At 70.9% G+C, this 56,554-nt stretch carries 53 protein-coding genes, 1 tRNA gene and 1 riboswitch (1 of these 55 only partly in view); of the genes, 14 read left to right on the top strand and 40 right to left on the bottom strand.

The window, feature by feature from the left end; translation table 11 throughout:
* The 3 genes in view from ACGFJ2_RS25475 to ACGFJ2_RS25465 are tightly spaced (each overlapping or abutting the next) and all read left to right on the top strand, a layout consistent with a single transcriptional unit that may run on beyond the window.
* Positions 1–480 carry the final stretch of an AAA family ATPase gene (locus ACGFJ2_RS25475; protein WP_393472151.1) on the top strand. It extends 564 nt beyond the left edge of the window, so 480 of the gene's 1,044 nt are visible here — the last part of the coding sequence; its start codon lies off the left edge, out of view; it ends in the stop codon at positions 478–480.
* Positions 477–1,739: a DUF58 domain-containing protein gene (locus ACGFJ2_RS25470; RefSeq protein ID WP_357945380.1), complete on the top strand. Its 1,263-nt coding sequence runs from the start codon at positions 477–479 to the stop codon at positions 1,737–1,739. The genes ACGFJ2_RS25475 and ACGFJ2_RS25470 overlap by 4 nt, the downstream gene beginning before the upstream one ends.
* Positions 1,736–4,165 carry a transglutaminaseTgpA domain-containing protein gene (locus ACGFJ2_RS25465; protein WP_393472147.1) on the top strand — a complete coding sequence of 810 codons (2,430 nt, stop codon included), beginning with the start codon at positions 1,736–1,738 and terminating at the stop codon, positions 4,163–4,165. The genes ACGFJ2_RS25470 and ACGFJ2_RS25465 overlap by 4 nt, the downstream gene beginning before the upstream one ends.
* A gap of 72 nt (positions 4,166–4,237) precedes the next feature.
* Here the strand turns inward: ACGFJ2_RS25465 and ACGFJ2_RS25460 are convergent, their stop codons facing one another.
* From ACGFJ2_RS25460 to ACGFJ2_RS25450, 3 genes are all read right to left on the bottom strand, one after another.
* Entirely contained in the window at positions 4,238–4,633 is a 396-nt protein-coding gene (locus ACGFJ2_RS25460; RefSeq protein WP_358181095.1) for a DUF3040 domain-containing protein, read from the bottom strand.
* A 203-nt stretch (positions 4,634–4,836) separates the two neighbouring features.
* Positions 4,837–6,078: a DNA polymerase IV gene (dinB, locus tag ACGFJ2_RS25455; protein ID WP_357945375.1), complete on the bottom strand. Its 1,242-nt coding sequence runs from the start codon at positions 6,076–6,078 to the stop codon at positions 4,837–4,839.
* A 42-nt stretch (positions 6,079–6,120) separates the two neighbouring features.
* Positions 6,121–6,840, bottom strand: coding sequence for a methyltransferase domain-containing protein (locus ACGFJ2_RS25450; RefSeq protein ID WP_358181098.1), 720 nt, complete (start codon positions 6,838–6,840; stop codon positions 6,121–6,123).
* A 282-nt stretch (positions 6,841–7,122) separates the two neighbouring features.
* Here ACGFJ2_RS25450 and ACGFJ2_RS25445 point away from each other — a divergent pair, with 282 nt between their 5' ends.
* Positions 7,123–7,803 carry a hypothetical protein gene (locus ACGFJ2_RS25445; RefSeq protein ID WP_357945369.1) on the top strand — a complete coding sequence of 227 codons (681 nt, stop codon included), beginning with the start codon at positions 7,123–7,125 and terminating at the stop codon, positions 7,801–7,803.
* A 327-nt stretch (positions 7,804–8,130) separates the two neighbouring features.
* Here the strand turns inward: ACGFJ2_RS25445 and nusB are convergent, their stop codons facing one another.
* From nusB to ACGFJ2_RS25430, 3 genes are read right to left on the bottom strand one after another with little or no spacing between them, the layout of a single operon-like run.
* Positions 8,131–8,541: a transcription antitermination factor NusB gene (nusB, locus tag ACGFJ2_RS25440; protein ID WP_225291799.1), complete on the bottom strand. Its 411-nt coding sequence runs from the start codon at positions 8,539–8,541 to the stop codon at positions 8,131–8,133.
* 1 nt (position 8,542) lies between these two features.
* The gene (gene efp / locus ACGFJ2_RS25435; RefSeq protein ID WP_358181102.1) at positions 8,543–9,103 is read right to left on the bottom strand and encodes an elongation factor P; all 561 of its coding nucleotides are present in this window, start codon (positions 9,101–9,103) and stop codon (positions 8,543–8,545) included.
* Between the two features lie 24 nt (positions 9,104–9,127).
* Positions 9,128–10,177 (bottom strand): Xaa-Pro peptidase family protein, encoded by a 1,050-nt coding sequence (locus ACGFJ2_RS25430; RefSeq protein WP_357945367.1) that lies wholly within the window; start codon positions 10,175–10,177, stop codon positions 9,128–9,130.
* Positions 10,178–10,321: 144 nt separating this feature from the next.
* Between ACGFJ2_RS25430 and ACGFJ2_RS25425 the strand changes: the two genes are divergently transcribed.
* Positions 10,322–12,157: a glycoside hydrolase family 9 protein gene (locus ACGFJ2_RS25425; RefSeq protein WP_357945365.1), complete on the top strand. Its 1,836-nt coding sequence runs from the start codon at positions 10,322–10,324 to the stop codon at positions 12,155–12,157.
* A 209-nt stretch (positions 12,158–12,366) separates the two neighbouring features.
* On the opposite strand, the gene ACGFJ2_RS25420 is transcribed toward ACGFJ2_RS25425, so the two are convergent.
* From ACGFJ2_RS25420 to ACGFJ2_RS25405, 4 genes are all read right to left on the bottom strand, one after another.
* Entirely contained in the window at positions 12,367–14,004 is a 1,638-nt protein-coding gene (locus ACGFJ2_RS25420) for a protein kinase (protein ID WP_393472139.1), read from the bottom strand.
* A 147-nt stretch (positions 14,005–14,151) separates the two neighbouring features.
* A complete protein-coding gene (locus ACGFJ2_RS25415) occupies positions 14,152–14,457 on the bottom strand; it encodes a hypothetical protein (protein WP_225291804.1) in 306 nt (101 codons plus the stop codon).
* 413 nt (positions 14,458–14,870) lie between these two features.
* A tRNA-Met gene (locus ACGFJ2_RS25410) sits at positions 14,871–14,947 on the bottom strand.
* A gap of 53 nt (positions 14,948–15,000) precedes the next feature.
* Positions 15,001–16,041: an LLM class F420-dependent oxidoreductase gene (locus ACGFJ2_RS25405; protein ID WP_358181114.1), complete on the bottom strand. Its 1,041-nt coding sequence runs from the start codon at positions 16,039–16,041 to the stop codon at positions 15,001–15,003.
* Between the two features lie 92 nt (positions 16,042–16,133).
* Here ACGFJ2_RS25405 and ACGFJ2_RS25400 point away from each other — a divergent pair, with 92 nt between their 5' ends.
* Positions 16,134–17,021 carry an endonuclease/exonuclease/phosphatase family protein gene (locus ACGFJ2_RS25400; protein WP_357945356.1) on the top strand — a complete coding sequence of 296 codons (888 nt, stop codon included), beginning with the start codon at positions 16,134–16,136 and terminating at the stop codon, positions 17,019–17,021.
* 144 nt (positions 17,022–17,165) lie between these two features.
* Here the strand turns inward: ACGFJ2_RS25400 and ACGFJ2_RS25395 are convergent, their stop codons facing one another.
* From ACGFJ2_RS25395 to ACGFJ2_RS25345, 11 genes are all read right to left on the bottom strand, one after another.
* Positions 17,166–17,729 carry an NTP transferase domain-containing protein gene (locus ACGFJ2_RS25395; protein WP_393472134.1) on the bottom strand — a complete coding sequence of 188 codons (564 nt, stop codon included), beginning with the start codon at positions 17,727–17,729 and terminating at the stop codon, positions 17,166–17,168.
* Positions 17,726–18,817, bottom strand: coding sequence for an XdhC/CoxI family protein (locus tag ACGFJ2_RS25390; RefSeq protein ID WP_357945351.1), 1,092 nt, complete (start codon positions 18,815–18,817; stop codon positions 17,726–17,728). The genes ACGFJ2_RS25395 and ACGFJ2_RS25390 overlap by 4 nt, the downstream gene beginning before the upstream one ends.
* Positions 18,810–19,880, bottom strand: coding sequence for a VWA domain-containing protein (locus tag ACGFJ2_RS25385; RefSeq protein WP_393472131.1), 1,071 nt, complete (start codon positions 19,878–19,880; stop codon positions 18,810–18,812). The genes ACGFJ2_RS25390 and ACGFJ2_RS25385 overlap by 8 nt, the downstream gene beginning before the upstream one ends.
* Positions 19,873–20,736: a MoxR family ATPase gene (locus ACGFJ2_RS25380; protein ID WP_357945345.1), complete on the bottom strand. Its 864-nt coding sequence runs from the start codon at positions 20,734–20,736 to the stop codon at positions 19,873–19,875. Before ACGFJ2_RS25380 ends, ACGFJ2_RS25385 begins: the two co-directional genes overlap by 8 nt.
* A 68-nt stretch (positions 20,737–20,804) precedes the next feature.
* Positions 20,805–21,275: a PH domain-containing protein gene (locus ACGFJ2_RS25375; protein ID WP_357945343.1), complete on the bottom strand. Its 471-nt coding sequence runs from the start codon at positions 21,273–21,275 to the stop codon at positions 20,805–20,807.
* Between the two features lie 20 nt (positions 21,276–21,295).
* On the bottom strand, positions 21,296–21,766 hold the full coding sequence (gene ribH, locus ACGFJ2_RS25370) for a 6,7-dimethyl-8-ribityllumazine synthase (protein ID WP_357945340.1): 471 nt from the start codon (positions 21,764–21,766) through the stop codon (positions 21,296–21,298).
* On the bottom strand, positions 21,763–22,989 hold the full coding sequence (locus ACGFJ2_RS25365) for a bifunctional 3,4-dihydroxy-2-butanone-4-phosphate synthase/GTP cyclohydrolase II (protein ID WP_357945337.1): 1,227 nt from the start codon (positions 22,987–22,989) through the stop codon (positions 21,763–21,765). Before ACGFJ2_RS25365 ends, ribH begins: the two co-directional genes overlap by 4 nt.
* Positions 22,986–23,645, bottom strand: coding sequence for a nicotinamide riboside transporter PnuC (locus tag ACGFJ2_RS25360; protein WP_393472126.1), 660 nt, complete (start codon positions 23,643–23,645; stop codon positions 22,986–22,988). The genes ACGFJ2_RS25365 and ACGFJ2_RS25360 overlap by 4 nt, the downstream gene beginning before the upstream one ends.
* Positions 23,642–24,232 carry a riboflavin synthase gene (locus ACGFJ2_RS25355; RefSeq protein WP_357945333.1) on the bottom strand — a complete coding sequence of 197 codons (591 nt, stop codon included), beginning with the start codon at positions 24,230–24,232 and terminating at the stop codon, positions 23,642–23,644. Before ACGFJ2_RS25355 ends, ACGFJ2_RS25360 begins: the two co-directional genes overlap by 4 nt.
* The gene (ribD, locus tag ACGFJ2_RS25350) at positions 24,232–25,401 is read right to left on the bottom strand and encodes a bifunctional diaminohydroxyphosphoribosylaminopyrimidine deaminase/5-amino-6-(5-phosphoribosylamino)uracil reductase RibD (protein ID WP_393472123.1); all 1,170 of its coding nucleotides are present in this window, start codon (positions 25,399–25,401) and stop codon (positions 24,232–24,234) included. The genes ACGFJ2_RS25355 and ribD overlap by 1 nt, the downstream gene beginning before the upstream one ends.
* A gap of 102 nt (positions 25,402–25,503) precedes the next feature.
* Positions 25,504–25,634: riboswitch (FMN riboswitch) on the bottom strand.
* 200 nt (positions 25,635–25,834) lie between these two features.
* Positions 25,835–26,644, bottom strand: coding sequence for an oxygenase MpaB family protein (locus ACGFJ2_RS25345; protein WP_357945328.1), 810 nt, complete (start codon positions 26,642–26,644; stop codon positions 25,835–25,837).
* 269 nt (positions 26,645–26,913) lie between these two features.
* On the opposite strand from ACGFJ2_RS25345, the gene ACGFJ2_RS25340 reads away from it, so the two are divergent.
* From ACGFJ2_RS25340 to ACGFJ2_RS25320, 5 genes are read left to right on the top strand one after another with little or no spacing between them, the layout of a single operon-like run.
* The gene (locus tag ACGFJ2_RS25340) at positions 26,914–27,915 is read left to right on the top strand and encodes an ABC transporter permease (protein WP_357945326.1); all 1,002 of its coding nucleotides are present in this window, start codon (positions 26,914–26,916) and stop codon (positions 27,913–27,915) included.
* A gap of 9 nt (positions 27,916–27,924) precedes the next feature.
* Complete coding sequence (locus ACGFJ2_RS25335) at positions 27,925–29,709, top strand: ABC transporter substrate-binding protein (RefSeq protein ID WP_357945324.1); 1,785 nt, start codon at positions 27,925–27,927, stop codon at positions 29,707–29,709.
* Between the two features lie 53 nt (positions 29,710–29,762).
* A complete protein-coding gene (locus tag ACGFJ2_RS25330) occupies positions 29,763–30,743 on the top strand; it encodes an ABC transporter permease (protein ID WP_357945321.1) in 981 nt (326 codons plus the stop codon).
* Positions 30,743–31,756 carry an ABC transporter ATP-binding protein gene (locus tag ACGFJ2_RS25325; RefSeq protein ID WP_357945318.1) on the top strand — a complete coding sequence of 338 codons (1,014 nt, stop codon included), beginning with the start codon at positions 30,743–30,745 and terminating at the stop codon, positions 31,754–31,756. Before ACGFJ2_RS25330 ends, ACGFJ2_RS25325 begins: the two co-directional genes overlap by 1 nt.
* On the top strand, positions 31,753–32,784 hold the full coding sequence (locus tag ACGFJ2_RS25320; RefSeq protein ID WP_357945315.1) for a dipeptide ABC transporter ATP-binding protein: 1,032 nt from the start codon (positions 31,753–31,755) through the stop codon (positions 32,782–32,784). Before ACGFJ2_RS25325 ends, ACGFJ2_RS25320 begins: the two co-directional genes overlap by 4 nt.
* A 60-nt stretch (positions 32,785–32,844) precedes the next feature.
* Here the strand turns inward: ACGFJ2_RS25320 and rpe are convergent, their stop codons facing one another.
* The 3 genes from rpe to ACGFJ2_RS25305 are packed head-to-tail and all read right to left on the bottom strand — an operon-like array spanning position 32,845 to position 34,928.
* Positions 32,845–33,525, bottom strand: a complete 681-nt coding sequence (rpe, locus tag ACGFJ2_RS25315; RefSeq protein WP_357945312.1) for a ribulose-phosphate 3-epimerase — start codon at positions 33,523–33,525, stop codon at positions 32,845–32,847.
* A 48-nt stretch (positions 33,526–33,573) separates the two neighbouring features.
* The gene (locus ACGFJ2_RS25310) at positions 33,574–34,542 is read right to left on the bottom strand and encodes an aminoglycoside phosphotransferase family protein (protein ID WP_357945310.1); all 969 of its coding nucleotides are present in this window, start codon (positions 34,540–34,542) and stop codon (positions 33,574–33,576) included.
* Between the two features lie 50 nt (positions 34,543–34,592).
* The gene (locus tag ACGFJ2_RS25305) at positions 34,593–34,928 is read right to left on the bottom strand and encodes a helix-turn-helix domain-containing protein (protein WP_357945307.1); all 336 of its coding nucleotides are present in this window, start codon (positions 34,926–34,928) and stop codon (positions 34,593–34,595) included.
* A gap of 85 nt (positions 34,929–35,013) precedes the next feature.
* Between ACGFJ2_RS25305 and ACGFJ2_RS25300 the strand changes: the two genes are divergently transcribed.
* Positions 35,014–36,462, top strand: coding sequence for an MFS transporter (locus tag ACGFJ2_RS25300; protein WP_357945304.1), 1,449 nt, complete (start codon positions 35,014–35,016; stop codon positions 36,460–36,462).
* A 66-nt stretch (positions 36,463–36,528) separates the two neighbouring features.
* On the opposite strand, the gene ACGFJ2_RS25295 is transcribed toward ACGFJ2_RS25300, so the two are convergent.
* Both ACGFJ2_RS25295 and ACGFJ2_RS25290 read right to left on the bottom strand, forming a co-directional pair.
* Complete coding sequence (locus tag ACGFJ2_RS25295; protein ID WP_393472115.1) at positions 36,529–37,989, bottom strand: MFS transporter; 1,461 nt, start codon at positions 37,987–37,989, stop codon at positions 36,529–36,531.
* Between the two features lie 128 nt (positions 37,990–38,117).
* A complete protein-coding gene (locus tag ACGFJ2_RS25290) occupies positions 38,118–39,059 on the bottom strand; it encodes an aldo/keto reductase (protein ID WP_393472112.1) in 942 nt (313 codons plus the stop codon).
* A gap of 124 nt (positions 39,060–39,183) precedes the next feature.
* On the opposite strand from ACGFJ2_RS25290, the gene ACGFJ2_RS25285 reads away from it, so the two are divergent.
* Positions 39,184–39,804: a TetR/AcrR family transcriptional regulator gene (locus ACGFJ2_RS25285; protein ID WP_393472109.1), complete on the top strand. Its 621-nt coding sequence runs from the start codon at positions 39,184–39,186 to the stop codon at positions 39,802–39,804.
* Complete coding sequence (locus ACGFJ2_RS25280; protein WP_393472106.1) at positions 39,773–40,537, top strand: serine hydrolase domain-containing protein; 765 nt, start codon at positions 39,773–39,775, stop codon at positions 40,535–40,537. Before ACGFJ2_RS25285 ends, ACGFJ2_RS25280 begins: the two co-directional genes overlap by 32 nt.
* Before the next feature lie 41 nt (positions 40,538–40,578).
* Here the strand turns inward: ACGFJ2_RS25280 and ACGFJ2_RS25275 are convergent, their stop codons facing one another.
* The 14 genes from ACGFJ2_RS25275 to mihF form a co-directional block, all read right to left on the bottom strand.
* Positions 40,579–41,988, bottom strand: coding sequence for an RsmB/NOP family class I SAM-dependent RNA methyltransferase (locus ACGFJ2_RS25275; protein WP_393472104.1), 1,410 nt, complete (start codon positions 41,986–41,988; stop codon positions 40,579–40,581).
* Entirely contained in the window at positions 41,946–42,257 is a 312-nt protein-coding gene (locus tag ACGFJ2_RS25270) for a hypothetical protein (protein WP_393472101.1), read from the bottom strand. Before ACGFJ2_RS25270 ends, ACGFJ2_RS25275 begins: the two co-directional genes overlap by 43 nt.
* 60 nt (positions 42,258–42,317) lie before the next feature.
* The gene (gene fmt / locus ACGFJ2_RS25265; RefSeq protein ID WP_393472098.1) at positions 42,318–43,247 is read right to left on the bottom strand and encodes a methionyl-tRNA formyltransferase; all 930 of its coding nucleotides are present in this window, start codon (positions 43,245–43,247) and stop codon (positions 42,318–42,320) included.
* 2 nt (positions 43,248–43,249) lie between these two features.
* Entirely contained in the window at positions 43,250–43,798 is a 549-nt protein-coding gene (gene def / locus ACGFJ2_RS25260; RefSeq protein WP_357945280.1) for a peptide deformylase, read from the bottom strand.
* A gap of 25 nt (positions 43,799–43,823) precedes the next feature.
* A complete protein-coding gene (locus ACGFJ2_RS25255; RefSeq protein ID WP_393472091.1) occupies positions 43,824–45,158 on the bottom strand; it encodes a hypothetical protein in 1,335 nt (444 codons plus the stop codon).
* A gap of 38 nt (positions 45,159–45,196) precedes the next feature.
* Positions 45,197–46,699, bottom strand: a complete 1,503-nt coding sequence (locus ACGFJ2_RS25250) for a hypothetical protein (RefSeq protein ID WP_357945274.1) — start codon at positions 46,697–46,699, stop codon at positions 45,197–45,199.
* 49 nt (positions 46,700–46,748) lie between these two features.
* Complete coding sequence (locus ACGFJ2_RS25245; protein ID WP_393472087.1) at positions 46,749–48,935, bottom strand: primosomal protein N'; 2,187 nt, start codon at positions 48,933–48,935, stop codon at positions 46,749–46,751.
* A gap of 118 nt (positions 48,936–49,053) precedes the next feature.
* Entirely contained in the window at positions 49,054–51,588 is a 2,535-nt protein-coding gene (locus ACGFJ2_RS25240; RefSeq protein WP_393472084.1) for an ATP-binding protein, read from the bottom strand.
* A gap of 144 nt (positions 51,589–51,732) precedes the next feature.
* Positions 51,733–52,920: a methionine adenosyltransferase gene (gene metK, locus ACGFJ2_RS25235; protein ID WP_219532887.1), complete on the bottom strand. Its 1,188-nt coding sequence runs from the start codon at positions 52,918–52,920 to the stop codon at positions 51,733–51,735.
* 119 nt (positions 52,921–53,039) lie between these two features.
* Positions 53,040–53,408: a hypothetical protein gene (locus ACGFJ2_RS25230; RefSeq protein ID WP_393472081.1), complete on the bottom strand. Its 369-nt coding sequence runs from the start codon at positions 53,406–53,408 to the stop codon at positions 53,040–53,042.
* Positions 53,409–53,435: 27 nt separating this feature from the next.
* Positions 53,436–54,704: a bifunctional phosphopantothenoylcysteine decarboxylase/phosphopantothenate--cysteine ligase CoaBC gene (gene coaBC / locus ACGFJ2_RS25225; protein WP_393472078.1), complete on the bottom strand. Its 1,269-nt coding sequence runs from the start codon at positions 54,702–54,704 to the stop codon at positions 53,436–53,438.
* Between the two features lie 8 nt (positions 54,705–54,712).
* The gene (gene rpoZ, locus ACGFJ2_RS25220; RefSeq protein ID WP_214637710.1) at positions 54,713–54,982 is read right to left on the bottom strand and encodes a DNA-directed RNA polymerase subunit omega; all 270 of its coding nucleotides are present in this window, start codon (positions 54,980–54,982) and stop codon (positions 54,713–54,715) included.
* Between the two features lie 5 nt (positions 54,983–54,987).
* The gene (gmk, locus tag ACGFJ2_RS25215) at positions 54,988–55,560 is read right to left on the bottom strand and encodes a guanylate kinase (protein ID WP_357946341.1); all 573 of its coding nucleotides are present in this window, start codon (positions 55,558–55,560) and stop codon (positions 54,988–54,990) included.
* Positions 55,561–55,699: 139 nt separating this feature from the next.
* Positions 55,700–56,023 (bottom strand): integration host factor, actinobacterial type, encoded by a 324-nt coding sequence (mihF, locus tag ACGFJ2_RS25210; RefSeq protein WP_214637712.1) that lies wholly within the window; start codon positions 56,021–56,023, stop codon positions 55,700–55,702.
* Positions 56,024–56,554: the final 531 nt, after the last annotated feature.

Below are 56,554 nucleotides of genomic sequence, written 5' to 3'. Positions count from 1 at the left end.
CCCCTCCCAGAGGCGCAGCGCGACCGTTTCACCGCCCGGGTCGCGATGGGCTACCCGGAGCCCTCGGCCGAGCTGGAGATGCTCGACGTGCACGGCGGCACCCCGCCGCTGGACAAGCTGCAGCCGGTCGCCACGACCGCCGAGGTGCGCGCGCTGATCGAGGCGGTCCGCGGCGTGTACGTCTCGCAGCCGGTCAAGAAGTACGCCATCGACCTCGCCGTCGCCACCCGCCACTCCCCCGACCTGCGGCTGGGCGCCTCGCCGCGCTCGACGCTGCAGCTGGTCAGGGCGGCCAGGGCCAACGCGGCGCTGTCCGGGCGCGACTACGTCATCCCCGACGACCTGCAGGAACTGGCCGTGCCGGTGCTCGCGCACCGGCTGCTGCCCAGCGTCGAGGCCCAGGGACAGCGCCGCCTGCCCGAGCAGGTGGTGACCGAGCTGGTCAGGCGCGTGCCCGTGCCGGAGACGCGAGCGTCGTGAGAGACGGGCTGCGGGCGCTGACTTCCCGGGGACGCTCGTTCCTGGCCTCCGGGGTGGCCGCCATGTTGATGGCCTTCCTCCTGGGTGAGAACGACCTGTTCAGGATCGGGGTCCTGGTGACGGCGCTGCCGCTGCTCGCCGCGATGGTGGTGGCGCGCACCCGCTACCGGCTGAGCTGCGCGCGGCGCCTCGACCCGGCCAGGGCGGAGGTGGGCGGCGAGGCGACCGTGACGCTGCGCCTGGAGAACGTCACCCGGCTGCCCACCGGGCTGCTGCTCATCGAGGACACCGTGCCGTACGCGCTGGGCGTGCGGCCCCGGTTCGTTCTGGACCGGGTGGAGTCGCGCGGGATCCGGGAGATCGACTACCGGGTCCGCTCCGACCTGCGCGGCCGCTACACGATCGGCCCGCTGTCCGTGCGCATCACCGACCCGTTCGGGCTGGTGGAGCTCACCCGGGGGTTCACCATCAGCGACACGCTGGTGGTGACGCCGCAGGTGGTGGCGCTGCCCCACGTACGGCTGTCGGGTGAGTGGACCGGGGGCGGCGACAGCCGCACCAGGAGTGTGGCGGCGGCCGGCGACGACGACGTGGCGCCGCGCGAGTACCGGCAGGGCGACGACCTGCGGCGGGTGCACTGGCGCTCCACCGCCCGCCACGGCGAGCTGATGGTGCGGCGCGAGGAGCAGCAGTGGCAGAGCCGCGGCGCGCTGCTGCTCGACACGCGCCGCTACGCCCACCGCGGCGAGGGCCCGCGCTCCTCCTTCGAGGTGGCGGTCTCGGCCGCGGCCTCGATCGGCGTGCATCTCGCCCATGAGGGCCTCGGCCTGCGGCTGGTGACCGACCAGGGCGCCGAGCACCTGACCGACACCGGATTGAGCTGGTCGCTGCTCGACACCCTCGCGGTGGTACGGAACAGCCCCGCCCGCTCGCTGGAGCTGGGCGTGTCCGCGCTGCGTCAGGGCGGCGGCGACGGGCTGATCGTGGCCGTGCTCGGCTCGCTGGACCCGGAGGAGGCCAGGGAGCTGGCCAGGCTCAGGCACAGCGGCATCACCGGCGTGGCCGTACTCCTCGACGTGGGCACGTGGGACGGCGGCGAGCCGGGCTCCACGGAGAACTACCAGGCGGTGCAGGCGGTCCTCGCCGGTTACGGGTGGCGCATCGTGCGGCTGCCCGCCGGCGTCCCGATCGCCTCGGTATGGCAGGACGCCGCCAACCGCGGCAGGTACGCGCTCAACTCGGCGGGAGGTGCGGCATGAGGTTGTCGATCGCCTCCGCGGTGGCCACGTTCTGCGCGGCCGTCCTGCTCTATCCGCTCTTCCAGGGCGGCTCCTGGTTCTGGGGGTCGCTGGGCGCGGTGCTCGCGGTGATGTGCGGTGGCCTGGTGAGCGGGCGGCTGTCGCTGCCCGCGTGGGCGGCGGCCCTGGTGAACGTGGCCGCGCTGTGGATCTATCTGACCATGGCCTTCGCCTCGGACAAGGCGTGGGCCTGGGTGGTGCCGACCAAGGGGTCGGTGGTGGAGCTGGCCAAGCTGCTGGGCACCGGCTGGGCCGACATCCAGCGCTTCGCCGCGCCGGTGCCCGCCACCGAGGGCATCGCGCTGCTGACGACCGGCGGCGTGGGGCTCATCGCGCTCGTGGTGGACCTGTTCGCCGCGCGGTTGCGGCGGGCGGCGCTGGCGGGGCTGCCGATGCTGGCGCTGGCCACGGTGCCGGCCACGATCCTGGCGGATCCGATCAGCTGGCCCGCGTTCATCATCGCCGCCCTCGGCTTCACCGGTCTGCTGATCGCCGACGGCCGTGAACGCGTCGGCCACTGGGGACGCGCGGTGCTGGTCAGGCGGACCCGCGTCGCCACCTCACCGGTGCCGGGCGCCGAGCGCGAGACGGCCGACACCCGGGGGCTGCGCCTGTCGGGCAAGCGCATCGGGTTCGCCGCTATCGCGCTGGCGGTCCTGGTGCCCGCGGCGCTGCCGGCGATGGAGCCGGTGTCGTTCTTCACCTTCGGGGTGGGCGGCAACGGGTCGGGCAAGGGCAACTCGATCAGCATCCCGAACCCCATCGCCGGCCTGAAGGGCCAGCTGGAGCTGCCGGAGCGGCGCGTCGTCCTGTCCTACACCAACACCGATGACAAGCCCCGCTACCTGCGGATCTACTCGCTCGACACCTTCGACGGCGAGCAGTTCGGCATGACGGAGCCCAAGGGCTCGCCGGACAACAGGACGGAGAACGGCCCGCTGCCCACTCCGCCCGGCCTGTCACCGGCGACCAAGGTCTCGAACGTGACGACCAAGATCCAGCTCAGTGACGAGATCGAGCGGCTGTCGTTCCTGCCCCTGCCGTACCCACCGCGGCAGATCAACATCGACGGCGACTGGCGCGCGGACACCACCACCCTGATGGTCTTCTCCACCAGGGACGAGGCCGCCGGACTCGGCTACGAGGTCTTCACCACCGAGCCCGCGGTGACCAGCGACCTGCTCGAGGCGCTGCCGCAGGCCAGGGCCTCGGCGAGCGACCCGCGTTACCTCAAGCTGCCCGACAACCTGCCCCCGGAGATCAGGGACCTGGCGGCCAAGGTGACGGCGGACGCCCGGACCAGCTACGAGGCCGCGGTGAAGATCCAGGAGTTCTTCACCAAGACCGGTGACTTCACCTACAGCCTCAAGACGCAGGGCTCCGGCAACTCCGCGCTGAAGGACTTCCTGCTGCGCAGCAGGGCCGGTTACTGCGAGCAGTTCGCCGCGTCGATGGCGGTGCTGGCCAGGCTGAGGGGCATCCCCGCCAGGGTGGCGATCGGCTACACGGGCGGCACGAAGGACGGCGACAGGTGGACGGTCGGCACGAACGACTCCCACTCGTGGCCGGAGCTGTACTTCGACGGCGTGGGCTGGCTGCCGTTCGAGCCCACTCCGACGGGCTCGCTCGGCCAGGGCAGCGCCCGGGTGCCCGCCTACACGCAGCCGCTCCCCCGTTCCACGAGCGACGGCTCGACGCCGACGCCCGGGGCGACCAGCACGACCGACGACTCGCCGCTCGGCCCGCAGAACCGGGACAACCCCCGCGCGCTCGACCGCGAGGCCACCATCGCCGACAGCGGGCTGCCGGTGGACGACTCGATGCCGCTGATCGGCAAGATCGGCATCGGCGTGGGGGTGCTCCTGCTCATCCTGCTGATCCCGGCGGGGATCCGGCTGATCACCAGGAGCAGGCGGGTCCGCGCGCTGGGCTGGAAGGTGTCCGAGCCGTCGGACGATATGACGGCCAGGGTCGTGGCGGGCAGCCACCCGGCCGTGGCGGCCGCCTGGGCGGAGCTGGACGACGTGCTGTTCGACTACGGAATGGCCCGCGAGCCCAGCGAGACGCCCCGGGCGCTGGCGCGGCGGCTGACCGAGCGCTATGAGTTCGGGGCCGAGCCGGCCGCGTCCATCGCGACGATCGCCTCGGCGGTCGAGCGGGCGTTGTTCGCGCGGGACGCCGGAGAGATCGCGCCGATGAGGAAGGACCTTCGCAAGGTACGGCAGGCGCTGGCGGCCACGGTGTCGCGCTGGAGGCGGGTGCGGGCCCTGCTGCTGCCCCCGTCGACGCTACGGCGGCTGCGTCGGATGGGCGAGGGAGTGCTCGACGGCTTCGACCGGCTGGAGAACATCAGGTGGCGGCGGACGGCGGCCCACAAGGGCTCGTGAACGTCCGAATCGACCGTGCGGTCGTCCCCTTCCCGGGGGCGGCCGCACGGTCGTCTGGAGGTCGTCCGGCGCTCAGCGCTCGTCGTGACGACGGCGCCAGCGCTCCTCCATGCGCTCCATGAAGCTGCCTCGGTTGCCCCGGCGGCCCGGCTTGCCCGAGACGGAGGCACCAGAGGCGGGCGCGGCGTCGCCGAACCCGTTCATGCGTTTCCAGCTGGACAGACCCCACAGACACGCGGCGAGCATGACCACGAAACCGCCGACGCCGAGGGGAATCAAATTGATCACTACGCCGACCATCAGCAGGACGACGCCGAGCGCAAAGCCGATGGAGGCCTTGATGAGGCGACGTTTGTAATGGCTGCGCGGATCACTGATCCTTACGGTGTTGGCCCACTTCGGGTCCTCGGCGTAGAGGGCCTGCTCGATCTGGTCGAGCAAGCGCTGCTCGTGGTCAGAGAGCGGCACGGCGCCTCCCAAGGACGGCCCCAGGACGGGGAAGACGGCAACGGACGACACGGGGTGTCCGAACCTCGCGGTCGGTTATCCCCAGAATACGAGGCCGGAGACGTAGGCGAAAGCGAACGCCCAACGCAGACCAAACCGGAGGTGACGTCATGACTCCATTGTGGGTCATCCAGCGCCCCTCCTCAGAAATCGTGACATCGACGTCATGCCTCCATTTCATCAAGTCTGCCGCGTACAAGCGACGCCGGGAGCACCGCATCGGGACCAAATCTCCGGATTGCTCGATCCATCGCCTGTTCGGCCTCTCGCCAGCCGGTCTCCCGCTCGCCCAGACCGAGCTGGCGGGAGGATGAATCGGCGGGGCGCAGGTTTTCCATCCTGACCCCTACCAGGCGCAGCCGCACCCGCTCGAGCCCGGCGGCCTCGAAGAGCTCGCAGGCGGTCGCGTAGATCTCCTGGGCCACGTCGGTCGGCTCTCTGAGGGTCTTGGACCGGTTGATCGTGGAGAAGTCGGCTCGGCGCAGCTTCACGCTCACTGTCCTGCCCACGTGACCGGCCTTACGCATCCGGGCGGCCACTCGCTCGGACAGGCGCAGCAATTCGCGTTTGATCACTTCGGGATCGTCGATGTCGGCCGCGAAGGTCTCCTCGTTGCCGATGCTCTTGTCGGGCACGTGCGCGGTCACCGGGCGCTCGTCGCGCCCCCATGCCAGCGCCGCCAGATGACCTCCCACGGCCTGGCCCAGCTCGCGCCGCAGGGTGTTGACGGGGACCTTGGCCAGATCGCCGACCGTGCGGATGCCGAGGCGCGTCAGGGACTGCTCCGTGCGCTCGCCAACGCCCCACAGGGCCGAGACGGGCAACGGGTGGAGGAAATCCACCACCTCGCCCTCGGGCACCACCAGGAGGCCGTCTGGCTTGCACTGCTTCGAGGCGAGCTTGGCCACGAACTTGCTGCTCGCCACCCCCACCGAACACGTGATGCCGTAGCGCTCCAGCACCTGGGCCCTGATCATCGCGGCGATCACGGCGGGCGGGCCCAGCCGGCGCCGCGCGCCGCCGACGTCGAGGAACGCCTCGTCGGAGGCGATCGGCTCGACCATCGGGGTGATCGCGTGGAAGATCTCCATGACGCCCTTGGAGACCTCGGAGTATTTGCCGTGGCTGGGCGGGATGATGGTGGCCTGAGGACATATCCGGCGGGCCCTGCTCATCGGCATCGCCGAGTGCACGCCGTGAGCCCTGGCCTCGTAGGTGGCGCTGAGCACCACGCCGCGCCCGGCCGGCGAGCCGACGATCACCGGGCGCCCTCGCAGCTCCGGGCGGTCGAGCAGCTCGACGCTGGCGAAGAAGGCGTCCATGTCGACGTGCAGGATCGGGCAGCCGCCGTCATCGGCCCCGGTCTGAGGAGCGGGGCCGATGCCCGTGATCTGCTTGCGAGACACGCCACCATTCTATCCGAACACGTGTTCCATGGTAGGGGCAGGTCAGCCGCGATGGCCCAGGACATGGAGCTGCGTGGCGATGTCACGCAGCACGGGATGGACGGCGGCGGCCTGTTCGAGCGCCACGAGGGCCTCGGCGGCGCCCGGCTCGCCGTCGACCAGCCTGCTGGGCACCAGGTCGGCGAACACCCGCACGCCGTGCACCTCGCCGACCGTGAACCCGGTCGCGGCCAGCAGCTGGGCGAGCGTCTCCGCGGTGTAGCGGCGCGGGGTGGGGTCACGGTCGCCCCAGCTGCCCCTCGGGTCGCTCAGCACGGCCCTGGCCTCGTCGAACTGGCCCGCGAGCGCCCGGTGGATGGCGCTGGAGACCGGGTTGGCGGCCAGCACGCTGACCGCGCCGCCCGCGCGCAGCACTCCGGCGACGGCCGTGAGGGCGCTGATCGGGTCTTCGACGTATTCGAGCACGCTGTGGCAGATGACCAGGTCGGCGCTGTCGTGGTCGAGCAGGTCGCCCAGGTCGGCGGCGTCGCCCTGCAGGGCGCGCACGCCCACGCCCTTCTCCTTGGCCCGGCGCTCCAGCGCGGCCAGCGAGTCGGGACTCGGGTCGACCACGGTGACCGTGTGGCCAAGCTCGGCCAGCGGCACCGCGAACCCGCCGGTCCCGCCGCCGGCGTCGACGATGTCGAGAGCGTCGCGCCCCGTGGCGGCCGCCCGCTCGGCCAGCACCGCCCGCAGCGCCGCCCAGACCACGGCGGTCCGCACCGCCGGAGTCCTCGTCACGCCCGCGGTACGCCCTTCAGAACGCAACCTCGGCTCGCCTCCCTCTGCTCCACGAACCCATGTCGCCCGACCATGCCCCTAAAGCTCCGTCCCCTAAAGCTCCCGCCCCAGCCTACGCGGTGTGGGAGATCGCCCGCTCCGCCTCCTCGCTTCCAGAATCGTCGAAGCGCGCCCGCGGGTGCCACCTGCTGCGATGGACTTGCCGCCGACGATCTATACACAGAGGGACGTATGAGGATTTTTCGGTATATTGCGCTGGCAGTGGTGGCCCTGGGGCTCCTGCCGTCCGTACCGGCTCAGGCGGAGACGGCGGGCGAGGTCTACGGGGCGTACTCGCGCATGATGTCCCGCAGCGCCGGCCAGTTCTGGGCCGACGGCAAGGCCGCCGGGCAGTGGGCCTGGAAGCCGCTGTCGGACACCACGTCGGAGATCAGCTGGGGCGATCCCGCCAAGTGGCCGCCGAACTACGCGGAGAAGTTCGTCCACGACGGCGACTGGGTCATGCTCGACGGCTGGCGCGACAACGGCACCTACTACCGCGTGCGGGTCACCAAGGAGCAGATCGGCGACGCCAAGTGCGACGACCTGCGTACGCTGGCCACCAGCGGCCGGCAGCACTACGTGAAGTGGGACATCCCCGGCCAGGCGTACTGCCTCAAGGCCTGGGGCACCATCACCGAGGAGTCCTCGGGCAAGGTGGTCGACTTCGGCCACACGCAGATCTGGTCGCCGCCCGCGCCCTGCTCCAACGCGAAGTACGGCCGGAAGACCTGCGTCAAGCAGTGGGAGTCCTGGTGGGACAACCAGGGCGCGCCCGGCAAGCCGATCACCAGGAAGCTGGAGCGCGACCAGTTCATCGCCCGGGGCATCGGCATGGCCTTCGCCATCCAGCAGTATTTCCCCAAGACGTGGCGGGCCGAGGCGCACTCCGACTGGACCTGGTAGGACACTGGTGCCCCGCCGGCCGGGATGAGCCGGCGGGGCCTTTTGTGGGGCGTCGGCGCCCATGGCCGGCGCTGTCTTCCTGGCTCGGGACGGGACCGGGGCGGGTGGGCTCCTGGCCGAGCCGCACGGTCAACCATGCGCCCGGCGGGCGTCGAACGGTTGACCGTGCGGCATACACGTCCCTCGCCTAGCGCAAGCCGTGCAGGCCGCGTATGTGGAACGTACCTCGCGAATATGGACGGACTTCGGATCAGAAGTAGGAACTTCTTCTACTCGGTGGGGCCGGTATCCGCCGGAGGTAGAACCCGATGCATCCGAAGAGGCTGTCTAAAGAGTGATACTTGGCTTCAGCTGCTTGAAGCGGGCCAGCAGCCCGTTCACGAACTGGGGCGACTCATCCGTCGACAGCTCGCCCGCCAGGTGCACCCACTCGCTGATGACCACGCCCTCGGGGACGCCGGGCATCCACAGGAGCTCATAGGTGCCGCCCCGCAGCAGGTTGCGATCGACGGCGGGCATGCGGTCGAGGGTCCAGCCCTCGGAGTAGGTGGTGATCAGCTCGTCGATGCGGGCCTGGTGACGGGCCACGCCCTCGACGATGGTCGAGGTGTATTCGTTGACCGGGGGCTCCTGCCGTTCGACCCGCTCGGCGAGGATCCGCAGTGGATCCTCGCCGCGCAGTTCGGACTCGAAGAGGATGTCGAGCGCACGCCTGCGTGCTTTGCCTCGCGCCGACACCTCAGGCCCGGCCGAGGTATTCGCCGCTGCGGGTGTCGACCTTGATCTTCTCGCCGGTGGTGATGAAGAGCGGAACCTTGACCTCGGCGCCGGTCTCCAGGGTGGCGGGCTTGGTGCCGCCGGTGGAGCGGTCGCCCTGCAGGCCGGGCTCGGTGTTGGAGATGATCAGCTCGACCGCCGCGGGCAGGTCGATGTAGAGCGCGGAGCCCTCGTTGAAGGCGATCGTGGCCAGGGTGTTCTCGAGCATGTAGTTGGCGGCGGTGCCGACCGTGGCGGAGGGCACGTTGACCATGTCGTAGGTCTCGGTGTCCATGAAGACGAAGTCGTCGCCGTCCTTGTAGGAATATTGCATCTCGCGCTTGTCGACGTTGGCCACGTCGACCTTCACGCCGGCGTTGAAGGTCTTGTCGACGACCTTGCCCGAGAGCACGTTCTTGAGTTTGGTGCGGACGAACGCGCCGCCCTTGCCCGGCTTGACGTGCTGGAACTCCACAACGGCCCACAGCTCACCGCCGTCGAGCTTCAACACCATGCCGTTCTTGAGGTCGTTGGTCGTCGCCACTCGTATTCTCCCGCGTGTGGCCGCTCAAAGGACGAGCAGCTCCTTGGTCGTCTTCGTGAGGAGTTCCGGCCCGCCCGTGCGTGTCACAAGGGTGTCCTCGATGCGAACACCGCCCCGGCCCGGGAGATAGATCCCCGGCTCGACGGTGACAGGAACTCGATCCTCAAGTCTACCGGTCCTCAACGGGCCCAGGAACGGGTCCTCGTGGATCTCCAGCCCGACGCCGTGACCGAGGCCGTGTCTGAAGTGGCCGCCGTGACCCGCCGCCTCGATGACCGAGCGGGCGGCCGCGTCCACTTCCTTGGCCGTCGCGCCCGGCGCCAGCGCCCGGCTGCCCGCGCGCTGCGCCTCGGCGACCAAGTCGTAGATCTCCCGCTGCCAGGCGGCCGGGCCGCCCAGGGCGACCGTACGCGTCATGTCGGCGTGGTAGCCCTGGTAGCAGGCGCCGAAGTCGACGGTGACCAGGTCGCCTGTGCGCAGCTCCCTGCCGGTGGGCGCGTGGTGCGGGATGGCGCCGTTCTCGCCCGCCGCGACGATGGTGGCGAAGGCCGGACCGTCGGCGCCCAGTTCGATCATCCGGGCCTCGAGCAGCCGGGCGACGTCGCGCTCGGTGACGCCGGGGCCGATGTTGCCCATCACGTCGGCGAGTGCCTGGTCGCTGATCGCGCAGGCCGTACGGAGGAGTTCGAGCTCGTCGTCGTCCTTGACCGCCCGCAGCACCTCCACGAGCGGCTCCAGCGGCACGGGCCCGCTCTCCAGCAGGCTGCTCAGCCGGTTGAACGTCGCCACGCTCATGCTGGCCGCCTCGATCCCGATGCCGGGCGCGGCCAGCCGGGCCGCCACGTCGGACGCCTCGACGGCCGCCACGTCCAGCCCGCGCGTCTTCTCGATGTAGCGGTTGTCGGTCACCAGCAGCGCGGAGCCGTCGGCCTTGACGAGCACCGCGGCGTTCGAGCTCTCCAGCCCGGTGAGGTAGCGCACGTTGACGCCCGAGGTGACGAGGATCGCGTCGACCTCGCGCGCGGGCAGCATTTCCGCGACCCGCGCCCGGCGTTCCGGATAATTGACGGTCATTTCGTCAATGTACGTGTATTAACCCTCGCGCCACTATTGACCTCCCCTGTCACACGCGAATACCGTGCCGAACGCTGTTCTCATAATTCCATGGAGCGCCCCATGATGCGGTACGCCTTAGCTGTCGCCTTGACCGTTCTGACCATGGGGAGTGTCCCGGCCGCCGCCGCGCCGCCGCCACCCGGTCACATCCGGGTCGATCAAGTGGGCTTCGCCCCCGCGGAGTCCAAGCACGCCTTCCTGATGACCCGCGCGCGGTCCGCGGGCGCCCGCTTCAGCGTCGTCCGCGACGACGGGCGCGAGGTGCTCAAGGGTACGGCGGGCCGCGACCTGGGCTCCTGGAACGGCACGTACGGGCACGTGTACGGCCTGGACCTCACGTCGCTGAAGGACCCGGGCCGCTACCGGATCAAGTCCGGCACGATCACCTCCCCCGCCTTCCGGATCGCCCCGGCCTCGCCCACCTCGAAGATCCTCACCTTCTTCGAGGGGCAGCGCGACGGCGGCCGCAGGCATGCCAACGACAAAGCCGCCTCGGTCTACGACTGGCCCGTGTTCACCGGGCCGGACACCGACGAGATCAAGGGCGGGCTGCGGAAAATCGGCGGGCCGGTGAACGTCGAGGGTGGCTGGTTCGACGCGGGCGACTATCTCAAGTTCACCCACATCCTGGCTTATGTCGACACACTGCTCTGGGCCTCGGTCCGGGACGGCGGACCCGACCAGAGTCTCAATCGCGAAGCCACCCATGGCCTGAAATATCTGGACAAAATGTGGGACGGCGCTTCCAAGACCCTCTACATCCAGGTCGGCATCGGCGCGGGCGACAAGGCGGCCACCTACGTCGGAGACCACGACGTCTGGCGGCTGCCCGAGTCCGACGACACCTCCAAGCACCGCTACCTGCGCCACCGGCCGGTCTTCCGCGCGGCCGCCCCCGGCAAGCCGATCAGCCCGAACCTGGCCGGCCGTACCGCGGCGGCCTTCGCGCTGGCCGCGCAGCTGGAACCCTCCCGGGAGCGGGCGACGGCACTGCTGGGCAAGGCGGCGGCGGTCTACGCGATGGCCAAGACGGAGAAGGTGGGGCAGCTCGTCACGTCGCTGCCGCACGCCTTCTACCCGGAGAGCGCCTGGCGCGACGACATGGAGCTGGGCGGCGCCGAGCTGGCGCTGGCGGCGCTGCGGCTCGGCGACGACCGGGCCGTGGGCTGGCTGGAGCAGGCCACGCGCTGGGCCGGCCAGTACCTGGAGCACGAGACCGGGGACGACACCCTCAACCTGTACGACGTGAGCGCGCTCGCCCACACCGACCTGGTCAAGGCGATCCGGCAGGCGGACGCGTCCAGCCCGGTGCAGGCCGACCAGGTGATGGGCCCGGACGGGCAGCCGGCGCTGGTCGGCTCGGGGGGTCAGCAGAAGATCTCCGACGGGCTGGCGGTCTCCGAGCAGCAGCTGGTTGACGATCTGCGGGCCCAGCTGGAGATCGGTTCCGCGCGGGCGGCCAAGGATCCGTTCCGGGCGGGGGCCGCGTACGCCGAGTTCGACGCGGTGCCGCACGCGTTCGGGCTGGCGGCGACGTCGCGACTGTACGCGTCGGTGAGCGGGGACCGGGCCTACGACGCCTTCGGGACGCGGCAGCGCGGCTGGGTGTTCGGCGCCAACGCCTGGGGCGTGTCGTTCGTCGCCGGGGCGGGCGAGAACGCGATCCGGTGCCCGCACTACCAGATCTCCGACATCACCCGGAAGCCCGCCACGGGGGCCGTGGTGAACGGGCCGAACGACGCGTCACTGTTCCACGACGGGCTGGGTGGCCACCTGGAAGGGATGGTGCCCTGCCCGTCGGACGGCGTGGACCGCTACGCGCCGTTCACCGGGCGGGGCAGCCGGTTCGTGGACGACGTGCGGTCCTGGCAGGCGTCGGAACCGGCGGACGACTTCGCGGCCATCGGCGTCTACGCGCTCTCGCTTATGTCGCGCTGAGGGCGGTGGTTCGTCACACGATCGCCTGTCTTCTTCCGCCCCCGAAGGGGGGATCCTCCCAAAGGCCTCAGCCACCACGGGCCGTCACGGATCCACGGTCCGTCACGGCAGGCGTCCCTTCGGAGAGACGCCCCCTTCAGGGAAGCTACCGAGCATTCGGGCGATCCCGGGGCGCCCGGTCCGAGGGATCCTCGGACCGGGCGTCGGGGTCAGGGCTTCCAGTTGTCGAGGAAGTCGTTGAGGGGTCCGGAGGTGGGTACGTCGCCCTTCTCCTGGCCCTTGCGCAGGTCGCGCATGATGCCCGTGACCTGGTCGAGTGCCGAGTCGTCGTGGTTCTCCAGGAACTTCCGGCCGGCCTTCCTGATCTTCTCGTGGGCCTTCCTGGCGGCGCGGGGCTCGATGTCGCCGATGGTCTCCTGAGCCGTCAAGGACGCGTCGAATTCACCCAGCCACTTCACCCACCCTCCGGGCGGAACGCTGTTGGCCAGCGTGCCCTTGGGTTTCGGGGTAGGGCCCGCATCGGTCGGGAGGGGCGCGATGGACGTGGACGGCTCGGGGGTCTCCGTCGGCGTCGGCTCCGGGGCCGGCGTGGTGACGATGGGCGTCGCCGAGGGCGTCGGCCCGGCCTCGGGTCTGCCGCGCGAGCCCGCCCACAGGACCAGGCCCACGGTGACGACCGCGATCACGGCCAAGGCCGCGCCCAGCTGCACGAACAGGCGGCGGTTGGACGACGGCGGAGGTGGCGGCGCGTCATAGATCGCCGTATCCCCCTTACGCGGGCCGCCGCCGTCGTGAAACACCCCGGCGGGCATGGCGCGAGTGTCACCGGCACCCGTCCGGGCCGCATCCACCCCACGCCCCGCAGGCCCACCCGCGCCCGGCTGGGCGAAGATCTGGCCGGTCTGCGGAACGCCGCCCGGGTGGGATGTGGCCTGACCGGGCTGAGGCGCACCGCCCTGGTTCGGGCCCGCCTGAGCACCCTGGGATGCTCCGCCCTGGGGCGCCATGGGGGACGTGGCTTGACCGGGGTGGGGTCCCGTGGCCGGGGCGGGCTGGGTGCGGGGTGGGCGGGCGATGGCGGCCAGCGCTCGGCGTACCGTCTCACCGCCGGCCGGGCGTGCGGCGGGATCCTTGGCGAGCATGGCCAGCACCAGCCGGTCCAGCTCGCCCGGCACCTCCGCCCGGTGGCGGCTCGGCGGCTCGGGCTCGGCGTGCAGGTGCCGCTCGCCGACCTCGTCCGGCGAGCCTTCGAACGGCGGGCGGCCGCACAGCGCCTCATAACAGACGCACCCGAGCGCGTACAGGTCCGCGGCGGCCTCCCCGCCGCGTCCGTCGATTACCTCTGGCGCCCGATACAGTACGCCGCCGTCCGAGGACACCTGGTCGGCCAGCCCGAACCCCACGACCTTGAGCACCCCGCTCCCGGCCCGCCGGAAGCTGTCGGGCCCGATCTGGCCGTGCACCACCCCGGCCCGGTGCGCCGCCTCCAGTCCCGCGGCCGCCTGCCCGATGAGGTCGCAGACCTCGGTGATGGGCAGCGGTCCCTGCCCGGCCACCTCCTCGCCGATGCTCTCCCCGGTGAGGAACTCCATGACCAGGAACGGCGCCCCCTCGTGGTCACCCACGTCGAGCACCATGGCCACGTTCGGATGGATCACCCGGGCCACGGCCTGGGCATGCTGCCGGAGCACCTCGGGCGTGGCCGCCCCGGCGTCCAGCACCTTCACGGCCACGGTCCAGTCGGCGCGCTGGTCGTAGCCGCGCCACACCTCGCCTGTCGGCCCGCTGCCGATGAGCTCATCAAGCCGATACCGGCCGGCGACCAAAGACGGCGTCGCGTCGGACATTATTTCCGCCAATAACTACAGAAACGGCAATTTCGACCCACCCTAGGCCCCCACGGGCCTCTGCCGCCCCACAAGGAGCGATCAGGGCAGGACGCCGCCACTGTCAACCCGCTGGGGTACCCAGACGTCTAATGACGGACGAGCGCGTCACGCCCGGGGCGCATCGTCCTCGGGCCAGTCCTCGGCGTAGATCAGCGCGAGTTCTTGCCACACCTCGTCCACGGGTCGTCCCTGCACCCGCGCGAGGTGCCGTACGAGCAGGAGGATGAGATGCAGGGAGGCCATCGCGGCGACCTCCCGCGGAACCTCGTTGATGACCCGGCCGATCACCTGCAGGCCGATGGGGTCGCTGGTGTCGCCGCTCTCCCGTGCTTCCAGAGCGACGGTGACCATCGCCAGCACGGCGTTCATGTGCTCTTTGAGGAAAGCGCCCCGCTGAGGGCTGCCTGTCATGACTAGTGCACCTTCCGGCATGGAGGGATTGGCGCCCTGGGGCACCCGAACCAGCATGCCGTCTCAGCCGGTGCGATGCGCATCGATTCGCCCAGGAGACCGCTTACCGTCCTGGGCAGTCTTTCGCAACCCGCACTCACCACGCGAACTTCTGTATGCCCGGATTCGGTGACGCGCCGACGACCAACGCATCCGAAGCCAGCCCGACATGAAGAACGTCCGCCCTCCTGGAGAAGAGCTGGACGCATTGTGGCCTGGGCCGAACACGAACCTCGACTTCTGGGTAAGCGCACCAGGCGAAGCCCTTTGCGCGCCGGCACGGCGCCCCCAGAAGCACAGCCCGAGCGAAGCGAGGCATTGTGGCTGGACGCGCGAAAAGGCCCTCCAGGATTATCCTGAAGGGCCTTTTACCTTGGTAGCGGGGGCAGGATTTGAACCTACGACCTCTGGGTTATGAGCCCAGCGAGCTACCGAACTGCTCCACCCCGCGTCGCAAGAGAAAGACTATCGGATCCGGGGAGTGCTTCGGTCGCCCGGCGGAAATCAGGAGGCGATTTCCTTGATCCGCTCGATCAGCTTCACCCGGTCCTCGTGCGTCGCCCCGAACGGCGCGATGTTGAGCGTCGTCACCCCGGACTCCTTCATCGCCGCCACCCGGTCCCGGACGAACCCGTCGCTCCCGATGAGCGACATGCTCTCCAGCAACTCATGCGGCACCAGCGCCGCCGCCTCCTCCTTCTTCCCGTCGAGGTACAGCTCCTGGATCGCCTCGGCCTCCTTCTCGTAGCCGTAGCGCCGCGCGAGGTCGTTGTAGAAGTTGCGGCCCTTGGCGCCCATGCCGCCGATGTACAGCGCCGCCATCGGCCGCCCGAACTCCAGCAGCCCCGCCACGTCGTCGCCGATCGCCAGCGACGCCTGCGCGATCACGTCCAGCTCGCCCAGCTCGTCCTGCCGCTTGGCCCGCCCGGCGGCCAGCGACGGGCCCCACACGTCGGCGGCCTTCTCGGGTACGTAGAAGATCGGCTCCCAGCCCTCGGCGAGCTCGGCGGCCAGCTCGACGTTCTTGGGGCCGATGGCCGCGATCACGATGGGGATGCGGGGGCGTACCGGATGGTTGATGATCTTCAGCGGCTTGCCGAGCCCGGTCCCCTGGCCGGGCGGCAGCGGCAGCGTGTAGTGCTTGCCCTCGTACTCCAGCCGCTCGCGCCGCCACACCTGGCGGCAGATCTCGATGATCTCCCTCGTACGGGCCAGCGGCGCGGTGTACGGCACGCCGTGGAAGCCCTCGATCACCTGCGGCCCCGAGGCGCCGAGACCCAGCGTGAAGCGCCCGTCGGAGACGTAGTCCAGGCCCGCGGCGGTCATCGCCAGCAGCGCCGGGGTGCGCGAGTAGATCGGCAGGATCCCGGAGGCGATCTCCAGCCGCTCGGTCTTGGCGGCGATGTAGCCCATCTGGCTGACGGCGTCGAAGCTGTAGGCCTCGGCGACGAAGACGATGTCGAGACCCGCCTTCTCGTAGTCGGCCAACTCGGCGACCGACTCCTTGAAGCCGCCCGAGTAGTTCAGTGCCATACCGATGCGCATGCCGGGCTCCCGATGAACCGAATGTTGTTCCGTTGCGACGGCAACAGGTTAGCGCGCCGCGTCACCGGCAGCGAGCGGCTAGCCTGGGTCGAATGCTGAAGCGCGTCGTCATCGCCGTGTCCGCCGTGCTCGCCGTGGGACTGGCGGGGCATCAGCTGATCCCGGTGCTCGGCGGGTTCACCCCGGTGATGGAGAGCCTGCTGCCCTGGTTCGGCTTGATCGTGCCGATGCTGCTCGTGGCGGCCGTCGTGGCACGCTCCAAGCTGGCCACGGCCGCGGCGCTCGTGCCCGGCGTGGTGTGGGCGTCCATGTTCGGCTCCACGCTGATGCGCACCCCGCCCGGTGGCCAGAGCGACCTGGCGGTCGGCACGGTCAACGTGGGCGTCACCAACAGCGCCTCGGGCGAGGCGGTGCGTCGCATCGCCGAAGACCTCGACCTGCTGGCGGCCCAGGAGCTGACCAGCGGCGGCCCGGCCGCCAAGCAGCTCAACAAGATGTTCAAGTACCACTATCCGGTGAGCACGGTCGGCCTGTGGAGCCGCTACCCGATCACCGAGACCAAGCCGCTCGACGTCGGCATGGGCTGGCCGCGCGCGCTGCGGGCCGTGGTGGCCACGCCCAAGGGCAAGGTCACCGTGTACGTCATGCACCTGGCCTCCGCCCGCCCCGGCCACACCGCCTCGCGCGATGAGTCCCTGGCCCACGCCCGCAAGCTCATCGACGCCGACCCGAGCAAGCGGATCCTGCTGCTCGGCGACCTCAACACCGCCACCACCGACCGGGGCATGCAGGGACTCACTCCGCCGCTGACGGACGCGCAGCTCACGGCGGGCGACGGCTTCGGGTTCACCTGGCCGTCGGAGTTCCCGATCACCAGGCCGGACCACATCCTGTTCAAGGGGATGACGGCGACCAAGGCGGGGGTGGCCCCGGCGACGGGCAGCGACCACCGCGCCGCGATCGCGTCACTGCGCCTCTAGCGCGCAAGTGCGGTGACCGTCCCCGGGTGGTCCGTCCACACGACCGTCTCGATCCCTGTGACGGTCCCGTCGTGGCTGGGGTCCTTTTAGCGGGGTACCCCCTTCGGGGGAGAGGAAGAACGGATGCCCGGCGAACGTTCGCGGTCAGGTCTCCAGCAGCGACAGGTCCTCAGGGGTGTCGATGTCGGCCGGGTCGCCCAGCCCGTCGCACGGCACCTCCGTGACCAGCTCGGGATGCGCCTTCAGAAACGGTCTCGCCCCCACATCCCCCACGGCCAGTGCGGCGACGGCGGCGAAGTGGCGGCGGGCGATCAGCACGGGGTTGCGGCGCCGGCCGCCGTAGGTCGCCACGGCCACCTCGGCACCGGCGTCCATCAGGGCGCGTACCGCCGCGGGCCCGATGAACGGCTGGTCCACCAGCGCGATGACCACCGACTCGGCCTCCTCGGGCAGCGCGGCCAGCCCCACTCTCAGGGACGAGCCCATGCCCGTCGCCCAGTCCGGGTTGCGGACGGTCACCGCCCGGCGCACCTGTACGGTCGCCGCCCCGAGCACGACCACCACCGGATGGCAGCCGCCGTCCTCCAGCAGCCGCACGCCCCGGTCCACGAGCCGTTCGCCCTCGTACTCGACCAGCGCCTTCGGTGTGCCCAACCGGGCGCCCTGCCCGGCGGCGAGCAGCAGCCCGGCCACCCGGGAGCCTTTCATGGCGTCTCCTGGTGGATGCGCCCCTCGGTGTGGGTCAGCGGCCGCCCCGAACCGCCCCAGCGCAGCTGGATCAGCTCGGCGGCGATCGACACCGCCGTCTCCTCGGGGGTCCGGGCGCCCAGGTCGAGGCCGATGGGCGACCTCAGCCGGGCCAGCTCGTCCTCGGTCAGGCCCGCCTCGCGCAGCCGGGCCAGCCGGTCGTCGTGGGTGCGGCGCGAGCCCATGGCGCCGACGTAGCCCGCGCCGGTGCGCAGCGCCACCTCCAGCAGCGGCACGTCGAACTTGGGGTCATGGGTGAGCACGCAGATGACCGTGCGCTCGTCCACCTGTACCGAGGCCAGGTAGTCGTGCGGCCACTTGACCACCACCTCGTCCGCGTCCGGGAAGCGCTTGGGGGTGGCGAAGACGGGCCGCGCGTCGCAGACGGTCACGTGATAGCCCAGGAACTTGCCCACCCGCGCCACCGCCGCGGCGAAGTCGATCGCCCCGAACACCAGCATCCGCGGCGGCGGCGCGAACGACTGCACGAACACCGCCAGGTCGTCCAGCCGCCGCTCGCCCTGCCCGCCGTAGTGCCTGATGCCCGTCGCGCCCTGGGCCAGCATGCCGCGGGCGTCATCGTCGACGGCCTCGTCGAGCCGGTCCAGGCCGAGCGTGCCCGAGGAGCGGTCCGGCCAGATGACGCGCCGGGCGCCCATCCGCCCGGGGCCGGAGACGATCGTGGCGACCGCCACGGGCTCGTGCGCGTTCACGGACGCCGCGATGTCGCCCAGCTGGGGAAAGGTCTCGGCCGAGATGGGTTCGACGAGGATGTCGATGATGCCGCCGCAGGTCAGCCCGACGGCGAACGCGTCGTCGTCGCTCACGCCGTACCTCTGCAGGATGGGCGTGTCGATCTCGGTGGCCAGCTCGAACACCGCGCCCTCGACGCACCCGCCGGACACGCTGCCGACCACTTCGTCGCCGCGCACCGCCATGGCCGCGCCCGGCGCGCGGGGCGCGCTGCTGAACGTGCTCACCACTGTGGCGAGCCCGAACTTGTGCCCCGATCTCCACCAGCGCATGATCTCCGGCAGCACATCACGCATGGGCGAGCCTCTCACTGAGTTCTTCGAAGGCGGCCAGGCTGTGCCCGGCCACCAGATCGTCCAGGTACGGCAGAGCGGCCCGCATGCCGCCGGTCAGCGGCTGGTAGTCCGCGTACCCCTTGTGCGGGTTGACCCAGATGACCCGGTGCGCCTGCCTGGCCAGGCGGGCCATCTGTGTGCCGAGGAGTTCCGGGTCGCCCCGTTCCCAGCCGTCCGAGGCGATCACCGCGATCGCCCCTCTCGCGCTGGCGCGGGTGAGGTATTCCCTCAGCTCCTCGCCCAGCCTGGTCCCGCCACTCCAGTCGGGCACGGCCTTGGACACCTCGTTCAGCGCCGTGCCGGGGTCGCGGTGGCGCAGCTCGGCGGTGATCGGGGTGAGCCTGGTGCCGATGGAGTAGACCCTGGTGGCCCGCGGCTCGCTCCTGACCAGGGCGTGCGCGAAGCGCAGCAGCGTCTCGGCGTAGGGAGCCATGGAGCCGCTGACGTCCACGAGCAGCACGACGCGGCGCGGCCTGGTGGTGTGCCGCCGGCGGCGCAACCGCGCGACCTCGCCCTTCCTGAGCGCGTCCCGGATCGTCCGCCGCTGGTCCAGAACGCCCCGGTGCGCGGCCTCGAACCGCCGCGAGCGCCGCTGCGCGCGCCGGCCGCGCAGCATGGACAGCATCCGGTGCACCTCCGCCCGTTCGGCCTCGGTCAGCCGGGCCACGTCCCGGTTGCGCAGGATCTCGGTACGGCTGGCGGTGCCGGGCACGGCCTCGGCCTCGCCCTCCTGCTCCTCCTGCTCGGTGGCGGCGGTGTGGCGGGTGACGGTCGTGGTGCTGGTACGGCTGACCTTGGCGGTCCGGCCGCCGAAGTAGGCGGCGAAGCAGCGGTCGTACCTGGGCAGGTCGTCGGGTGTGGCGCAGAGCGTGAAGCGGCCGGCCCAGTAGACGTCGGCCGGAGCGGCCACGTCGAGGTGGTCGAGGGCCAGCAGCAGGTTGCGGGTGCGCTCGTGGTCGGCGGCGACGCCCGCGGCGCGCAGTGTCCTGGCGAAGCCCGTCATGGTGGCGGCCAGCTCACGCATGGAGGAGCCCGTTGCCCAGGACGTTCTCGACGTCCTCGCGGTATTTCAGCGCGGCGCCCAGCGTGGCCGCCGCGCGGCCGGGGTCGAGCTCCTTGGCGCCCAGCGTGAGCAGCGCCTCGGTCCAGTCGAGCGTCTCGGCGACGCCGGGCGGCTTGACCAGCCCGGCCTGCCGCAGCCGCGCCGCCGCCTGAGCCACCTGGGCGGCCAGCGTCTCGGTGCACTCGGGCAGGCGGCGCAGCAGGATCGCCACTTCCCTGTCGAAGTCCGGGTGCTCCAGCCAGTGGTAGAGGCAGCGGCGCTTGAGCGCGTCGTGCACCTCACGGGTCCGGTTGGAGGTGACGACCACGACCGGCGGCGTCTTGGCGCTGACCGTGCCCAGCTCGGGGATGGAGATCGTGAAGTCCGACAGCACTTCCAGCAGGAACGCCTCGAACTCGTCGTCGGCCCGGTCGATCTCGTCCACGAGCAGCACGCTGGGCTGCGTCTCGACGGCCTTGAGCAGCGGCCTGGCGATCAGGAACCGGCGATCGTAGATCTCGCCTTCGAGGCGGCCCACGTCGGTGATCCCGGCGGCCTCGGCGGCTTTGAGGTGGAGCAGCTGGCGGGCGAAGTCCCAGTCATACAGCGCCTGGGCGGCGTCGAGCCCCTCGTAGCACTGCAGCCGGATCAGCGGCGCCTCCAGCAGCGCGGCCAGGGTCTTGGCCAGCTCGGTCTTGCCCACCCCCGCCTCCCCTTCGAGGAAGAGCGGCCGGCCCATCCTGAGCGCCAGGAACGCGGCCGTGGCCAGGCCCTCGTCGGCCAGGTAGGCGTGCCGGTCGAGCAGCTCGATGAGGTTGTCCGGAGACTGGATGTCCATTGCCGTGATTGTCCGCCGCAGCACGCCTTCAGGCTACGCGCCACTTGGTCCACGCGAGAATCCCGCGCTCAGCGCTCCTCCGCGTCCTCTCCGCCCTTCGCCTCTCCGCGCTCGTGGATCAGGGCGGCCAGCTCGGCCGTGGCGCGGTGGGCGCGGGCCTTCTCCGAGCCCTGGATGCCCATCGCGCCGATGGTGCGGCCGTCGGAGAAGTCCAGCTTGGGCCAGGGCTCGCCGACCAGCAGGGTCACGTCCAGGACCTCCGGCCAGCTGTAGCGGTGGGTACGGATGGCGTTGACGATCGTCAGGCCCGTCTCGTCGGCCTCGACCCGCACCCGGCCCAGCAGGTGCAGGACGAAGGCCACCAGGCAGCCGAACAGCACGAGCCCGATCCGGTCCACCAGCTGGAACGGCTCGGCGATGAGGACGGCCATCACCACCGAGCCGAGGACGATCACCGTCGCGGAGCCGTACGCGACGAATCTCCCCCGGCGGGGACGCCAGGTGATGGGCAGCGGCGGGGGAGTCATCGGCTCGGACACGAACGGAAACCTATCGCAGGTCAGTGGAGGGTCTTCAGGAGGAGGGCGGTCTCCAGCGCGGCGATGGCCGACTCATAGCCCTTGTCCTCCTTGCTGCCCGGCAGGCCCGAGCGGTCGAGTGCCTGGTCGAGCGTCTCGCAGGTGAGCACGCCGTTGCCGACCGGGGTCTCCTCGTCGAGTGAGATCCGGGTCAGGCCGGCGGTCACCGAGTCGCAGACGTACGCGAAATGCGCGGTCTCGCCCTTGATGACCGCGCCCAGCGCCACCACCGCGTCGCAGCGGCGGGCCAGCGCCTGGGCGATGACCGGGATCTCCAGCGAGCCGGGCACCCGTACGACGGTGGCCGTGGCGCCGCTGTCCTCGCACGCCTGGAGGGCGCGGGCGAGGAGCTGGTCGGTGATCTTGGCGTGCCAGCCGGCGGCGACCACGCCCACCGTCAGTCCCGCGGCGTCCGGTGCCGCGGCCGCCGCTGGACGTCCTTCCCCGCTCATGAAGCCTCCGAGATGTCGTGGCCGAGGCGGTCGCGCTTGGCCTTGAGGTAGCGCTCGTTGTAGGGGTTCATCGCCACCGGCATGGGCTCGCGGCCGAGCACCTTGATGCCGTAGCCGTCCATGCCCTTGAGCTTGGCCGGGTTGTTGGTGAGCAGGCGTACGGACTTGACGCCGAGGTCGGCCAGGATCTGCGCGGCGTTGGAGAACTCGCGGGCGTCGACCGGCAGGCCCAGCTCGATGTTGGCGTCGACGGTGTCGCTGCCGGCGTCCTGGAGGCTGTACGCCCTGAGCTTGGCCAGCAGGCCGATGCCCCGGCCCTCGTGACCGCGCAGGTAGACCACGACGCCGCGGCCCTCCTGCGCGATGGCGGACATGGCGTGGTCGAGCTGCACGCCGCAGTCGCAGCGCAGCGAGCCGAACACGTCGCCGGTCAGGCATTCGGAGTGGGCGCGGACCAGGATGTTCTCGCCGGCCGAGTCGCCGGACAGGTCGCCGTAGACGAGCGCGATGTGCTCGCCGCCATCGAGCGCGCTGGCGTAGCCGTAGGCCCGCCACATCCCGTACGCGTTGGGCACGTTCGTCTCGGCGACCCTGGTGACCATGCTCTCGGTCCTGCGCCGGTAGTCGACCAGCTGCTCGATGGAGATGAGCGCCAGATCGTGCTCGTCGGCGAAGGTCCGCAGCTCGGGCAGCCGGGCCATGGTGCCGTCGTCGTTGACGATCTCGGCCAGGACGCCCGCGGGGCTGAGCCCGGCGAGCCTGGCCAGGTCGACGGCCGCCTCGGTGTGGCCGCGCCGGCTCAGCACGCCGCCCTCGTGGTAGCGCAGCGGGAAGATGTGGCCCGGCCGGACCAGCTCGTAGGGCTCGGTGGCGGAGTCGGCGAGTGTACGGATCGTCCTGGCGCGGTCGGCGGCGGAGATGCCGGTGGTCACGCCGTCGCGGGCGTCGACGCTGATCGTGTACGCGGTGCGCAGCCGCTCCCGGTTCTGGAACACCATGAGGGGCAGGCCCAGCCGGTCCAGCTCCTTGCCCTCCATGGGCACGCAGATGACGCCGCTGGTGTGCCGGATGGTGAACGTGAGCAGCTCGGGAGTGGCCTTGGAGGCGGCGAAGATGATGTCGCCCTCGTTCTCCCGGTTCTCGTCGTCGACGACCAGGACGGGCTTGCCGTTACGGATGTCGTCGATCGCCCGTTCGACCGGGTCGAGGATGGTCTCGGTCATGATGCCACCGCCAGTTCCGCGGGAGCGCTCTGGTACTCCCTGAGCCATTTCACGAAGCCGTACAGCACGAGCACGAAGAAGACCCCGTAGACGGCGCCGGAGACGACCAGGCCCGAGCTGAACGCCAGCGGCACGCCGACCAGGTCGACGGCCACCCAGATGATCCAGAAGTCGACCAGCGCCCGGCCCTGCGCCCAGGTGGCGACCGCGCTGCCGACGAAGATGTAGGCGTCGGCGGCCACCAGGAACGCGCCCTTCGGCAGCGGCACGCTGGCCCCCCACGACAGGTGGGTGAAGAAGAACAACACGCCGACGAGGATGGTGCCCAGCGCCATCACGCCGATGTAGGCGGTCCGCTCGCGCGCCGTGGCCGGGCGTACGGTCAGCTGCTTGCCGCCTTCCGTGCCGCGCCGCCACGCCCACCAGCCGTAGACGGCCAGCGCCCCGAACATCGCCTGCTTGAGCGCGTTGCCGGTGATGCCCGCGTTGATCGAGGCGATGAACAGCAGCACCGAGCCGGTGAGCTGCACCGGCCACGTCCACACCGACTTGCGTATCGCCAGCAGTACGGTGCTCAGCGCGGCGATGTTGCCGACCAGGTCCGTCCAGAGGACATGCGTACCGAATACCTCGAATCCGGCGTTGGCCCAGTTCACTGCTTGCCCACCAGCCTTTCCACGTACTTCGCGATCACGTCGACCTCGATGTTCACCATGTCGCCCACTTCGCGCTCGCCCATCGTGGTCAGCTTCAGCGTGGTGGGGATGAGACTCACGCCGAAGCCGTCGTCGTCAACCGTGGTGACCGTCAAGCTGATTCCGTCGATGGCGATCGAACCCTTCTCCGCCACGTAACGGGCGAGGGATTCGGGGAGGGAGAAGCGGAGGTTGTCCCAGTTCGCCCCGGGTTCCCGTGATCGCAGAACGGCCGTGCCGTCGACATGGCCCTGCACGATGTGGCCGCCGAGACGCTGGTCGGCCCGTACGGCCCGCTCCAGGTTCACCGCGGACCCCACGTCCAGGGCGCCGAGGGAACTGCGGTCGAGCGACTCCTTGATCACGTCCACGGTGAACACGTCGTCCTGGACGTCCACGACCGTCAGGCAGACGCCGTTGACGGCGATCGAGTCACCGTGGCGCGCGTCGGAGGTGACGATCGGGCCGCGGACGGACAGCCGCGCCGAGTCGCCCACCGCCTCGACGGCCACGACGTCACCCTTTTCCTCGATGATTCCGGTGAACATCAACTCTCCTTGCGTGGTGGTGCCAGCACCGGCCGCGCGGTCAGCCGCAGGTCCGGTCCAATGGGGGAAACGTCGTCGAAGGCCAGCCGGTGGGTGGCGGCGATGGTCGCCACGCCCGCCTCGCCGAGCGCGGCCGGTCCGGCGCCCAGGAGGGCCGGGGCGAGGTAGGCGATGACGCGGTCGATCAGGCCCTGGCGCAGGAACGCGCCCGCGAGCGTCGGGCCGCCTTCCAGGAACACGCTGACGACCTCGCGCGCGGCCAGCTCGCGGAGGAGGGCGTGCAGGTCGAGGCCGCCGTCCTGGCGCGGCAGCCGGATCAGGTCGGCCTTGAGGCGGGTCTCGACGTCGTCGGCGACCGCGACGAGCGTGGGCGCCGCGCCGTCCAGCACCCTGGCGCCGGAGGGGGTACGCGCCTCGGAGTCGACCACGACGCGCAGCGGCACGCGTATGGCGGGCCGGGCTTCGCCGTCCGGGCTCGTCGGACGGCTCGCGTCGGCCGGGCTGGTCGGATCGCTCGCGTCGGCCGGGTGGCTCGGGCGGGCGGTGAGGTGCGGGTCGTCGGCGAGGACCGTGCCGATGCCGGCGATGATCGCGCCGGACTCGGCGCGCAGCCGGTGGACGTCGGCCCGGGCCTCGGGGGAGGTGATCCACTGGCTGGTGCCGTCGGGGGCGGCCGACCGGCCGTCGAGGGTGGCGGCGAACTTCCAGGTCACGTACGGCCTGCCGAGCCGGGCGTACGTGAGCCACTCGGCGTTGACCCGCTCAGCCTCCTCGGCGAGCAGCCCGGACTCCACGGCTACCCCGTGCGCGCGCAGCCGCGCGGCGCCTCCGGCGGCCTTGGGCGTGGGATCGGCGACCGCCACCACCACCCGCGCGACGCCCGCGTCGAGCAGCGCCAGGCTGCACGGCCCGGTCCGGCCGGTGTGGTCGCAGGGTTCGAGCGTCACGTACGCGGTGCCGCCGCGGGCCCGCTCCCCCGCCGCGCGCAGCGCGACCACCTCGGCGTGCGGGCCACCGGCGTAGGCGTGGAAGCCCTCGCCGGCGACGTTCCCCGAGGCGTCGAGGACGACGCAGCCGACGACGGGGTTCGGGCTGGTGGCGCCCCGCCCGCACGCGGCCAGCTCGACGGCCCGCGCCATGTGCGCGGTGTCTTCAGCGGGTGTCTCCACCCCGGGCCTCCTACTCGCCAGTAGCTCCAAGCCACGGCGGGCCCCGGGGGGTATGGCGGTGCGCGTACGCACCGCAGTGGCGCCCGGCTCAAGGCCGGACACCCGCGCGCTTCCTCCCATCCGGACTTTAACCGTCGGTCCCGGAATTTCACCGAGTCAACCGGCCGATGGCATCGGCCGGGTCGCGGACTGTAACCGCCGGTTCGGAATTTCACCGACCCCGGAGCACGCTAGCTCTCTTCTCACACCAGTCTGCCATGCCGACAAAAGCGGATGCGACCGCCCCCTACTATGCCAAACAAGCGCTCGCTTGGTCAACGCGCGCGGCGGGACGACTGACAGTGGGTGATGGAAGGGCAGAAGGTCAGGCAGTGGGACAGCCGAAGGTCAGACGGTGGAACGGCGGGAGACCAGGTGCCAAGACAGCCGCAGGTCAGGCGGCCATGAGACGGCGGGCGAGACGGGCGGCCGGGCTGTAACGGACCTGCGCCGGGATCAGCCCCAGCCCGGTGTGCAGCGCCTTCAGCGTGGTCGTCGCCCACAGGTCACCGACCGGGGTGGCGGGCAGGCCGTACAGCCGCCTGGCCCAGCGCGGGAGCGTCGCGAACGCCAGCAGCGTCACCCCCGGCAGGACCGGCTTGAGCGGGGTGAGCAGCAGCGGGAGCGGCGCGGTGAGCGACAGGCGGAGCGGGTGCGCCGCCTCGGGGACGAATCGCAGACCGGGACGTTCCCCCTCGATGTAGTCCCGCAACTCGCCCACGGTGCCGGGGACGGAGGCCGGGTCGAGGCCGACGACCTCGGCGGCCCGTCGCCATTCGGCCACGAAGGTGTCCGCCTCGGCGTCCGTCAGCTTGACGCCGCCCCGGCGCGCCACTGACAGGTAGGAGTCGACCTCCCCCACGTGCACCCAGCGCAGCGCATTCGGATCGTCGAGGTGGAAGCGCTCGCCCGTGTCCGGATCCCACGCGGTCAGCTTGGCGTGGATCCTGCGGACCCGGCGGCCGGCCCGCTCGACCTCCTCGTGCGTCCCGTACGTACGGACCCGGACGAATTCCGTCGTCCGCGTGAAACGCGACCATGCCTCGTTCGGGTCCATCAGAGAGGAGTTCTGCAGCACGCCGCGCATCGCCTTGGGGTGCAGCCCCTGCATCAGCAGCGCCCGCAATCCGCCGACCAGCAGGATCGGCTCGCCCATCACCCGCCAGGTCACCGAATCGGGCCCGAAGAGCCCATGGTCCTCCATAAGCGGACAGTTACCCAGGTAACGCCTGCTTCATGTCACAGCATCATCTTGTTTATGCATTGATTCCGTGATTAAGAAAACATCACCTCAGCAGATCATGACATCGCATACATGACCAGGTCAACGGCATAGAAGGCACGACCGCATCGATATTTCACAACAAAACAATCAAACCCTGGCGAAGCATTGCCTCCAGCTGATCAGGCCTGCAAATCTGCCATATGGCCTGAAACTTCCCGTTCTGGCATGTTCCTTGGGAGTCCTGTTAGATGACCACACCGACGTCCACCGCACCAGAGATCGACGCGACGTCCGTGACCGAAGCACCGGACGCGGTGGGCCGATCGCCCGGCCAGCTCATGTGGCTGCGCTTCCGGCGGGACCGCACCGGGGTCATCTCCGCCGCGATCGTGATCTTCTTCTTCCTGGTCGCCATCCTCGCGCCGGTCATCTCCTTGGTGTACGGCAAGGACCCGTACACCCTGTACGGCCAGGACCGGCCCGGACTGCTCAACGACTTCGGCTACGCGATGGCGCCCAACGGCGGGATCAGCTCGGAGTTCTGGTTCGGCATCGAGCCCAACCTGGGCCGTGACGTGTTCACGCAGCTCATCTACGGGATCAGGACCTCGCTGCTGATCGCGGTGGTGGCGACCATCCTCACCACCCTGATCGGCATCGTGGTCGGCATCATCGCCGGGTACGCCGGCGGCAAGACCGACTTCTTCATCGGCCGGATCATCGACCTGATGCTGTCGTTCCCGCAGGTCCTGTTCATCATCGCGTTCACGCCGGTGGTGGACCAGCTGCTGGTGCCCTCCAACGAGGAGACCCCGGTGTGGCTGCGGGCGGTCACGCTGACCATCCTGCTCACCGTCTTCGGCTGGGCCGGGCTGGCCAGGCTGCTGCGCGGCCAGGTGCTGTCGATGCGCGAGCGCGAGTTCGTGGAGGCCGCCAAGGTCACCGGCGCCTCCCCCGCCAGGATCGTGTTCAAGGAGCTGCTGCCCAACCTCTGGACCCCGATCCTCATCCAGTCGACGCTGCTGCTGCCCGCCCTGGTCACGGCCGAGGCGGCGCTGTCCTTCCTGGGGGTCGGGATGGGCGAGCAGGTCCCCGACTGGGGCCGGATGTTCCTGCGGGCCACGCAGGTCTACCAGAACGACATCACGTATCTCATCTTCCCCGGCGTCGCACTGCTGATCTTCGTCATCGCCTTCAACCTGCTCGGTGACTCGGTCCGCGACGCCTTCGACCCCAAGATCAAGCGCTAGAGGAGAGAAATGAATCACCGCAAACGGTCGGCTCTCGCGGTTGTCGCGGCGGCCTCGCTGGCGTTGGTCGGCGCCTGCGCGCCGGGCAACGCGGGCGCTCCGTCGAGCGCCCCCGCGAGCGCGGGCGCCTCGTCTGCGCCGGCGGCGGCCTACAAGCCCCCGACGATCACCCTGGGCACCGCGGAGGACTCCAAAGGCCCCGCCATCCCGCCGGAGGGCGTCGTCAAGGGCGGCACCGTCACCATGATCGACCGGGACGACTTCGCCCACTTCGACCCGGCCCAGATCTACGTGAACACCGACGCGAACTTCGGCCTGCTCATCAGCCGCGGCCTGACCGGTTACAAGCGGATCGCCAAGGGCGAGTACAAGCTGGTCGGCGACCTGGCCGTTGACGCGGGCACGCCGTCCGACGGCGGCAAGACCTGGACGTTCACCCTGAAGGACGGGGTGAAGTGGCAAGACGGCAGCCCGATCACCTCAGCCGACGTGAAGTGGTCCGTCGAGCGGATGTTCGCCCCCTTCGTCACGTTCGGGCCGAACTACATTCAGACGTGGCTCACCTCCGAGGACTACAAGAAGGCCTACCCCGGCCCGTACGGCGGCAAGGAACTCGACAACATCGAGACCCCTGACGACAAGACGGTCGTCTTCAAGTTCAAGTCGCCGCACGCCGACGCCAACTACGCCTTCGCCATGGCGGGCTACAACATCGTGCCCAAGGCCAAGGACACCAAGGAGAAGTACGACAAGGAGCCCGTCTCCTCCGGTCCGTACATCATCAAGTCGCACGTCGTCGACAAGTCCCTCGAGCTGGCCCGCAACCCCAACTGGGACGCCGCCACCGACCCGATCCGCGGCGCGTACCCGGACGTGTGGAAGATGGAGTTCGGCCAGGAGGCCACTCAGGTGACCGACCGGTTCGTGGCCGACTCAGGACCCGACCAGACGGCGTTCACGTTCTACTCCAACACCCCGGCGGAGCGGCTGCAGCAGGTGCTGGGCGACGCCAGCCTGGCCGACCGCCGCATGATCAGCCCGTCGCCGTACGGCAACTACTACTACTTCAACCTCGACCGGGTGAAGGACCAGAAGATCCGTCAGGCGATCAACTACGCCTGGCCGGCCAAGCAGATCCAGCAGGCCCTGGGCGGCCCGCAGGCCGTGGCGCTGCCGACGACGATCCTCAACGAGAACACCACGGTCGGCTACAAGCCGTACGACCTGTTCGGGAAGCTGGCCAAGCCCGAGGGCGACATCGAGAAGGCCAAGCAGCTGCTGGCCGAGTCGAGCAACCCGCACCCGACCATCGTCTACGCCTACAACAACCTGCCCACCCAGGAGCCGGTCACCCTGGTGATCAAGAACGCCCTGGAGAAGGCCGGGATCAAGGTCGTGGCCAAGTCGCTGGACCGTAAGACGTACTACGACTCGATCAGCCAGACGAAGAACGAGTTCGACCTGTACTGGGGCGGCTGGGGCGCCGACTGGCCGTCCGGCTCCACCGTGATGCCGATCATCTTCGGCCCGGTCTCCGACGGCGGGCAGAACATGAGCCACCTCAACGACCCGACGGTCAAGGCCGAGATGAAGAAGATCTCGGAGAACCCGGACATCAACGCGGCCAACGAGGCCTGGATGAACCTCGACAAGCAGATCCAGGAGACCATCACCCCGCTGGTCGTGGCCGAGAACCGGATCGGCACCTTCCTGCACGGCTCCAAGGTGGGCGGCGCCGAGATCGATCCGCAGCAGTGGATCGTCTCGCCGAACACCATCTTCGTGAAGCAGTAGCACCGCCGCTCCGGGCGCCGTCGCGGCGCCCGGAGCGCCCTTTTGGAGATCTCGTGCTTCGATTCCTGACCCGCCGCGTCATCGGCGCCGCGGTCATCCTCGTGATCATCTCGGGGGTGACCTTCTTCCTGTTCTTCGTGATCCCCGCCGACCCGGCTCGGCTGGCGTGCGGCAAGGTCTGCCCGCCGGAGACGCTGGCGCAGGCCAGGCACAACCTGGGCCTCGACCAGCCGGTCGTGGTGCAGTTCGTGTCGTGGCTCGGGGGGATCTTCTTCGGCCGGAACTTCGAGGGCCTCGGCAACTGCCCCGCGCCCTGTCTCGGCTACTCCTTCGTCAACCGCGCCCCGGTCTTCGAGACCATCATCGACCGGCTGCCCGTCACCATCGCGCTGACGATCGGCGCCTCGGTGATCTTCCTGACGTTCGGCGTGGCGACCGGCATCCTCGCCGCGCTGCGCCAGGGCAAGCCGCTCGACAAGATCGCCAGCATCTCGTCGCTGGTCGGCGCCTCGATGCAGATCTACTTCGTCGGCACGCTGGCCATGTACTTCTTCGTCTACCAGGCGCACATCTTCCCGCAACCCAAGTACATCCCGATCACCGAGGATCCGCTCGGCTGGTTCGGAGGGCTGCTGCTGCCCTGGATCGTGCTGGCGATCATCTTCACCGCCAACTACACCAGGATGACCCGCTCCACGATGGTGGAGAACCTGGCCGAGGACTACGTACGAACCGCCAGGGCCAAGGGCATGTCCGGCAGGAGCGTGGTGCTGCGCTTCGCCCTGCGCGGCACGCTGACCCCGATCATCACCATCTTCGGCGTGGACCTGGGCATGCTCATCGGCGGCGCGATCATCACCGAGACCACGTTCGGGCTGCAGGGGATCGGCCGCCTGTCGGTCCGCGCGGTCGACAACTCCGACCTGCCCACACTGATGGCCACCGTCCTGGTGGCAGCGGGCGCGATCGTGGTGATGAACATCGTCGTCGACGCCCTGTACGCCGTCATCGATCCCCGCGTGAGGCTGAGCTGATGTTCCTTGAGGTCAACGAGCTCACCGTCGACTTCCACACCGAGGACGGCGTGGTCCACGCGGTGGACCGGCTCTCCTTCCAGGTGGAGCAGGGGACCACGCTCGGCATCGTGGGAGAGTCGGGCTCGGGCAAGTCGGTGACGAACCTGGCCGTGCTCGGCCTGCACAACCCGGAGACGGCGAAGATCTCCGGCAGCATCACCTTCGACGGCCAGGAGCTGATCGGCGCGTCCAGGTCCACGATGGAGAAGCTGCGCGGCGACCGGATCGCGATGATCTTCCAGGACCCGCTGACGTCGCTGTCGCCGTTCCACACGATCGGCGCGCAGATCGCCGAGGTGTACCGCAAGCACAAGGGCGTCTCGCGGTCGTCCGCTCGGGACCGGGCGATCGAGATGCTGGACCGGGTCGGCATCCCGCAGCCGAAGGTCCGCGTCGACGACTACCCGCACCAGTTCTCCGGGGGCATGCGCCAGCGCGCGATGATCGCCATGGCGCTGGTCTGCGACCCCGGTCTGCTGATCGCCGACGAGCCGACGACCGCGCTCGACGTCACCGTACAGGCGCAGATCCTCGACCTGCTGAGCGAGCTGCAGGAGCAGTCGGGCACGGCGATCGTGCTGATCACCCACGACCTGGGCGTGGTGGCCAACACCGCGCACAACGTGCTGGTCATGTACGCCGGGCGGGCCGTGGAGCGGGGCACGATGCACGAGGTGCTGCGCGAGCCGCGCCATCCGTACACCTGGGGGCTGCTGGGCTCGATGCCCAGCCTGCGCCGCCCGGTGGACCTGCCGCTGGAGCCGGTGCGCGGCACCCCGCCCAGCCTGATCAACCTGCCGTCCGGCTGCGCGTTCCACCCGCGCTGCGACTACATGAAGCTGCTGGGCAAGGAGGTGTGCGCCGGTGACCGGCCCGAGCTGTCGCCCGAACACGGCCACGGCGACGCCTGCTTCCTGACGCTCAAACAGAAGGCGGAGCAGCTCAGGCGACCAGTTGAGGAGACGAAGTGACGGAGAAGCTGCTGGAGCTGTCCGGGGTGGTGAAGCACTTCCCCGTCAGAGGCGGCTTCCTGGTCAAGCACCAGGTCGGCGTGGTGCACGCGGTGGACGGCATCGACCTGACCGTGCACGCGGGCGAGACGCTCGGCCTGGTCGGCGAGTCGGGCTGCGGCAAGTCGACGACCGGACGGCTGGCGGCCCGGCTGCTGGAGCCGACCGGCGGCCGCATCACCTATGACGGCCGCGACATCACCCACGCGGGCCGCCGCGAGCTCAAGCCGATCAGGCCCGAGATCCAGATGGTCTTCCAGGACCCGTACTCCTCGCTGAACCCACGGCACACGGTCGGCTCGATCATCCGCGGCCCGATGGACATCAACGACATCAACCCGCCCGGCGGCCGGGAGGCCCGCGCCAGGGAGCTGCTGGAGATCGTCGGCCTGAACCCCGAGCACTACAACCGCTTCCCGCACGAGTTCTCCGGCGGCCAGCGGCAGCGCATCGGCGTCGCCAGGGCCCTGGCCCTGGAGCCCCGGCTGATCGTGGCCGACGAGCCGGTGTCCGCGCTGGACGTGTCGATCCAGGCCCAGGTGATCAACCTGCTGCAGCAGTTGCAGCGGGACATGGGGATCGCGTTCCTGTTCATCGCGCACGACCTGGCGGTGGTCCGGCACTTCTCGCAGCGGGTCGCGGTGATGTACCTGGGGAAGATCGTCGAGATCGCGGACCGGGAGTCGCTCTATGAGCGGCCGCGCCATCCGTACACGCACGCGCTCTTGTCGGCGGTGCCGGACGCGGACGTGGAGGGGCCGGCGCGGCAGCGGATCCGGTTGGCGGGGGACGTCCCGTCGCCGCTCAATCCGCCGTCGGGGTGCCGCTTCCGTACGCGGTGCTGGAAGGCGCAGGAGAAGTGCGCGGTGGAGGAGCCGCCGCTGACGCGACTGTCGGGCAACCACGAGGGCCACCTGACCGCCTGCCACTTCCCCGAGGCCCCCACCACGCAGGGCGAGGACGTGGTGCTGGACCCGGCGCTGGCGTGATCACGCCGTTCTGATCGACCGTCCGGCCCGCCGTGCTTCTCGCGGCGGGCCGGACGTCTTTCACAACCGTTTTTCTGGTACGGCCTGAGCTTGTTCGGCCTGGAATCGGAGGGCGTCGACCGCCGCCGCCGGGTCCGAGGCGCCATAGACGGCGCTGCCCGCCACGAAGACGTCCGCGCCGGCCACCACGCAGCGCTCGATGGTGTCCGCGTCCACGCCCCCGTCCACCTGGAGCCAGATCTGCCCGCCGTGCCGCTCGATCAGGGCGCGGGCCCGGCGGATCTTGGGCAGCACCATGTCGAGGAACTTCTGCCCCCCGAACCCCGGCTCGACCGTCATCAGCAGGAGCATGTCGACCTCACCCAGCAGATCCTCGTAGGGTTCGATCGCCGTGGCCGGGTTGAACGCGATGGCCGCCCGCGCGCCCAGCGACCGGATCTCGCGCAGCGTGCGCACCGGCGACTTCGCCGCCTCCACGTGGATCGTGACGCTGCCCGCGCCCGCCTCGGCGTAGGGCGGGGCCCAGCGGTCGGGGTCCTCGATCATGAGGTGACAGTCGAGCGGCATCGAGGTCGCCTTGCGCAGCGCCTCGACCACGGGCAGCCCGAGGGTCAGGTTGGGCACGAAGTGGTTGTCCATGACATCCACGTGCAGCCAGTCGGCATTGGTGACGGCCGCGGCCTCGTCGGCGAGCCTGGCGAAGTCGGCGGACAGGATGCTGGGCGAGATCTGTAGGGCCATGATGGTCAGAGTCTATTGAACGGCGCCGCCCGCGGCAGTGCGGGGGTTTCACTGACGGTCTCGTAGCCAGCGCAGCGAGGCCAGCCCCAGCGCGACCATCATGTCCACCAAGTGGCGATCGGCCCCCGCTCCCGCCGAGGCGGCGATCCGGAGCAGAAACCCGGAGTGCATCGCCAGCACCGCATCGATCTGAGCCGGATCGAGGTCGCGGGTCAGCGGATGCTCCTCGGCGAGCGACTGCGGATCCATCCCGCTGAGCGACACGCTTGCCAGCAGCGTCACCACGTCGCAGTGACCGGCCCCGACCCATGCGTGCGGCCAGTCGACGACGAAGACGCGCTCCGCGCTCAGCATGATGTTGAACGGATACAGGTCCCCATGCAGCAGCGTCTGACCAGCCAGAGCAGGTGCGGCGCCCTCCTCCATCGCGGCGAGTTCGTCGAGATGGCCGGCCGCCCACGGCGAAAGCGCACCGATCCTCCGCACGACGGCGCTCTCGACGCCGGCGGCGCCCTTCGCCAGTGCCACCCAGCCACCCAGCCGCGGCCCACCCAGGAACGCCCCGTCCACCGGTGACGGAGTCAAGGCCCGCACCAGATCGGTGACAGCCGCCAGAACCCGCTCGAGTTCCGCACGCCGCCACGGCTGGGCGGGCAGCCGTCCCGGAATCTCCTCGAATATCAGCGCGACCCAGTCACCGTCGTCATAGGCGTCCAGCAACCGTGGCACCGGCACCGTCCGGGGAAGCCGCCGCGAGATCGCGATCTCCCTACGGTGGAAGGCCGCCACCGAGGGCGCCGTCAACGTACTCGCCGCCTTCACGAACGCGCCCCCGCCACCCGCCAGACGCACACGCGCGGCCAAGCCCTCGGAGAACCCGCCCGGCTGACTGACCGCGCCGACCACCCCGTCACCGAGCAGCCGCTCGATCCCCGCCGCCACCTCCTCGGGCACGGCCGCCCAGGCGATCCTCCTGCCGCCCGTAGCCCGCGGGAGCACACCCCACTCGCGCGCCATCGTGCTCCTTCCCGCTCTGGCCACCAGGGATCAGCGGTCGAGCAGCAGCCTCACAGCGGGCCGCTGTCGGGCGACTCGGCCGCGGCGAGGCGCAGGATCGGGTCGAGCAGGCCCGGGAAGCGGTCGCGTAGATCGTCGGAGCGCAGCCGGATCCGCCGGTGCCGGCCGTCGACGGTCATGCTGATCAGACCGGCCTCGCGCAGGATCCGCCAGTGGTTGGACAGCGTCGATATCGGCACATCCAACCCGTCGGCCAGAACGGCACAGGTCGACTCGGGATTGCCCCTGGCCCGCCGTACCAACTCCAGGCGTACCGGATCGCTGAGCGCGTGCAGCACCGGCGCGAGCGTCAGCGCCTCGCGCGCGGGCTGGGGTAGCGGTCGCATGCCTCGACGATACCCGACCGTTCGATAGTTCGGAATTATGGAACTATGGTGTGCGGGAGCATCCACCTCACGAGAGGAAACAGCGTTGACCGCACACGAAGACGCGACGACGGCTGGATCGAGCCGAGCGGCCTTGCTCACGGTGACCTGCCTGGGCCAGTTCATGGTGCTGCTCGACAGCACGATCGTCGGTGCGGCACTGCCCGACATGCAGCACCGGTTACACATCCAGTTGAGCGGCCTGCAATGGATCGTCGACGCCTACGTCCTGCTGGTCGCCATGCTGTTGCTGTCCGGCGGCGTCTTCGCCGACCGCTTCGGCCGCAAGCGGGTGTTCTTGGCCGGCGTCGCGGTGTTCACCGTCGCGTCCTTGCTGTGCGCCGTCGCGCCCTCGATCGGCTGGCTGATCACCGGCCGGGTGGTGCAGGGCATCGGGGCCGCGGCGCTGAGCCCCGCCTCGCTGGCCCTGCTCGCCGCCGCGTACCCCGTTCCGCAGGAACGCGTCAAAGCGATCGGGCTGTGGGCCGGATACAGCGGAATCGGCCTGGCCGCCGGTCCGCTGGCCGGTGGCATTCTGGTGGACTCCTTCGGCTGGCCCGCCATATTCCTCGTCAATCTGCCCATCGGCGCGGTCCTGCTGCTGGCCGGTCTGCGCATCCTGGGCGAGTCCCGCAATCCCGGCGCGCCGGCGATCGACATCCCGGGGACGGTCCTGTCCGTCCTGGGCGTGGGGGCGCTGACCTATGGGCTGATCGAGGGCGGTTCGCGTGGCTGGACCTCGCCGGTGATCCTGGGGAGCTTCGCCGCCGCGATGGTGCTGCTCGCCGTCTTCGTCGTCGTCGAAGGACGTGGTTCGACGCCGATGCTGCCGCTGCGGCTGTTCCGGCAGCGGCTGTTCACGGTGTCCAACACGGCGATGGTCGTGGTGGGGTTCGCGCTCATGGGTTCGGCCTTCTTCTTCTCCCAGTTCTTCGTGTACGTCCAGGGCAGTTCGATTCTGCGTGCCGGCCTGCAGACCCTGCCCGCCTCCCTGGCCATGGTGATCGTCAGCCCGTACGCGGGCCGGCTCGCCGCCAGATACGGCTTCCGGATCGTGGTCACCAGCGGCCTGGCCCTGGCCGGGCTGGGACTGCTGGCGCTGGGCCTCGTACACGCGGACACCGGCTACGGGAACGTGTGGTGGCGGCTGGCGATCGTCGGCATCGGTTTCGCTCTGACCATGTCCCCGCTGACCGGCGCCGCCATCCAGGCGGTCAGCCCGCAGGAGGGCGGCCTCGCTTCGGGCATCAGCAGCACCACCCGGCAGATCGGCGCGGTACTCGGCGTGGCGGTGCTCGGAGCCATCGTCCGTACCCGGGAATCCGGTGGCGCCTCCTTCGAGGCCGGCCTCAACAGCGCCTTCATCGCGGCCGGCGCCGTCACCTTGGCCGGCGCCGTGTTCACGGGCCTGTGGCTGGCGAGGTCCAAGCCCGCGGAAGTCTCGGCGCCGCGGGCACAACCCACCGACTCACCCACGGCCACGACACCCTCCTGACCCGCCATCTCGATCGCGCCTGTGTCCACGCCCGGATGGCGGCGGTATGCCTGACGTGCGGCAATCTCAGCTTTTGGCCGGGTTACCGGGGCGGAAGAGAGCGGCCACGAGCGCCGCTACCGCGAGGCTGGTCACGGCGCCTACGAGCACCGCCAGATGCATGCCGTTCAGGACGCCGTCGACGTTCGCCTCGACGCCGGTGACCGTGCCGGCGCCGTAGAGCGCGACGGCGGCCAGCGCGGGAGTGCCGAGGGTCAGGGCGATCTGCTGGCTCATGGTGCTCAAACCGGTGGCCAGGCCCTGCTCCTCGTTGGGCAGGCCGGAGGTGGCGATGACCGTGTAGGAGACCAGGCCCATGGCATGGCCGAAGAACGCGACCGCGACGGCGGCGAGGACGATGTAGATGCCCGCGGCGCCTTCGCCCACGGTCAGCAGCCCCAGGAGGCCCAGCCCCTGGACCGCCAGGGCGATGACGAGGGTCCGCTTGCCGCCGATGGCGCCGATCACCCGGGGGGCGAGGAGCCCGCCCGCGATGGCCGCGATGCTGGACCCGCCGAACGCCAGGCCGGAGGCGAGCGGCTGGTAGTCGAGGACGTCCTGCAGATAGAGCGTCATCTGGAAGACGACCGCGCTGGGCATGCTGATGACGATGATCCCGGCGAAGTTGCCCCAGCGGACAGTGGGCCGCCTGAGCACACTGACCGGCGCCAGCGGGTGCGGGCTGCGTAGTTCGATGAACCAGAACGCGACCAGCAGGAGCGCGGCGAGGATCAGGCAGCCGATGACGACGGGGTCGCCCCAGCCGTTCCGCTCGGTCGCGGAGATGCCGTAGACCAGGCTGACCAGGCCGCCGGTGACCGCGACCGCGCCGGGAATGTCGAGGCGGCGGCGAATCCGCTCGCCGGTGTCGCTCAGCACGCGCGGGGCGATGAGCACGATGAGCGCGACGACCGGCAGGTTGATCAGGAAGGCCCAGCGCCAGCTCAGCAGCTCGGTCAGCACGCCGCCGAGCACCGACCCGAGCGCGAAGCCGCCGGTCAGCAGGGTGCCGTTGAGCCCGAGGGCGCGCCGGCGGAGCGGGCCTTCCGGGAAGGACGTGGTGAGCAGCGACATCGCGGCGGGTGTCGCCATCGCGGTGGCCAGCCCCTGCCCGATACGCCCGGCCAGGAGCATGCCCGGCGACTGCGCCAGGCCGCCGACCAGCGATGCCACGCCGAGGAGCAGCATTCCCGCCAGGAAGAGGTTGCGCCGGCCGAACAGGTCGGCGACGCGGCCGAACAGCAGGGTGAAGCCCGCGGCGGGCAGCATGAACCCCGTGACGATCCATTGCAGGTTGCTCAGCTCGAAGCCCAGCTCGGAGCCGATCGTCGGCACGGCGATGTTGAGTACCGAGAAGTCGACCGCGAGCATGAACTGGGCGCCGAGCAGGAGAACCAGGATCAACTTGTGCCGGGACGTCATCTGGTTCTCGATGGGTTCGTCCCGCGCCTGCTTGCCCGGATCGAGCGTGGAGTCGAGCTCCGTCATGCTGTTCCTCTCGCCTGATGCTCTCGTACGTCGGAGTGCTCGATCACGGGTTCGCGAGGGTCGATCGCGGCCCGTGAGCGAGCCAACAGCAAGAGGAACACCGGCGAGCCGCAGCGGGTTGCAGGGAATCAGCCGAGCGGGACGTCTGACGAGCGGGAGGGGATGGCGTCGAGTGTGCCGAGCATGTCGTGGTCGAAGGTGATCGTACCGGCGGCGATGTTCTCGTCGAGGTGCTCGATGCTGGCGGTACCGGGGATGAGCAGGACGTGGGGCGCGTGGTGCAGCAGCCAGGCGAGGCCGACCTGTACGGGCGTGCGGCCGAGGGACGTCGCGGCGGCGTGGACGGCCGCTTCGTCGGTCACCTTCGGCATCTGGGGGAAGGCGCCGCCGAGGGGGAAGAACGGCACCCAGGCGATGCCCTCGGTCCGGCACAGTTCGAGCACGGCTTCGTCGTCGCGGGTGACGAGGCTGTAGGCGTTCTGCACACAGGCGATGCCGGCGGGGATCGCTCGGCGCAGCCCGTCGAGGGTGACACTGCCCAGCCCGATCGCGCCGATCTTGCCCTCGTCGCGCATCGCCGTCATCACGGCGAGCTGGTCGTCGATGTCGACCACCTGATCGCCCGTGGCCCGCACTCCGGGACCGGAGTCGGGACGGCGCAGGTTCACGACCGGGATCTGCTCCAGGCCGAGGCTGATGAGGTTGTCCTCGACGCTGGCGCGGAGTTCTTCGGGCCGCTGTGCGAGCCGCAGCGGGATCGGACCGTCGGGGTCGGGGGTGGCGCCGACCTTGCTGACGACCATGACGTCGTCCTCCGGCCGGATCGCCTCGCGGAGGAGCCCGTTGACGAAGCCGTTGCCGTAGAACTGGGCGGTGTCGATGTGGTCGACGCCGGAGTCGATCGCCCGGCGCAGGACCGCCAGGGCCGCGTCACGGTCGTCGTGCAGGCGGCTGAGCTGCATGGCGCCATATCCGATGCGGGACACGGTACGCCCGGCGAACTGAGCGGTGCCGCCGGGCCGAGGAACATTGACCGGCTCATCGGAAAGGGTGTTGCTGGAGGTCATCATAATCCCATCCAGGTAAGATGCCAGAGATAACGGAGGAACCTCCGCTATCTCTGACCGACTATAGAGCAATATCGGAGGTACCTCCACTTTGACTTCGCCCGAACCGGCGTCCGCCGAAACCTCTTTGAGTTCGCCCGAGCCGGCGTCCGCCGAAACCGCCGCAGGACAGCCGGCCACGACACAGCGCCCGCTCCGCGCCCACGCCCAGCGCAACCGGGACAAGCTCATCGCCGTCGCCCGGACCGCCTTCGCGGCCGCCGACGACACCGTCCCGCTCGAAAGCATCGCCCGTGAGGCGGGCGTCGGGATCGGCACCCTCTATCGCCATTTCCCCACCCGCGAAGCGCTCGTGGAGGCGGTCTACGCCGCCGAACTCGACAACATCACGACGAGCGCCCCGGCGCTGCTCGAACAACTCCCGCCGCAGCTCGCGCTGCGCGCCTGGCTGGAGCGCTACGCGGCGTTCGCCGCGATGAAACGCGGCATGGCCGACGCACTGCGCGCCGGGCAGGCCTCAGGCCGCATCCCGACAGCCACCACCAGGGAACGCATCACCGCCGCGATCACGGCGATCCTCGCCAAGGGAGCCGACACGGGCTCACTCCGTGCGGACGTCGACCCCGACGACGTCGCCACGATGCTCTTGGGCATCTTCCTCGCCACAGCGGCCCGCGATACCCCCGAGCAGACCGGCCGACTCCTCGACCTGCTCGTTGACGCCCTACTCCCCAATCCAGGCCGCTAGCGGGGGTGCGGGGCAGCCCGAAGGATCATTTCGTGTCCCAGACGCACCAACGCATGACAACTCTCGTCTCCGAAGCCGGCTACCGCAGCGACGAACCGATCGTGGTCGGGATGCGGCAAGGCGGCGCGCCACCCGTACTCCTCGCCCAAGGGCTGTCAGTGACCGCCGCGACGCTCGCCTACGCGGCGTCACTGTCGAAGCATACGTCTGCCTGGCCGCGGTGGTGGAACGAGCGGCGGACACGCCGCTGCCCGACTTCGCCGAGCGCCACCTCTTCGTCCCGCTGGCGATGGCGGGCACCCGGTACTGGCCCGGGCCTGACCCGACACCCCCGGGCGCCGCGCCGCTTGCCCGCCTTCATCCCGCCCCGCTGTCCCTGGGTGACGGCGGGGTATGGACGATTCTCAGCGATCTGCTGCGCTGGGGCCAGGCGCTCAACGCCGATGAACTCGGCATCTCGGAGCTCATGCAGACTCCTGGACGCCTCGACGACGGAACGCCGATCGACTACGCCTGGGGCATTGGCGTCCGATCCCACGCCGGGCACCGCGTCTATCGGCACGGAGGAGGCTGGACAGGCCTGCGTGCCCTACACGCCCGAGTACCCGACCTGGACCTGAGCGTGGCTCTCCTTGCGCTCAACGACCACACCGAACGCCGAGTCCCGCTCCTCAACGGCCTTCTCGATGCGGTGACCAATCCCAGCTTCCGGTCGAAGGACGAGCAGAGCTGATTCCCGGCGCCCATCACGCCGGGAACGCGAACATGATCCGCTCAGAGCGGGCGCTTGCGGAGGAGGGCGAGGAACATCGCGTCGGTGCCGTGGCGGTGCGGCCAGAACTGCGCGTGCGGGCCGTCGCCCAGCCCGTCGATCTCCGGCAGGTAGTCGCGCGCGTCGAGCTGCTCCACGTCGCCGCGCCGACCGGCGACGTCACCGACGACGACCCGGGTCTCGGCCAGGTGCGGCGAACAGGTGACGTAGGCGACCACCCCGCCGGGCCGTACGGCCTCGAGTGCGGCGTCGAGCAGGCGCCGCTGCAACCGGCCCAGCTCGGCGATGTCCGCGGGATCCCGCCGCCACCTCGCCTCGGGGCGACGGCGCAGCGCTCCGAGCCCGGTGCAGGGCGCGTCCAGCATGATCCGGTCGAACGCACCCGGCCGCCAGGCCGGCTCGGTCCCATCGGCGGTGACCACGGCGGCGTCCCGAGTGGTCTGCCAGACCAGCCGCGCCCGGTGATACTGCACGTCGGCGGCCAGCAGCCGGGCCCCACCCGGATAGGCCACCGCCCGAACCCCGAGCCCAACAGGATCGGCGAGATAGCCGTCGTCGGAAGCCGCGACACCCCCGCGATCGGCAAAGTAGCTGTCCTCGGAGGCCGCGAGGTCGCCGTAGGTGGCGATGGCGTCGAGGAGGCCCGCCTTGCCGCCCGGCCCTGCGCACATGTCGAGCCACAGCTCGTCGCGCCCGTCGAGCGGCACGCGGGTCAGAGCGAGCGCCACGAGCTGGCTGGCCTCGTCCTGGACTGCCGCGCGGGTCTCGGCGACCGCCGGGATCCTGCCCGGGTCGCCCTCCGGCAGATAGGCGGCGTACGGCGAGTAGCGGCCCGGATCGGCGCCGCTGTCGGTCAGCTCCTCGACCGAGCTGCGGCCGGGCCGGGCGACCAGCGTCACCAGCGGCCGCGCGTTGTCGGCGGCCAGCAGATCGGCGACCTCGTCGGCCCGGCCGCCCAGAGCGTCGCGGAACGCGCTCACGATCCACCGCGGATGGCTGTAGGCCACCGACAGATGCCCGGCCGGGTCGTGGGCCTCGTCGGGGGCCACGATCGGGACCCACTCCTCGATGGTCCGTGACCCGATCTTGCGCAGCACGGCGTTGACGAACTTGGCGGCGCCCGCCCCGATGCGCAGCCGTACGAGATCGACGGTCGTGCCGACGGCGGCGTGCGGGGGAACGCGCATCTTGAGCAGCTGGTGGGCGCCGAGCCGCAGGGCGTCGCGCACGTCGGAGTCGGGCGCCCGGTCGACGCACATCTCGATGATCGCGTCGTACGTCCCGAGCCCGCGCAGCGTCCCGTAGGCCAGCTCGGTCGCCAGCGCCGCGTCACGCCCCTTCACCCCGCGCTCGCGCAGCAGGCGCGGCATCAGCAGGTTGGCGTACGCGTCACGCTCGTCGACGGCCCGCATGACGTCGAAGGCGGCATTGCGCGCCTGGTCACGCGCGGGACCCCGCGACCGGCCCCGGCCACCGCCACGACCCCCGCCCTGACCGCCCCGGCCACTACCTTTCCCGGCCTGCCCGCCGCCCTCACCCGCACGACCGTCACCACGCCCGGCCTGACCGCCCCGGCCACCACCACGCCCGGCCTGGCCACCGGCTCGGCTGCCGCCTTGACCACCCCGGCCGCTGGCCTGACCGCCTTGGCCGCCTTGACCGGCCCGGCCGCCGCTGCCATGTCCGGTCCCGGTCGGCCGTCCGTCGTTCTGGCGGCGCGGGCCCTGTCCCATATCGTTTCTCACTCGAACCTGTCGTCGCTCTCAGGACGCACACCGCGCGCCCACTCCCCCGCGCTCATCAGCCGCTTGCCCTGCGGCTGGAGCTCGCCCAGCTCGACCGGGTGGGTCGCGGTGCCGACCAGCACGGTGTTCTTGGTGGCGGCGATGGCGCCGGGCGGCAGCGGCTCGGCCGTGGGGGCGAGCCGGACCGGGCCGAGCTTCAGCCGGTGGCCGCGGAACTCGCTCCAGGCGCCCGGGTTGGGGGTGCAGGCCCGGATCAGGCGGTCGACGTGCATGGCGGGTGCGGACCAGTCGACCCGGGCGTCGGTCACATTGATCTTGGGCGCGATGCTGATCCCGTCGGCCGGCTGGGGAACCGCCTGCAGCTTGCCGTCGGCCACCCCGTCGAGCGTGGCCGACAGCAGCTCGGCGCCCGAGACCGACAGGCGTTCGAGCAGGGCGCCGCTGGTGTCGTCGGGGCGGATCTCCTCGGTGACGACGCCGAAGACCGCCCCGGCGTCGAGCTCCTTGACGATCTGGAACGTCGAAGCGCCGGTGATCTCGTCACCGTGCAGGATCGCGCGCTGGACGGGCGCGGCGCCCCGCCAGGCGGGCAGGATCGAGAAGTGCAGGTTGATCCAGCCGAGCGGCGGCACGTCGAGCGCGGACTGCGGCAGCAGCGCCCCGTAAGCGACCACGGGGCAGCAGTCGGGCTCCAGCCCGCGCAGCCGGTCGAGGAACTCCGGGTCGCCGGCCTTGACCGGGCGCAGCACCTCGATGCCCGCCTCCTCGGCCAGCTCGGCCACCGGCGACGGGTGCACCTTGCGACCGCGCCCCGACTGGGCGTCGGGCCGGGTGACGACCGCGACGACCTCGTGCCGCGGCGAGTCGATCAGTGCGCGTAGTGACGGCAGTGCCGTCTCGGGCGTGCCCGCGAAGACCAGGCGCATCGTCAGAGTGCCTTCCCGCCCGTGGTGTGCGGGGAGAACTTGACCATGGGGACGGACAGCCCGCTCCACTCCGCCTCGCGGACGGCCTTCATCGCGAGCTTGCGCTGCTTGGGGTCCATCCGGTCGATGAACAGGATGCCGTCGAGGTGGTCGGTCTCGTGCTGGAAGCAGCGGGCCATCAGGTCGGTGCCCTCCAGCGTGACCGGCTCGCCGTACATGTCGAAACCCTTGGCGACGGCGCGGATGGCCCGCGGCGTCGGGAACGACAGGCCGGGGAAGGACAGGCAGCCCTCCTCGCCCTCCTCGTCGATGTCGGCGGACAGGTCGAGATCGGGGTTGATCAGATGGCCGAGCTGCTCGTCGACGTAGTAGGTGAACACCCGCAACCCGACGCCGATCTGCGGGGCCGCGAGCCCGGCGCCGGGGGCGTCCATCATCGTGTCGGTGAGGTCTTTGACCAGCTTGCGGAGCTCCTTGTCGAAGTCGACGACCGGTGCCGCCGCGGTGGTCAGCACCGGGTCTCCGAACAGGCGGATCGACTGGATCGCCAAAGGGTCACTCCGTTTCGTCAGTGGGTCAGCCCAGTTTAGTGTGCGCCAGCGATCGGGCCTTCATCGCGGCTTTGCGGGCTGCCTTGACCACGGCCTTGTCGTCGTGCGCGGCGGCGAGCATGTCGAGCACCGCGATCGTGTCCGGGTGGCCTACGGCGGGCATCTGGCCGACGAGCCGGATCAGGTCTTCGCCCGGTTCGGGGTCCAGCCGGCCCGCGGCGGGGCCGGACAGGTGCATGAGGGCGGCCAGCGAGTCGACCGCGATCCAGGTGTGGTCGTCGGGGCTGAGCGTGGGGGCCTCGAGGTCACGGATGTGCAGCCAGGACGCGGCGTAGCGGCGCATCAGCGGCAGCTCGAGCGCCTCGCGGACGGGGGCCTCGGCCTCGGGCCCGAGCTCCTCCAGGATGGCGCCCACGGCGCCGCGCTGCCCCGCGGTGCCCTCCGCCGCGATCTCGATGAGATCGTGCGCGGCCTGCGCGGGCGGGCGGCGCTCCAGCCAGCCGGCCACCGCGCTCTGTGTGGCGGCACCCTTGACCAGGGCCTCGACCAGCTCGGCGGCGGACAGGTCGGCGAACACCTCGACCTCGGCCGTCGTCGGCGCGTCATGCCCCTCGCGCAGCAGGTCCCTGCGTACGGCCCAGACGCCGAGCGGGGTGAGCGCGGTGCGGCCGGCCGCGGTCTGCTCGACCAGGCCGCAGTAGGCCAGCAGCGCCAGCGCGTCGAGCAGCTCGGCGGGCAGCGAGGCGGCCAGTCTGCGCATCTCGATGGCGCCGGGCTCGCAGGCGACCTCGTGCGACTGCAGGATGCCCCGGGCGAGGTTGGCGATCGCGACGCCGGAACGTACGGAGTAGACCGTGGCCAGCATCTCCGCCAGGTGCTCGTCGACGACGGCCGAGCCGGTCAGGCCCTCGTCGGCGCGGTCGAGCACGTCCATGACCACGCCGTCCCAGAACTCCAGCGTCGCCTCGACCGAAAGCCGCTCGGGCAGCGGCCCTCGCGAAGCGCGCCCGCCGGCGATCTGGAGCAGCCCGGTGTTGACGGCGACGATCCAGACGAGGCGGAGCCGGGCGGCGTCGAGGCCCAGCTCGGCGGCGGCGGCGTGGGCGTCGGCCGCGACCGGCAGCCCTTCCGGGGTGACCTCGCGGGTGCCGGTCCACTTCATGAGCCGGATGGCGTCGGCGACGAGCGGCACCGTGGGCACGATTCCGGCCAGCTCGGCGTCGGGCGCCAGCAGCACAGGTGGGAACGTCAACGCCTCTTGCTCCGCCACGGGAGTCTCCTCGGGTGGCCGTGGGGGCACGGCGGACTGCTCATCGATCAGCTTACGCAGCTCGGCGAGGTCGAAGACGTTGTTTGCCACCCCACGAAACTTACTGCACACGAGTCACATGAGCGTACTCAACGGATGGCTCGGGAGCGCGCTTTGAAGGCGGCCTTGCGGGCCGCCTTGGCCACCGTACCGTCGGGCAGCGAGCGTCCGAGCAGCTCCAGCACCTCTACGACGTCGGGGTGGTCCACGCGCCACATCTCTTCGATGAGGTGGGCGGGCGGGCCGGAGGCGGCCATGTTCTCGGCGAAGATCTCGGGGGCCTCTTCGGCGGCGGGCAGCGCCAGGGCGAGCATGTCGATGCTGACCCACAGCAGCTCCTCCTGGCTGAGCTGCGGGGCGGCCAGCCCTCGGGCGGTCAGCCAGTGGATGGCGTGCGGGCGCAGCTCCTGGTCCTCCAGGCAGGCGCGTACCTCGGGCTCCGCCTCGGCGCCCAGCCGGTCGACGATGGTCACCGCGATGCCGCGCGCCACGGCGGGGGCGCCGGAGGCGGCGGCGAGCAGCTCGGCCGCCGCCGTGACCGGGCTGCGGCCGGCCAGCCACCGGCTGATGTCCTCTTCGGCCAGCTCGGTGGGCATGCCGTCGAGCAGGCCCTCGATCAGCCCGGTCGCGTCGGCCTCGGCCAGGTCACCGGCCTGCGGGGCGTCGAGGCCGAGCGCCAGGTAGTGCTCGCGCAGCCCCCACACGGCCAGCGGGGTGAGCCCGGCGGCCTCGCCCTCGACCGCGACCATGCCGCACCAGGCCAGCCGGTCGAGCACCGTGCCCAGCTCGGCGCCGCCCGCGTCCGCGACCTCCTCCAGGTAGTCGCCGATCACAGTGATGGGCACGGGCGCCCGCAGCCGGTAGAGCATGTCGAACAGGTCGTAGAGCTCCTCGTCGAGCTCGGCCGAGCCGGTGACCGTGCCGCGGGTGTCGCGTTCGACGATGTGGGCGACGATCTCGGCCCACGCCTGGAGCGGGTCGTCGCCGACGTCGCGCCGCAGCTCCTCTTCCAGATCTTGGTACGGTCCGGCGTTCCCCGCCAGGAGCGGCACGTTCGCCAGCTCGGCCACGAGCGCGTCGGGCTCCGCCAGTCGTACGGCCGGCAGCGGCGCGCACCCCGGGCAGTCGCAGGGCGCCTCCCCCAGGTCGGGCAGCTCGCCCGAGGGGATCGCGACCGACTGCTCCAGCGACTCGGGACCGATGGAGCTGAACAGGCTCTTGGCCATGCCGAAGTTGGCCGTGTCGGCGAGCGCCACGGGCATCTTCGGCTCGATGCCGGCCAGCTCCTCGCGCATCGCCGCCGCGGTCTCCTCGCCGACCGCGCCGGCCTGCTGCAGGAAATCGACGAGGGTACGGGCGGCGGCCACGGTCTCCGGCGCGCTCTCCGGCGGTGCGATGACCTTGCGAGGGTAGATGGACAGCAGCAGCTCGTCGAAGGTCGCGGGAGTGAAGTCGCCCAGCTCGTTGACGTTGAGATAGTCGCTGGCGTAGTCGCAGAGCAAGCGGATTTCGTCCGCGTCCACCACGACGCCCCGCGCGCGCCCCCAGGCACGGAGGTCGTCGATGGCCTGGTTCACCCATTCGATCGACACAGGGGCACGCTAACGGCTGGCTTACAGATGAGCGAATCGGGGAAACCGCTTAAATCAGGTCGAGCGGGTCGACACTCACCCGTACGACATCAGGTGCCTTACGGGCCGCACGTACCCCACTGGCCCCTTTGAGCGCGGCGGCCAGCGCGGCGCCGCCGCCGCGCGGGACGCGGATCATGGCGCGTTCCCTGCCCGCCTCGTCCACCGGCACGGGGCCGAGCACCTGGGCGCCGTCGGGCAGGCGCGTCTCGTCGAGCATCTGCCGGACCGCGGCGGCGCTGCCCGTGAGCGTCGCCATCCGTACGGCGGGCGGGAAGCCCAGCTCGGCGCGTTCGGCCAGCTCACGCTCGGCGTGGGTGATCGGGTCCCAGCGCAGCAGCGCCTGTACGACCGGCAGCGCGGCGTCGCCGAGCACCACCACCTCGGCGCCGGGCCGGAGCAGGGCGGCGGCGTTCGTCCAGCGGCGCAGCGCCTCCTCGGCGGCCCGCAGGTCCGGCCGGCCGAGCAGCGCCCACGCGTCCAGCAGCACGGCCGCCGCGTAGCCGCCCTCCGCCACCGGCTCGGCGCCGGGTGTGGCGACGACCAGGGCCCGGGTGGCGGGCACGGTGGCCAGCACGCCGTCGCGTCCGGAGGTGCGTACCGGGACCGAGGGGAAGGCCCGGCCCAGCTCCTCGGCGGTACGGCGGGCGCCCACGACGACCGCCCGCAGCCGGTGGCCACCGCAGTTCGGGCAGCGCCAGCCGGCGTCCACCCGGCCGCACCAGCGGCAGTAGGGGGCGGAGTGACCGCCTCGCAGGCCGAGCGGGCCATGACACGACGAGGGCCCCGCGGAACTGGGCTCACTTTCGAGTCTCAGCCCGCTCTGCTTCGTCCCGCGGCCGGCCGTCGCCGCCATGGCCAGGCCGGGTATGTCGGCATACGGCTCGCTCGCCTCGGCTCCTGGAGCCGCGCCGAGGCGGGTGGGCGGGAGCGCGCAACGGGCGGGGGCGCGGCAGTTCTGGCAGGCCAGTGCGGGCAGGTAGCCGCGCCGGGGCACCTGGACCAGCACCGGACCGGACTCCAGCCCTTGGCGCAGCGCGCGCCAGGCCAGGCTGGGCAGCCGGGCCTGGCGCGCGGCCTGGTCCTTGGCGAGTTCGGCGTCCTCTCCGGCGGGATGTACGCGGGGGGCGAGGCTTCTGATCGTGGCGCGGGCGGCGACGATCGGCCTGGCCCAGCGGCTGGCGATGAGCTGCGTGGCCTCGGCAGTACGCGTGTAACCACCGATCAGCATGGCCGCGCCCGTGCGATGGGCTCGTAGCGCGAGGACTTCGCGGGCGTGCGGGTAGGGGGCCAGCCGTTCGGCGTGAAGGTCGTCACCGTCGTCCCAGATGGCCACCAGACCGAGCGCGGCCACGGGGGCGAACACGGCGGCCCGGGTGCCCACGACCGCCCGTACCTGCCCTCTCAGGACGCGCAGCCAGCGCCGGTAGCGTTCGGCCGGGCCCAGGTCGGCGGTGAGCGCCACGTGCCGCCCGTCACCGAGCACCCGGGTGAGCTCGGCGTCGGCCAGCGCCACGTCCTTGCCGTCGGGCACCACGACGACCGCGCCCCGCCCGCCGTCGATCGTCGCGCGGACCGCCTCGGCCACCGCCCCGGCCCAGCCCTTGGCCCCCGGCAGGGCCGACCACACGGCCCGGGGCGCCCGGCCGTTGCGCAGCGCGTCGAGGAACGACGGCCCCATCGGGTAGTCGTCCCAAGCCGCGTCACCAGGCGTACCGGGAACCGGTTCGGGCGGCGCGGCGGTCGTTTCGGCGGGACTCGGGGGGGTCGCTTCCGCCCTGGCGTGGCGGGGCGGGATGGCCAGGCGCAGGACGTCGGCGAGCGTGCCCGCGTAGCGGTCGGCGACCGCCCTGGCCAGGCCCGCGATCTCCCCGGTCAGCACCCGCTCGCCCGACACGACCCGTTCGAGGGCGGTGAGCTTGCCCGCGTGCTCGCTCTCCTCGACCCGTTCGAGCACGAACCCGTCCACCAGCTGACCGGCGAACCGCACCCGCACCCGCACCCCCGGCTCGGCCGTCTCGTGCATCGTCGCCGGCACCAGGTAGTCGAACGGCCGGTCGAGGTGCGGCAGCGGATTGTCGACCGCCACCCGGGCCACCGGCCGCGAAGGAGCGGGAACCGGCGCCCCCTTACCGGGCTTGGACGGCTCCACCCTCCGCACGGCGTCGAGCGGCAGGAGGGCGTTGGAGTCGGTCACGCATTACGTCTACCAGACCCGGACCCCCCGTAACGCCCGCACGCTTGTCGGACCCAAGCCCCACGCCTGCCCGGTCCCCAGCCCCACTGCTGCTCGGTCCCCAAGCCGCGGACGGGGCTCAGCCTTGCTCGCGCTGCCGCCGCCCGATCACCCATGCGGCGACCTGACTCCGCCCGGAGAATCCGAGTTTGGCGAGGATGTTCTCCATGTGAGAGTCCACCGTGCGCCGGGCGACGACCAGCCGCTGCGCGATCAGCCGGTTGGTCAGCCCGGCGGCGACCAGCTCGGCGACGTCCGCCTCGCGCGGGGTGAGCGGCGCCCAGAACGGTACGGCCGGGGCAGGAGGCGTGACGCTCGGGGCGAGCGCGTCGGAGATCACCTCTTCCTCCGACATGGCCCGGCCCTCGGCGACGGCCTTGCCGTGCTGCCGGCCGAGGGTCTCGCGTAGTTCCCTGAGGTGGCTGTCGCGCTCGGCGGCGAGGATCGGCGCGCCGAGCAGGGGGCTCACCTCGTACCCCCACAACCGTTGCGCCGCGCTCAGTAACCGGGCGGCGCGGGCGGGCCGGCCCTGGTCGGCGGCGAGCCGGCCGAGGAGCTCGACGCAGAGCGCCCGCCCGAACGTCATGTGCAGCGACACCTGCGTCCGCAGTGCCGTCCTGGCCAGGGTGTCCGCCTCCGCGTACTGTCCGGCCGTCTGCCGCGCCAGGGCGAGCGCGAGCTCCGTCCAGGCGGCGGTGGCGGCGTCGCCCGCTTCCCGGCCGAGCGTGCCGGCCTTGGCGAGAACCTCCTCCGCCTCGCCGGTACGGCCGGCAAGCAGCAGGGTGAGGCCCAGTTCGACGGTGGCATCGAGCGGATGGACGCCACCGTCGGGCGGCAGGCCGTCGACGCACCGGGTCAGGTGGCGTTCGGCCGCGGTCAGGTCGCCCGCGCAGAGGCTCACCGTGCCGCGCGCCTTGGCGAGGTGGAGGGCGCCGCGCGGGCCCAGCTGGGCCGCGGGTGCCTCGGCCTCCTCCAGCGCCTTACGGGCCGCGCCCAGGTCTCCGCTGCCGGCCGCCAGGTGCGCGAGCAGGAGCAGGGCGTCGAGCCGTACCGGATCGGGGCAGGAGGTGATGGGCAGCAGGCGTTCCAGGTAGCGGCGCCCGTACCCGGCCATGCCCCCGAACGTCCACAGCCGGCCCAGCCGCAGACCCATCCGCAGCCCGCGCTCGCGGGCGGCCGGGTCGGCGGCGAAGGACTCGAGCGCGGCCCGCAGATCGCCCCACTCATCCCTGACCCGGACAATCGCCTCACCCCGGTCACGGCCCACCGCTTCGGCGAGCGTGTAGTAGTGCTCGCGGTGGCGTGCCCGCAGGCGTTCCCGCTCGCCACTGCCCGCCAGGCGAGCCGCGGCGAACTCGCGCACGCTGTCGGGCATGCGGTACGCCGCCCGCCCCTCGTCCTGCTCCCTGGTCACGATCGCCTTCTCGACCAGCGCCGCCAGCGTGGCGCGAACCCGCGCGGCGGGCAGCGGACCGCCGGCGCAGACCTTCTCGGCCGCCGCCCGCTCGAACGTCCCCGCGAACACGCTCAGCCGCTCCCACAGCAGGCGCTCCTCGGGCGAGCAGAGCCCGTGGCTCCACGCGATCACGGCCCGCGTGGACACGTCTCCGCCCCGGTGCGTACCCGCGTCCGGCGAACGTCTCCCCCAAGGGCCGCCCGTCTCCGCTGGATGGCTCCCCTGCGGCCCGCGCACGTCCGCTGAGCCGCTCCCCCGAAACCCCCGGGCGTCCGCTGAGGGCCTGAGCCGTCTGCCCGCATCTGCCACGTTCCTGGCCCGCTGCCCACCCACGTCCACGGGATATGTGGCCCGCCGCCCATTGTCGTCCGACGCCACCGGCTGCCCATCCGGGTCCGGGCGGCCGAGCGAGTCCGAGCGGCCGCTCGGGTCAGGGTGCCGGTCCAGGTCCGGGCGGCCGAGCGGGTCGCCGTACGCGTCCATCCGCGCGAGCAGCTCGTCCACGGGCGACCGGCGGACGTGGGCGGCGGCCAGCTCGATCGCCAGCGGAATGCCCTCCAGGCGGCGGCAGAGTTCGGCGACGGAGGCCGCGTTTCGCTCGGTGAGCTCGAAGCCGGGATCAACGCCGGGGTCGACGGCCGCGACCCGGTCGAGGAGGAGCGACACCGACTCGACGCGCGCCACGTCGGCGGGCGCCGACTCGCCACCTGGTACGGCCAGCGGCCGGACGATGACCGCGTGCCCGCCGGGGACGCGCAGCGCCTGCCGGCTCGTGGCCAGCACGTGCAGGCCGGGGACGGCGCGCAGCAGCGACTGTACGAGGGCGGAGCAGGCGGCGGTCAGGTGTTCGCAGGTGTCGAGCACCAGGAGCAGGCGGCGGCGCGACAGCTGCGCGGTCAGGTCACCGGTGACGTCGAGGCTCTGGGCGATGACCTCCTCGAGGGACTCGGGGTCGGTGTGCCCGGCCAGCTCGACGAACCGGCTGCCGTCGGTGAAGGCCCGCCGCATGAACTGCGCAGCCCGTACGGCCACGCGGGTCTTGCCCACCCCGGCGATGCCGGTGACGGTGACGAGGCGGCTGCGCTGGAGCATCCGCCGGACGTCAGCGACCTCCTGACGGCGACCCACGAAGCTGGTCGCCGTGGCACGCCATGGCATGATCCATTCCCCAGTTTCCGGAAGATCCAAGGAGACCACGGTACGTCTCCACGGCCTCCCTCAGAGAACGGGCCCCCGCCCGACCGGCCGTGAACACGCAGATGCCGCACCCCGAAGCCGGGGTGCGGCATCTGACGGGAACGGTCACAGACCGGCGGCGGACCTCAGGGTCTCGGCGCGGTCGGTCGACTCCCAGGAGAAGCCCTCACGGCCGAAGTGGCCGTAAGCGGCGGTCTCCGAGTAGATCGGGCGCAGCAGGTCGAGGTCGCGGATGATCGCGGCCGGGCGCAGGTCGAACACCTGGAGCACGGCGGCCTGGATCTTCTCGACCGGCAGCTTCTCGGTGCCGAAGCACTCGACGAACAGGCCGACCGGCTGGGCCTTGCCGATGGCGTAGGCGACCTGGACCTCGCAGCGGTCGGCGAGCCCGGCGGCCACGACGTTCTTGGCGACCCAGCGCATCGCGTAGGCGGCCGAGCGGTCGACCTTGGACGGGTCCTTGCCGGAGAAGGCGCCGCCACCGTGGCGGGCCATGCCGCCGTAGGTGTCGATGATGATCTTGCGACCGGTGAGGCCGGCGTCGCCCATCGGGCCGCCGATCTCGAAGCGGCCGGTCGGGTTGACCAGCAGGCGGTAGCCCTCGATGTCGATGTCGAGGCCCGCGAGCACGGGGTCGACCACGTGCTCCTTGATGTCGGGCGTCAGCATCTCCTTGAGGTCGATCTCGGCAGCGTGCTGCGTGGAGACGACCACGGTGTCGAGACGGACCGGCTGGTCGCCGTCGTACTCGATGGTGACCTGGGTCTTGCCGTCGGGCCGCAGGTAGGGGACGGTGCCGGACTTGCGCACCTCGGACAGGCGCTGGGCCAGCCGGTGCGCGAGCGTGATCGGCAGCGGCATCAGCTCGGGCGTCTCGCGGCACGCGTAGCCGAACATCAGGCCCTGGTCGCCCGCGCCCTGGCGGTCGAGCTCGTCGATGTCGCCGTCGACCCGGTGCTCGTAGGCGTCGTCGACGCCCTGGGCGATGTCGGGCGACTGCGCCCCGATGGACACCGACACGCCACAGGAGGCGCCGTCGAAGCCCTTGTGGGAGGCGTCGTAGCCGATTTCCAGGATCTTCTCCCGGATGACGCCGGGAATGTCGACGTAGGTCTCGGTCGTGACCTCGCCTGCGACATGGACCTGGCCGGTAGTGATCATCGTCTCGACGGCGACCCGGCTCTTGGGGTCGTCCTTGAGCATGGTGTCGAGAATCGCGTCACTGATCTGGTCGGCGATCTTGTCCGGGTGGCCTTCGGTGACCGACTCGGAGGTGAACAGGCGACGTGACAACTCAGTGGCTCCTCATGCAGCGGCTGCTGACGGACGTGCGGGCTCCGGCGACTGTACACCCCGGCCAGTGCCTCGCCGAAGTCTAGCCCTACCCACGGGCATGTCGCGAAACGGGTCGTTCACAGGTCGGGCAGGGGGTCGGGGGGCAGTGTCTCCGGCGCGAAGATCTCCGCGTCGGCGGCGGCGACCACGGCGGCGTACTCCTCCTCGAACTCGAACGCCATCACGCCCAGCTCGATCACCGGCCCGGAAGCCTGCATGATCGGCCCGAGCCTGGTGTGGCGGGGGAACGTCGCGTGGACGGAGACCGGGCGGTCGCTCCGGAGCATCCGGGTGGCGAGGACGGAGATGGCCGTGTCGGTGACCACGATCAGGAAGTTGCCCGTGCCCGACGGGCCCAGGGACAGCGCGGGGAATACGTAGCGGATCTCCCCCTGATCGCCGAGCAACGTTCTGCATCGATCTCTGACAGTGGAACTCACCGGCATTCCCCGCCCCCTTTTGCCCCCTTTGTCTTAAGTATCGGCAGGCGTGCGGGGATGCCGCAACAGCTTGGCGACCTGATCCCAGACGGCGTCGGCGACGTCGTCCTTGGGACCGCGGGGGATCTCCACCGGCTCGCCGCCCGCGACCAGCACGGTCGCCGCGTTGTCGGGCGTGCCGAAGGCCAGGTCGGGGCCGACCTGGTTGACGACGAGCAGGTCACAGCCCTTACGGGCGAGCTTGGCCTGCCCGTTGGCGAGCACGTCGTCGGTCTCGGCCGCGAACCCGACGATCACCTCGGGATGCCGCCCGGCCGCCGCCTCGGGGGACGACTCCGCGGCCACCTCGGGAGGCGATCCTGCGGCGCGTCGGCGTTCGCCCAGTTCGGCCAGGATGTCGGGATTTTTCACCAGATAGAGGGGCTCGGGGTCGCCCTCGGTCTTCTTGATCTTGGAGTCCTGCCGCGCGGCGGGCCGGAAGTCGGCCACGGCCGCCGCCATCACCACCACGTCGGCGGCGGCCGAGGCGGTCAGCACCGCCTCGCGCAGTTCGGCCGCCGACTCCACCCGCACCACGGCGGCTCCGGCCGGATCGGGCAGGGACACGTTGGCGGCCACCAGCGTCACCTGGGCCCCGCGGGCGACGGCCGTGCGGGCCAGGGCGTACCCCTGCAGCCCGGAGGACCGGTTGCCCAGGTAGCGGACCGGATCGATGGCTTCACGCGTACCGCCGGCCGAGACGACGACCCGCCGCCCGGCCAGGTCGCGCGGGCGGCCGGCCAGTACGCGCAGGCAGATCTGGAAGATCTCGGCGGGATCGGGCAGACGCCCGGGCCCGGTGTCGGCGCCGGTGAGGCGCCCGACCGCGGGATCGATCACCACGGAGCCCCGCTCGCGCAGCGTCGAGACGTTGGCCCGGGTGGCGGGGTGCTGCCACATCTCGGTGTGCATCGCGGGCGCGAACACCACCGGGCAGCGCGCGGTCAGCAGCGTGTTGGTGAGCAGGTCGCCGGCCAGGCCGTGAGCGGCCTTGGCGAGCACATCGGCGGTCGCGGGCGCCACCACGACGAGGTCGGCCCGCTGGCCGATCCGTACGTGGGGCACCTCGTGAACGTCTTCCCACACATCGGTCGTCACCGGGTTGCCGGACAGCGCCGCCCAGGTGGGCTCGCCCACGAACCGCAGGGCGTCGCGGGTCGGAACCACCCGCACCTCGTGCCCGGACTCGGTGAACAGGCGCAACAGCTCACACGCCTTGTACGCGGCGATGCCCCCGCTGACGCCCAGGACGACCCTCTTCATTTAGCGGGTCAGACCGCGCCTTCGATGGGCTCGGCGTTGAGCAGGCCCTCGGCCACCTCGCGCAGCGCGATGGACAGCGGCTTCTCCTGCGCGTGCGTCTCGACCAGCGGCCCGACGTATTCGAGCAGGCCCTCGCCGAGCTGGGAGTAGTAGGCGTTGATCTGGCGGGCGCGCTTGGCACCCATGATCACCAGGGAATACTTGCTGTCGACGATGTCGAGCAGCGCGTCGATCGGCGGGTTGGTGATGCCCTCTGCGACCGGGGCAATTCCTGCCACGATTGTCAGACCTCTCGGTTGGTGGTTTTGATGACCCCCTGAGGGTCAGTCATCAAGGCTATCAGCCGGCGGCACACCTCTTTGACACTTGTGTTCACCAGCGTGAGGTCGAATTCCTTCTCGGCCGCCATCTCGACGTGGCCGGCCTCAAGGCGGCGGGCGATGACGTCCTCCGGCTCGGTGCCGCGGCCGCGCAGCCGCTTCTCCAGCTCCTCCCAGGAGGGCGGGGCCAGGAACACCAGCAGGGCCTCCGGCATGCTCTGCCGGACCTGCCTGGCGCCTTCGAGGTCGATCTCGAGCAGCGTGGGCATGCCCGCGGCGAGCCGGTCGAGCACCGGGGCGCGCGGCGTGCCGTACCTGTTGCCCGCGAACTCCGCCCACTCGAGCAGCTCACCCGACTCCACGAGCCGGTCGAACTCCTCGTCGTCGGCGAAGAAGTAGTGGAGCCCGTGCACCTCACCGGGCCGGGGCTTCCTGGTTGTCACCGAGACCGACAGCCACACCTCGGGGTGTGCCCGCCGAATCTCGGCGACGACCGTTGACTTACCGACGCCCGACGGTCCGGACAGGACCGTCAGGCGCCGCTCGCTCGAGGGGAGGAAGTCGCCGACCCTCGTTCCAGATCCGACTGCCTCATGGGCCCAAACACTGCCGGACCTGGACCTGTCGGTCACTTCCTACCCCCCGTTGAACCTGCGCTTTCGTGTGGAACCGAGATTAGCTCTCGTTGCCACCGAACTCGCGCTCGAGGGATGCCCTCTGGTTCGCACCGAGACCCCGCACGCGGCGGGACTCGGCGATGGCAAGCCGCTCCATGAGCTGCTTGGCGCGGACTTTGCCCACGCCTGGGAGCGATTCCAACAAGGCCGACACCTTCATCTTGCCGATGACGTCGTCGGTCTGCCCATCCTTGAGCACCTCAGCCAGAGAAACCGCGCCATGCTTGAGCCGGTTCTTGACCTCGGCACGCTCTTTACGGGCCTTGGCAGCCTTTTGCAGGGCTGCGGCGCGCTGCTCAGGGGTCAGGGGAGGAAGAGCCACGCCGGGTCACCTCGAATTTCTGTCGATGTACTCGGACGGGAAGGGAAACTAGCTGGTCATCGCCCCCTAAGCAACGTCAATGGCGGTTTCTCTCCTCACAAAATCCACTTCATCACTCTCCGTGTATGTAAAACTACAGAGTGCTGATCAAATCGCCCCCACTTCCCGCTTCTTCCTTACACACAGGAAGCGCCGTGGGGGTACGATGATGATCACCCACCCGTCAGGGAGCGGTGTCCGAAACGTGCGCGGGTTTACGTCCGAAACCCCGCCCGAGGTGGGCATCCGTATGCCCTGCGGGGGTGTCCTCACGATCGTGTACGGTCGCCGTGGGACGCCGTTCTGGGGTCGGCGTCCCTCCGGGGAGGCGCTCACCGTGCGTACACGGCCACCCGCCGTACGTGTGCCCATGGGAGCGGTCCCACCACGGCCGGGTGACGACGGCTGTGCTCCCGGCACATCCGCCCGCCACACAGGGGCCCGACCGACCGGTCCGCCGTACGGTGGGCCGAGCCGTGCCTGGCTTTACCG

Origin of the sequence: Nonomuraea sp. NPDC049028 (assembly GCF_043197735.1) — a bacterium.
In the GTDB taxonomy this organism is placed as follows: Bacteria; Actinomycetota; Actinomycetes; order Streptosporangiales; family Streptosporangiaceae; genus Nonomuraea.
This window is presented reverse-complemented; position numbering and strand designations above follow the sequence as displayed.

Bases quoted from the DNA above. Each gene is read 5' to 3' on its own strand.
- ACGFJ2_RS25355 (WP_357945333.1), bottom strand. From the start codon at position 24,232: ATGTTCACCGGAATCATCGAGGAAAAGGGTGACGTCGTGGCCGTCGAG.
- ACGFJ2_RS25390 (WP_357945351.1), bottom strand. From the start codon at position 18,817: ATGCGTGATGTGCTGCCGGAGATCATGCGCTGGTGGAGATCGGGGCAC.
- ACGFJ2_RS25305 (WP_357945307.1), bottom strand. From the start codon at position 34,928: ATGCGACCGCTACCCCAGCCCGCGCGCGAGGCGCTGACGCTCGCGCCG.
- ACGFJ2_RS25230 (WP_393472081.1), bottom strand. From the start codon at position 53,408: ATGCCGGTGAGTTCCACTGTCAGAGATCGATGCAGAACGTTGCTCGGC.
- ACGFJ2_RS25270 (WP_393472101.1), bottom strand. From the start codon at position 42,257: ATGGCAGCGGCGGCCGGGCCGGTCAAGGCGGCCAAGGCGGTCAGGCCA.
- coaBC (WP_393472078.1), bottom strand. From the start codon at position 54,704: ATGAAGAGGGTCGTCCTGGGCGTCAGCGGGGGCATCGCCGCGTACAAG.
- ACGFJ2_RS25295 (WP_393472115.1), bottom strand. From the start codon at position 37,989: ATGACGGAGCTCGACTCCACGCTCGATCCGGGCAAGCAGGCGCGGGAC.
- fmt (WP_393472098.1), bottom strand. From the start codon at position 43,247: ATGCGCCTGGTCTTCGCGGGCACGCCCGAGACGGCACTGCCGTCACTA.
- ACGFJ2_RS25380 (WP_357945345.1), bottom strand. From the start codon at position 20,736: ATGGACATCCAGTCTCCGGACAACCTCATCGAGCTGCTCGACCGGCAC.
- ACGFJ2_RS25385 (WP_393472131.1), bottom strand. From the start codon at position 19,880: ATGCGTGAGCTGGCCGCCACCATGACGGGCTTCGCCAGGACACTGCGC.
- ACGFJ2_RS25275 (WP_393472104.1), bottom strand. From the start codon at position 41,988: ATGCGGGCCGTCGACGAGCGTGACGCGTACGCCAACCTGCTGATGCCG.
- ACGFJ2_RS25365 (WP_357945337.1), bottom strand. From the start codon at position 22,989: ATGACCGAGACCATCCTCGACCCGGTCGAACGGGCGATCGACGACATC.
- ACGFJ2_RS25310 (WP_357945310.1), bottom strand. From the start codon at position 34,542: ATGGCGCGCGAGTGGGGTGTGCTCCCGCGGGCTACGGGCGGCAGGAGG.
- ACGFJ2_RS25335 (WP_357945324.1), top strand. From the start codon at position 27,925: ATGAATCACCGCAAACGGTCGGCTCTCGCGGTTGTCGCGGCGGCCTCG.
- ACGFJ2_RS25240 (WP_393472084.1), bottom strand. From the start codon at position 51,588: ATGCCATGGCGTGCCACGGCGACCAGCTTCGTGGGTCGCCGTCAGGAG.
- ACGFJ2_RS25395 (WP_393472134.1), bottom strand. From the start codon at position 17,729: ATGAAAGGCTCCCGGGTGGCCGGGCTGCTGCTCGCCGCCGGGCAGGGC.
- rpe (WP_357945312.1), bottom strand. From the start codon at position 33,525: ATGGCCCTACAGATCTCGCCCAGCATCCTGTCCGCCGACTTCGCCAGG.
- ACGFJ2_RS25340 (WP_357945326.1), top strand. From the start codon at position 26,914: ATGACCACACCGACGTCCACCGCACCAGAGATCGACGCGACGTCCGTG.
- ACGFJ2_RS25405 (WP_358181114.1), bottom strand. From the start codon at position 16,041: ATGCGCATCGGTATGGCACTGAACTACTCGGGCGGCTTCAAGGAGTCG.
- ACGFJ2_RS25345 (WP_357945328.1), bottom strand. From the start codon at position 26,644: ATGGAGGACCATGGGCTCTTCGGGCCCGATTCGGTGACCTGGCGGGTG.
- ACGFJ2_RS25290 (WP_393472112.1), bottom strand. From the start codon at position 39,059: ATGATGACCTCCAGCAACACCCTTTCCGATGAGCCGGTCAATGTTCCT.
- ribH (WP_357945340.1), bottom strand. From the start codon at position 21,766: ATGAGCGGGGAAGGACGTCCAGCGGCGGCCGCGGCACCGGACGCCGCG.
- ACGFJ2_RS25415 (WP_225291804.1), bottom strand. From the start codon at position 14,457: ATGACAGGCAGCCCTCAGCGGGGCGCTTTCCTCAAAGAGCACATGAAC.
- ACGFJ2_RS25420 (WP_393472139.1), bottom strand. From the start codon at position 14,004: ATGTCCGACGCGACGCCGTCTTTGGTCGCCGGCCGGTATCGGCTTGAT.
- ACGFJ2_RS25400 (WP_357945356.1), top strand. From the start codon at position 16,134: ATGCTGAAGCGCGTCGTCATCGCCGTGTCCGCCGTGCTCGCCGTGGGA.
- ACGFJ2_RS25425 (WP_357945365.1), top strand. From the start codon at position 10,322: ATGGGGAGTGTCCCGGCCGCCGCCGCGCCGCCGCCACCCGGTCACATC.
- ACGFJ2_RS25325 (WP_357945318.1), top strand. From the start codon at position 30,743: ATGTTCCTTGAGGTCAACGAGCTCACCGTCGACTTCCACACCGAGGAC.
- ACGFJ2_RS25465 (WP_393472147.1), top strand. From the start codon at position 1,736: ATGAGGTTGTCGATCGCCTCCGCGGTGGCCACGTTCTGCGCGGCCGTC.
- ACGFJ2_RS25430 (WP_357945367.1), bottom strand. From the start codon at position 10,177: ATGACCGTCAATTATCCGGAACGCCGGGCGCGGGTCGCGGAAATGCTG.